The sequence below is a fragment of the Nonomuraea sp. NPDC049655 genome, assembly GCF_044465465.1.
Lineage (GTDB): Bacteria > Actinomycetota > Actinomycetes > Streptosporangiales > Streptosporangiaceae > Nonomuraea.
The window spans coordinates 561,305-606,222 of sequence record NZ_JBITLS010000004.1 but is presented as its reverse complement, the minus strand read 5'-3'; the positions used below and the strand labels follow the sequence as shown (position 1 = coordinate 606,222).

Genomic DNA, 44,918 nt, shown 5'->3' with positions numbered 1-44,918 from the left:
AACGCCGCCCTGCGCCAAGTCGGCAACCGCTTGGTCGGCATCTTCCACGGCTGCCTCAAAACCCACAGCCACTACGACCAAGCAACCGCCTGGTCACACCACGACTACGACCTCACCGCTTGACACTCAACGTCCAGGGATGTCTGACCCCCTCCTCCAGGACGCCCGCCACCCTCAGGAAATCCGTTCGCGCGCCACCGATGAGTTCTCCGGCCCGATCGAGTCTGCCCTCCCGAAAGCGGATCCCCTCCGCCGCACCGACCATCGGGAGGCAACGATGACGCGCCCCAACCTGAACAGCCTGCTCCTGGCCAGCACCGACCCGGCCCGACTACGCGCCTGGTACGCCGCCGTGCTCGACCCCGAGTCCGACACCGACGTCACCCATTACGGCGTGCTCACGTTCGGCGACTTCCATCTGATCATCGACACCCGGGCCGACGTGGCGGACAAGAATCCCGAGCCCGGACGGGTGATACTCAACTTCGACGTCCCCGACGCGCGCGCGATCGTCGCCCGGATGGAGGAGGCGGGCGTGTCCTGGCTGGCCGAGCTGGAAGACCGCGAGGGCAGCCTGTTCGCCACGGCGATCGACCCCGACGGCAACTACGTCCAGATCATTCAGCTCAGCGAGGACCACCGGAAGGCGATGTGACGATGTTCGGCAAGACGAAGGCGTTCAGCGGATTCTCCGTCAACGATCTGGCCGCCGCGAAGGCGTTCTACGGCGACACCCTGGGGCTGGAGGTGTCGGAGTCGAACGGCCTGCTGACCCTGCACATCGCCGGCGGCACCGACATTTTGGTCTACCCCAAACCCGACCACGTCCCCGCAACCTTCACCATCCTCAACTTCCCGGTCGAGGACATCGAGCAGGCCGTCGACGCCCTGGCGGCCCGCGGCGTGCACTTCCAGCGCTACGACCAGCTGAAGACCGACGAGAAGGGCATCTTCCGCGGCGGCGGCCCCCTGATCGCCTGGTTCACCGACCCGGCGGGAAACGTGCTCTCAGTCCTCCAGGACTGACGCCCGGAAGCCGGGCCGCGGTTCGGCGCCGCAGGAACACCTTCCCCACCCTGCGGCGCCCGCCCCAACCTGGGACCGTCCCATCCCGCGGTCACGGCATAAGTCACGTTTCCGCAGGTAAAACGCCTCCCCCATGTCCCACCCTGTCCCACGGACGATGCGCACGACCTCGTCTCCGTGTTCGGATAAGCCCCGTCAGCACGCACCGCTCACCACGTACTGACGAAGGCACGAAGCGCCGGCGAGTTCCCCCGCGAATCCGATCAGAAAAGGCAGTGACAGGACATGAGCCACCACGTCAGCATCACGGACATCGAGCAGCAGCCCAGGACGCGCAGAATGAGGTTCACCCTCAACGGCGCACTCTGGTCGCTCCAGGCGTTGTGGGGCTTCTTCTTCGCCGGCAGCGGCTTCGGCAAGGTGCTGCTGTACGACGACGCCCTGTTCGCGACAGCACCCCGGGCGGTGGCGTGGTACGCGGCGGTGCCGCAGTCCCTGATCGTCTTCATCGGGATCGTCGAGGTGCTCGGCGGCATCGGCCTGATCCTGCCGGCGCTGACGAAGGTCAAGCCGATGCTGACGCCGCTCGCCGCCGCCGGCCTGACGCTGACGATGATCCTCGCGGCCGGTTTCCACATCCTGCGCGGCGAGTACGAACTGGTTCCCGCCAACATCCTCCTGGGCGGCGTCGCGGCCTTCCTCACGGCCGGACGCTGGAAGCAGCGCCCCATCTCCCCCGCGCCCCTCACCACCCCGCGCGTACTCGGCGCGCTCGCCGTCCTGGTCGCCCTGGCCCTGCTGACATTCGCCCCGACCTGGTACACGATGACCAACGTCCAGTTCTGATCACCACCCCGGCACGCCCGGACCGTGCCCGCATGGCAGCCGCTGAGAACACGATGCCATGGGCTCGAACCCCGGCACCGGCGGAGACTAGATGCCGATCCAGCAATAGATCATCTGCTCTTCCACCTGCGCCCGCTGCGCCAGACCTCGCAGCCCGGTAAGGATCTCCAGCAGGTATCCATCGCCCGGTGGCACGAAGGCGAACTCCTCGATCTGCTCCCATTGCTCGACGAGTTCGTCCAACCTGCCGTCCGGGACGCCGGCCAACGTGTCGCGGATGTCCGCAGGGAGCTCTTCGATTCCCGGCCCGTCCTTGTAAGGCGAGTCGTCGGGCAGGGCCTCCCACTCCTCCATCGTCGCCGGAGCGCCCTCGGGCGGCGGATAGACGGTGGTCGTCCGCACCAGGTCCAAGCTGTACGGAACGTCTCTGGCAAGGGCTATGAGCCGGCCAAGAATCACGTCGGGGTCGATCCACTTGGCGTCCACGGCGTCGAACGTGACCACGCCCGGCATGGGTTTCTCAACTGCACGTGGGTTATCAGGCTTCTCCGCAGCGACCTGCCTGTTCGCCGCCCGGTAATAGTCGTAGAAGCCCCCCATGCGTCCCTCTCGTTCGATCGCTACGTATGTACGAAAGACGCCCGAACCGCCAGCAGCAGTCCCGGCGCTGATGTGCCACCGCCGGAGACGTGGTTCGCTCGGGTAATCGCGACCTGGAGGCAACGCCGAAGGCATGCGATCATCACGCTCATGACTTCGTGCAGAAAGGGCCATGCCGCGTAGGCGCCCGTCAGCGGTTCGCACCCGAGGATTCATGTGCGTAACCCACAGACCTTCGATTCATCAGGTTCCCGGCCTCGGACCGCGCCCCATGGCCGCGGTGATCGCACTGGAGCACACCCGGCTGAGCCCAGGCCATGTGGCCACGGTGCTGCTGGCCTGGACACGGCAAGTGATCCCCGGCACCTCCACCCAGCTCCTACCCACCTGCACATGCCTGGGCTGTCGCGAGGACGATCCGCGCGAGGAACTGGAACAGGTGCTCATGGCGCTGCCCCGTTGGACGCGACCACATCTCTACAGCCTCGTACTCCCCATCGACAGAAGCTTTCTCGCCCGAACGTCGCCGGATCCGCTCGCATCGCCCGATCGGCCATGGTGGCAGCAGCGGCGGCGGCGCCCAACCGCCTGAGGGCGTGCAAAGAAGTGGCACAACATCGTCACGGCGAGCGAGACCTGCCAGGCCAACGACGCTGTTCCGGCAAGCAGGCAGGCAAGCTGTGGCCGTGCATCTTGTCGGCAATGGCGGCGCTGCCGAGTCGGCGGTCCTGGAACCGAAGGTTGTGGAAGGACGCCGGCGACCGCACGGGCTCGACCCTCCGGGGCTGACAGGCCAAGTGCAACCCACAAGCCCGCAGAGACCGAAAAAGGCCCTCCCCCGAAGATCGGGGAAGGGCCTTTCAGCTGCGGAGGATCGGGGATTTGAACCCCGGACGGTGTTGCCACCAAACCGCATCAGCAGCTCGAGTCTTGCGTGTCCCTATTGGTTCCACCTGGGCCACCTGGCCGCGCTGGTCTTCCTGGACGGGCTACATACGAGACGGGATTACAACTAGAACTGCAACTAGACCAGGCCCCACCGCCGCCTGATCACCGAGCGTGGAGTGGCGGACATCAATGTAGCCATCGCTCATCGCCGACCTACCGAGTCGACACGCGTGCTCGCTGCTCGACTCATGGAGACGGCTTCTCAAACATTCTCCGGCTGCGACGACGACTCTCGGCAAGCCAAAGCGGCTCCCAACGAGCACGAGCTTGTGCGTCGACGGGAGACGAAGCCGAGCAGTGGGATACCGTCTCCCCTCCGAGCCATGAAATCTCGGCAGCGAGATCGCTACAGGTTGTTCGCACTGCTCGCAGGGGTCATTGACGACCGCTCGGGGTCGCCCGAATATGGCGCGGTTGCTGCTGTGGTTGTTGCCCCCGGCCCACCGTCGCACGATGGGCCAGATGCTACAAATCATGGCATATCTGCGCGAATCGGAATTTTCGGGAGCTACACGTCAGAATAATATCCATTTTAATGGCGATATTCGGACATCAAGGACGCGCCTTCATTCGCTCATTGCTGATTATTTGCCCGCCTATAAAAGCTGCGTACGTCTTTCACGCTTGACGCTTGGGTATCTCCCTTGTCGCGCTATCGCAGCGGTGTGAGCGGATACAAAAACAGCTTCGGCACCCGCGCTACCGCGACGCCATTCACGAGCTCGATCCGACGCGGGTCAACGAGCCCCAGGAAAATACCTAACGCTCTCGCCGGGAATGCTCACCACGGAAAGGAATGACCCATGCCATTCATCATGCGCAACACCCTCACCAAGCTGGCCGCACATACACTCGCCGCCACCGTCCTCACCGCGGCGGTCATGACGCCCGCGGTCGCGGCATCCTCTGCCCCCAACCCGGCCGAGGCATACATCTCAAGCGTCAGTGCGAACGGAAACGGGTGCCCGCCTGGGACCTGGGAGGCGGCGATCAGCCCTGACGGGAAGTCGTTCACGGTTACATTCAGCTCATACGAGACGCTCATCGAACCTGGTAGTGATGCTTCGGACAAGGAATGCACGCTCTCGCTGAACGTGCATACGCCGTCGGGGTCCTCGCTTTCCACCGCCAAGTTCTCCTACCAGGGCTACGCGCTCATGGACCAAGCAGGGATGAGCGCGACGCAGAGCGCAAGCTACAACTTCAGCGGTGCTCCCGTCCCGGCTCAGTCGGTTCGCTCGCAGATCTCGGGGCCGCACGACGACTCGTACCTCTTCTCCGACCGGATCTTGCTTCACGACGACGTGGCGGCGGCGCAGGGCGCAACCCGCGCGCTGAACGTGGCAACGGGCCTGGTCCTCACCAACAACCCCGCAGAGACCGGCAGCGGCTACTTCAACACCAGCAGTGTCGACGGGACGCTCCAAAACGGACCGAGCTGCACCATCGACCGGCGCACCGCCACCTCGGGGCAGACCATCGTCGGCACCGCGGGCGCCGATGTCATCTGCGGGTCACCGTTCGCCGACCGCATCGCCGCGTTGGGCGGCGACGACGTCATCCTCTCCTTCGCGGGCAACGACCGGATCTCCGCCGGTTCCGGCAACGACACCGTCTTCGGCGGCAACGGTGACGACGACATCAGTGGCGACGACGGCAACGACGCCCTCGACGGCGAAGCCGGCAACGACCGGATCCTGGGTGGGCCGGGCACCGACACCGCCAACGGCGGGCCGGGCACCGATTCCTGCGTAGCCGAGACGACCACCTCCTGCTGAGTCAGGTCGACGCTCCCGCCACAAGAGATGCACGATCCACGGACATCAGCCGACCTGCAAGCCGGGCTGCACCGAATCAGGTCATGCCTGCTACAAGCGGGCCCCGCCTCATTGACTGCGCCGGCCATGCGGACAAGTGCCCCAAGCGCACCGTCGGCGGCCTGGTCTTCCACCAGAGGAAGGGCAAGAGCAAGCTCACCCCCCGTGCCCGCTCGAACTCCTCGCTCAGCTCAAGGCACATCCCGTGGTGCGGGATGCCGAGCGGGAGAGGGCGGGAGATCGACGGGAAGACCAGGGCCTGGTGTTCGCGACCAAGCACGGCTCTCCCATCGAGCACACCGAGGACTGGAAGATCTGGACGCCCACAGCAGGCTGGTGTCCAAGACGTCCGGGTTCACAACGCTCGCCACACCGCCACGACACTCCTCATCGAGCAGGGTGTGAACATCCGCGTCGTCCAACAGGTTCTTGGCCACACCAACGTGACGACCACCGAGCGCTACACCCACGTATCCACACCGCTGATGCGTGATGCCGGGGAACGCCTCGCCTCGGCTCTCTGGGGATAGCCGTTGCAACTAGGACTGCAACCATGACGTCCCGGAAGATCAAAAGGCCCTCCCCCCGAGTTCGGGGAGAGGGCCTTTCAGCTGCGGAGGATCGGGGATTTGAACCCCGGATGGTGTTGCCACCAAACCGCATTAGCAGTGCGGCGCCATAGACCTGACTAGGCGAATCCTCCTGGAAGCCATCGCGGCTCAGCACAGCGTACCGGCCTTCTGCCGAGGCGGCAAAGCGGTTGCGCGTCGTGCCTTCACCAAGAGTTATCAACAGCCTGTGGGTAACCACCTGTGGATGAAGCCCGCCCCATGTCAGGGCGGGCTTCCGGGGTGTGGACAACCCAGCTCAGGCGGGGTTCGCCTCGCCCTCGATCTCGATCTTGACCTTCTTGCCCACGAGCACACCGCCGGCCTCCAGGGTCTGGTTCCAGGTCAGGCCGAACTCCTCGCGGTCGAACTCGGTGTTGATGGAGAAGCCCCAGACCGAGTTGCCCCAGGGGTTGGTGCCGGCGCCGCCGTACTCGACCGTGAGCTCGACCTCCTTGGTGACGTCGCGGATGGTCAGGTCGCCGACGACGGTGAACTCGTCGCCGGAGTGGCCGACCACGCGGGTGCTGCGGAAGGTGATCTCGGGGAACTTGTCCACGGCGAGGAAGTCGTCGCTGCGCAGGTGGCCGTCGCGGTCGCCGACGCCGGTGTCGATGCTGGCGGTCTTGATCGTCAGCTCGGCCGTGGACTCCAGCGGGTTCTCCGCGATCGTCACGGTGCCGCTGAAGTCGCCGAAGCGGCCGCGGACCTTGCTCACCATCATGTGCTTGACCACGAACCCGATGCGGGTGTGGGCCACGTCGAGGTTGTACGTGCCGGCGGCGGGGATGGTCAGGGACTCCCAGGTGCGGGTGCTCATCGGGTTCTCCTTGGGAACGTTGCTGTGCGGATGTCTGCGGCAACAAATGTCTACACGAGGAATATTCCGCAAGTCAACTAACGTCGGTTAAGGTATGGACGTGAAGCACATCGATGACCCCAGGCTGACGGCGATGGGCCTGCTCGCCGAGGTTCACGCAGGTCTGACGGCCCGGATGCAGCCCGTCTTCAGCGCGGCCGGGCTGTCGGGCATCGACTTCGAGACCGTCATCCGCCTGGCCCGATCACCGCGGCAGGCGCTGCGGATGACCGACCTGGCCGCCCAGACGGGCCTGTCCACCAGCGGCGTGACCAGGGTCGTCGACCGGCTCGAACGCGAGGGCCTGGTGACCAGGCAGGCGTGCGCCACCGACCGCAGGGCCTCCTACGCCGCGCTCACGGACGAGGGGCGCGACCGGCTGGCGAGCGTCCTCCCCCAGCACCTTCAGGACATCGAGGACACCTTCACCGGCCTGCTGAGCCAGGACGAGCTCGCCGCGTTCCTGCAGACGCTCCGCAAGATCAGAGACGTCGTACGCCCCTGCGCGACCGCCGGCGCCGAGGAGACCACCCCCTCGCTCAACTGATCCTTGGAGCGATCCTACGAGGACGTCTCCGGAACCCCCGGTCCCCCCGCGTCCGAGGGGATCCCCAAGGCGCTCCTGAGCTTGCCCATCGCCCGTGACACCGTGCTCTTGACCGTGCCGACGCTGATCCCGAGCGTCCTGGCGATCTCCGGCTCGGTCATGTCCTCGTAGTACCGCAGCACGATCGCGGCCCGCATCCGTTCGGGCAGCCCCTCCAGCGCCTGTTCCAGCAGCTCGTGCACCTCCCCGCAGGCCGGCGGGTCCGCCGTGGCCACCTCGGGCAGATCGTCCGACGGGTACTCCTCCAGCTTGCGCCGCCGCCACTGCGAGATGTTGATGTTGACCATCGCCCGGCGGACGTACCCGTCCAGCGCCCCCCGGTCCTCGATCTTGCCCCACGCCAGGTACGTCTTGGCCAGGGCGCTCTGCAACAGGTCCTCCGCGTCCAGCGGATGCCCGGTGAGCTGACGGGCGGCGCGCAGCAGCGCGGGACCGCGGGCCATGACGTACTCGCGGAACTCCTCTTCCCACCCGGTGGTCTGCATCGTGGCCAGAATCGCAGCCTGATGCCCTTTTGCGACTGAGCCACAATTCAGGTTTCGGCCCGACGAAGACAAAGGTCAGTCAAGGTCGGTGGCAGATTGTTCGAAGGCGGGTGTCAGCTACCTTCCCCGGGGATGCGTATTTTGCTCCCATCTGTTCGCCGCGGCACGAGCCGCTCCGGAGTCATGTGAACCTAGTACCTGACGAGGGAGGGCGGATGGGCTATCCGAACGTCGAGCGCCGCAGACTGCTCGCGGCCGCCGCGCTGGGCCGCGCCCCGGGCATCGCCGGCCCCGACCCGGCCGACGGCGCGCCTTTATGCGCCGTCACGGGCGAGATCCTTGACGTGAGCCCGCATCTCATCGCCATCGAGACCCCCGAAGGCGCCGAGGAGCGGCTGGTGATCGCCCCCTGGGCCACGGCCTGGCACGGCGCGGAGATCGCGCCCGCGGACCTCCCGGCGGGCTCCATGGTGCTCATGCGCACGTTGCGCGAAGGCCGCGTGGTCGAGCGGATCTGGGCCGACACCACCCGCCTCACCGGCACGATCGTCTCGATCGAGGGGCGCGGGGAGCTGACGGTCGAGCTCGACTGCGGCCCCCACCGCGGCCCCCGCACGATCGTCATCCCCTACCCGGCCACCGGACGGCTGCAGGTGCGGCATCCGAAGTTCGAGCCGGGCTACCTGTTCGACGCGATCGGGATCAGGCGCGACGGCTCCGCCCTGGCGCTGCTGCCGGCGACCTCGCAGCCCGCCCACCGGTCGGGCAGCGTCCCGGCTCCGCCGCCGGCCTACGCCGGGGCGCAGGCGCGCATCTCCGGCACCGCCACCTGGTCCGACACGTTCGACGAGGAGGAGCGCGGCGCGGCGTACCCGATGCTGGAACGCGTGGACACCGGCTGCCCCGACGCCGGGCTCTCCTGCGCCGGCCTGCCCTACCTCGCCATCGGCTCACTGCTGCAGATCAGGAACACGTGCGCCGGTCGCACCGCCAACCTGCCGGTGGTCGCCTGCGGATGCCTGGCCGGGCGGTTCTGCGATCGCTGCGTCGAGTGCGAGACCTCGCCGCGCGGCCGGGTCGCCGAGCTGTCGCCGGCCTCGTTCGTCGAGCTGGGCGGCGAGTTGATCAAAGGGTGCTTCAACGCTCAGATCGGATTGGGGTGACGGACGTGCTGGAGACGGGCGTGCTGGAATCGCAGCTGCCGATCCTGATCGTGCTGCTGGTCATGGGCACCGGCGCGAAGGTGGTCACGGTCCGCGGGGGCGGGGAGCCGGGCGCCCTGTCCAGGCTGGGCCCGGCCGTGCTCATGCCCGGCCGGATGCAGGCGGCCTCGCTGCTGGTCTGCGCGGCGGGCGAGCTGGTGCTCGCCGTCGGGCTGCTGGCCACCACCGCGCCGATCTTCAGGTGGGGGACGGTCTGCTTCTTCGCTCTGTCCACGTACGTGCTGATCGAGCTGCGCAGGCGACGTCCGGACGCGGGCTGCGGCTGCTTCGGCGAGGTCAGCTCGGCGCCGGTCGGCATGCGCTCGATCGGCCGGACAGTCGTGCTGACCGGGATGTCGGCGTTGTCGGTGGCCGCGCCGGCGTCGGGCTGGGCGGCGATGACCCATCCGACCTGGTTCACGGCCGCGGGGGTGGCGGTGATCGCGCTGCTCTCCCCCGAGATCGAGGAGCTGATCGATCGGGTACGGTACCGCGCCCCCTGCGAGCAGCGCCCCGGCCCCGCCGAGCAGGTGATGCTGTCCAGGCTCAGGTCCAGCGGCCCGTGGCGGGCGTATCGGGAGGCGCTGACCTCGCCCGAACCGTACGACAGCTGGCGCGAGCTGTGCTGGCGCTTCTTCGTCTTCACCGGCCACGACCACGACGACGTGGTCTTCGCGGTCTACCTGAGCGGACGGCGTCCGGCGGTGCGCGTGGCGGTCGTGAGCAGCGACGACAGCGACTCTCTGCCGGAATATACGTCAGTATCGGCATGACGCTAGAGAGTCCTAGATTTCTCTATCCGGGCATGGCGATACAGCTCTATTGGGCTGTCTAGCTTCCCCACTAGACAGCCCAATAGAGGTCTAGGGGCGGCGCTCAAATGGGTTGAGCCCGCAGGAACCTTCCGAAGTGCGGCACCGTGAACGCGATCAGACCGCGTTCGGCGCTGTAGATGAGCCCTTTCTTGATCAGACTGTCGCGGGCGGGCGAGAGGCTGGACGGCTTCCGCCCGAGGGCGTCGGCCACGTCGGCGGTGGCGACCGGCTCGTCGCCGATCTGGGCCATGGCGTGCATGTAGTCGCGCTCGGCGGGGGTGGCCCGCTCGTAGCGGCTGCCGAAGAAGCCCACGGCGAGCTCCTCCTCGGCCTCGGGCGCGGAGACCTTGACGTCGTCGAGGGTGATCGGGCTGCGCAGCGCGAGGTCCCAGGCGACCTTGCCGTACGCCTGGACGAAGTAGGGATAGCCGTCGGCGGCCTCGTAGAGCGCGTCGAGGGCCTCTTGGGTGAACTCGACCTTCTCCTCCCGCGCGGGCAGGATCAGCGCCAGGTCGGCGGCCTCACGGTCGAGCTTGTCGATGCGCGCGTAGCGGAAGAGCCGTTCGGAATAGCTCTTGCTGGCAGACAGCACGCTCGGCAGGTGCGGCAGCCCCGCGCCCACCACGATCAGCGGCCCGCCCGACTGGGACAGCTCGTGGCAGGCGGCGCAGAGCGCGGAGACGTCGGCGGACTGCACGTCCTGCATCTCGTCGATGAACAGCGCGATGCCCACGCCGAGGTCGGTCGCCACGCCGGCGGCGTCGACGAACAGCTCGGTGAGGTCGATCTCCAGGTCGCCCGAGTCGGCGCGCCCGCGGCTGGCGGGCACCTCGATGCCGGGCGACCAGTGGGAGGTGCCCTTGGCCGCGGACGGGTCGCGCATCGCGAACGCCTTCAGCACGCCGAGGAACTCCTCGATGCGCTCGGGCGCGCGGTGGCGCGGAGCCAGCTCGCGGATCGCCATGTGCAGGGCGGCCGCCACAGGACGCCGGATCGACTGGTCGGGCCGGGCCTCGATCTTGCCCGTGCCCCACAGCCGCTGCATGGCCATGGACTTGAACGTGTTGAGCAGGACGGTCTTGCCGACGCCGCGCAGGCCGGTGACGACCATGCTGCGCTCGGGGCGGCCGCGGGCGACCCGCTCCAGCACCACTTCGAACTGCTGCAGCTCACGGTCGCGCCCGGCCAGCTCCGGCGGACGCTGCCCGGCGCCGGGGGCGTAGGGATTGCGCACAGGGTCCACGCTCTCGGACTTTATTGCCGGATATAGCGGCCGTCTTAGATTTGGGAAGAAAGTGCTACGGCGTGTCCGAGCGGGAGCTGTGGCGAGCATCGTCATCGGACACACCCCCTCTCACCAGGCCGAACCCTTGTTCGATTTCGATACCCAGAACTGTAGCGCGGACTCGAACATGCATGCGATGGTTTCGAGTAAAAGATCTTTGCAACAGTCCGGGACGCCCGTGCGTCTGGGTGTTGTGGAGTTCGAGGAGTTCGTGCAAGCGCGTGGCGCCGCCCTGCTCCGGTACGGATACGTGCTGACCGGAAACCCCGACGACGCCGCCGACCTCGTCCAGGAGGCGCTGCTCAAGCTCGGCGACACCTGGCGCAAGGTGCGCAACAAGGACAACCCGGAGTCCTACGTACGCACAATCATGACCCGTCAGCACGTGAGCTGGTGGCGCCGGCGGCGCAGGGAGCAGCTCACGGGCGAGGTGCCCGAGGGGGCCTACACCGACAGCCACTCCTCCGGCGAGCTGTGGCGGGAGCTGGCGACGCTGCCGCGCAGGCAGCGGGTGGTCCTGGTGCTGCGGTACTACGAGGACCTGTCGGACCAGGAGATCGCCGACATCCTCGGTATCTCCCGCGGAACCGTCCGCAGCCAGGCGTTCCGGGCGCTCCAGACGTTGCGCATCAGGCCAGGGCTGTTCGAGAAAGGACGAACATGAGGAGCGAGGACGACCTGGCCGAGGCCCTGCGGGCGGCGGCGGACCGTGCGCCGGAACCGTCCAGGCTGCTCGGCGGGGTGGCGGCGCGCAGACGGCGACGGCGCAGGCGGCGTACACAGGGGCTGGCCGCCGCGACGGCGGTGGCGGCGGTGGCGGCGGTGATCGCGGCCGTCACGCTCACCAGCGGGAACGGACGGGAGGAGGCGACGCGGCCCGTCACCGCCCCGCAGGTCGTGCCTCTGGAACAGGCGTGGCCGCAGGCGGTCACGACGATGCCCGCGCAAGGGCCGGACGGATGGCGGCGCTTCCCGCTCACCGCGTTCGACGCCACGCGGGTCCTGGTCGCCACGGGTCCCAGGGAGGACACGTTCCGCCTGTTCGAGGTGTACGACACGGTCACCCGGACGTTCCGCGAGCTCGCCGGCCTGACGGTCCCTCCCGGCATGAGGACGTACCTGCCACAGCCGCCGGCGTTCGACGGGACGAACCTCGCCTGGTACGTGAAAGCCCTCCGCGACGACGGCACCCCCGTACGCGAGATCTGGACGGCCCCGCTCGCGGGCGGCGCGCCCCGGCGGGTCGCCGCGATGACGGGCGAGCACCTCCGGATCGAGCGCATCGCCGTCAACGGTGACCGGATCATCTGGTCGGAGGGCGGCGGAGGCGTGTGGTGGATGCCGCTCGCAGGCGGCGAAGCGCCGCGGCTGATCCCCGGCAGCGAGGGCCTGCACCTCATCAGGTGGCCGTGGGCCACGGACGCGGACGACTCGCAGAAGGTCCAGACCAAGGTCGTGGACCTGTCCGGCGACCCCTACACCGTGCGCGTCGTCATCCCCCGGGACGTCGTGACGCTGCGGTGCGGGCCGTTCTGGTGCTGGGGAGCCCAGGGCGGGCGCTCGTACCTGCAGCGGGCCGACGGGACCGGTGCGATCGAGCCCCAGGGGCTCGGCCTCGCGCCCCGGCTCGCCGACTACCCGGCTCTCGACCGCTTCGCGGTGTCCGACGGCGAGGTGTACGACCTCGCGATGGGCGCGCTGGTGACGTTCGAGCGGGTGGGGATCTGGTGGGGGGACGATCGCTCCGCCGAGCCCAGCACGATCGTCTACTGGATGGTCTCGGGGAAGGAGTACCGGTTGCTCAACTTGGCAGCCGTCCCGCCCGCGCAATAGCGTTCGTGGCCATGCGGACCTTCGCGAACGTACAGGAACTCAAGGCGGCCGTGGGCGAGACGTTCAGCCCGACCGAGTGGCGCACCGTCACCCAGGAGCAGGTCGGCCTCTTCGCCGACGCCACCGACGACCACCAGTGGATCCACGTGGACGTGGAGCGCGCCAAGGAGGGGCCCTTCGGCGGCACGATCGCCCACGGCTTCCTGACCCTGTCGCTGCTGCCGACGTTCATGTTCGAGATGGTGCGCGTCGAGGGCATCGCGATGGGCGTCAACTACGGGCTGAACAAGGTCCGTTTCCCCCGGCCGGTGCCCGTGGGCGCGCGGGTCAGGGCCGTGGGCGAGCTCACCGACGTCAAGGGCACCCCGGCCGGCTATCTGGCCAACCTGAAGATGACGATCGAGATCGAGGGCGAGCGCCGGCCGGCCTGCATCGCCGAGTCACTCATCCTGTACGTCCCCGCGAGCTGATCACCGCAGCGACAGGACGATTCCCACCACCGCGGCGAGCCCGATCAGCCCGAGATAGGCCAGCACGAGCCGGGTGTCCCTGAGCAGGCATTTGCTCCGGGTCAGCCCGGCCCGCCGGGCCTTCCAGTACCCGGCGAACCCCAGCGCCGCGAAGCCGAGCACCGCCCACGGCCCGAGCAGCCAGGCCAGCAGCGCCACGGTGGCGTACACACACAACCGGAGCGGATCGTACGGCTGGCTCTTCAGAGGATCACCAGCCCCGGCTTGGCGGCCACCGCGGACAGCCGCTGCCGCGACAACTGCGGCCAGGCCTGCACGGCGCAGAACGGCGCGCACTGGTCCTGCTCGGCACGCGTGCCGACGTGCACGCAGCACTGCGTGAGCCGCTCCTCGATCATGGTCGAGATGTCCATGAACGGCTTGATCGTGATCCGCACCACCCGCTCCCCCAGCATCCTGCGCAGCTTCTTCCGCCGGCCGGGCAGCGCCGAGGAGGCGAGGGTGAGCAGCGTGGCGACGCCGAGGTCGCAGTTCTCGCAGATGTCCCGCCACAGGTCGCCGATCTGCGGGTGGGACAGCGACGACTGCTCCGACAGCAGCCCCAGCAGCGATTCCTGGACGGCCGTCCGCAGCTCGCGCGGCAGCTCGGAGTCGGCGATGCGGTTGGAGACCAGGCCCAGGTTCTCCTTGAGGCGGTCGTGGCCGATCAGGGCGACCAGCGAGCGCCACTGCTGGGCGTCGTCGCGGATCAGGTAGCCGACCGAGCAGCAGTGGGGGTGCGAGCAGGGCAGCGCGGTCAGGTCGCGCCAGGTCACCAGGCCGCCGGTCTGCGGGCCGAGCCGCTTGAGCACGCCGGTGTGGGTGAGCCGGTCGGACGGGTCGATGACGCCCGATCTTCCCGAGCCGAACTGGGGTTGCAGCGACACGCCGCCGACGAACGGCGTGTCGAGCGCGAGGCGCACGACGTCGCCGATCTCGCCGTCGTTGACGCCCAGCGCCGCGGTCATGACCAGGGTCGTGAAGATCTCCCGCTCCGACAGCCGCCGTACGGCCTCCGCCTTGATCCGGCGCAGGTCGCCGCCGCGGTGGTGCTTGGACGCCTCGGCCGACGAGCCGTCGTACTGGAGGTAGACCTCCACCCGGTCGCGGTGCTCGGTGAGCAGGTCGAGCAGGGCGTCGTCCCTGGCGATGAGCACGCCGTTGGTGTTGATCAGGATGCGGGTGACCGGCCGGCTCACCAGCTCGGCGAGGAGGGTCTTCAGCTCGGGGTGGAGCGTGGGCTCGCCGCCGCTCAGCATCAGGACGTCGAGCTTGCCGTTCTCCCTGGCCAGACGCTGGTCCACGTTCGCCAGCACGTCGGCCACCGGGACGACGCCGGTCAGGTCGGGCGAGCTGTCGGCGAAGCAGGTGGGGCAGCGCAGGTTGCACGCCTCGGCGATGTCCTCCAGGAGGATGCAGGTGTGCTGGGTCTGCATCTCGGGCAGGCCGTCGAGGTATGCGCCGGGGATCGGGGCGAAGTTTCCGGACACGTCGGGGATGTGCTGCTTGGTGGGAGCGGTCCACTCCTCCAGGTAGGAGAGGATCTCCGGGTCCTCGTCGTACAGCGTGCGGATCAGGCCGTGTTCGCGGCAGCCGCGTTCCAGCCACACCTTGCCGTCGCGTTCGGCCAGCCAGCCGCTCAGCCGTTCGACCTGGTCGAGGTCCCGGCCGTGGCATTTCGGGCAGAACGCGTTGACGTACCGGAGGATGCGGTCTCCCCGTAGCCCCATCCCTGCGCTCATGTCGTGACCTTCCGTTTGAAAAGGGCATCGTAGTGGCCTCGACGCCAGCCGTACGCGAGCCTGAGCGCGAGCAGCGTCAGGCCGGGGACCAGGAACCATTGCGGCCCGGTCAGGTCGAGCCACAACGTCTCGTTCGCCCTGGTGAACTCGACCAGGAACCGGAAGGCCGCGTATCCGGCGAGATAGAGCGTGAACAGCTCCCCGGGCTCGGTCAGCCGCTTGCGCGCCCACCGCAGCGCGACGAACGCGGCCAGCTGGAAGACGATCTCGTACACGAACGACGGGTGCATGGCCTGGCCCGTCAGGCATCCCGGGCATTCCGGGGTGGACGGCGGCGCGTGCACCCCCCAGGGCAGGTCCGTGGGCCTGCCGGGGGCCTCGGTCAGGTGACAGCCGATACGGCCGATCGCCATGCCGAGCGCCACCGCCGGGGCGAACAGGTCACCGGTGCGCTCCTTGTAGCCGATGACCTTCTTGGCGACCAGCACGCCGACGTACGCGCCGGTCAGGCCGCCGAGGATGCTGCGGGAGCCGTACAGCCAGAGGTCGGCGAGGTCGAGCGTCTCCAGCCAGCCCGCCAGACGCATGCCGATCGCGCCCCCGACCAGGGCTCCGGTGACGGCGACCAGTGACTGCTCGTTGAGCGCGCCCCTGGCCCTGGCCTCGCGGACGAAGACCACCGAGGCCACCAGGACGCCCAGGCCGACGAATATCTCGTGGTAAGGCATGGTTCAGCCGTACAGGCTGGGGTTGAGGCCGGTGCAGACTCCGGCCGTCAGCATGGACCACAGTGCCCAGCCGATCGCGAGCCCCAGCCCCAGACCTCGGGACCACGACTTGCGGACCAGGCCGAACCCCAGACCGCCGCCGAGACCGACGAGGGCCAGCAGCACCGCGGCGGCGATCACGACCCCCTTGTTCGTGCCGTTGATGGCGGAGAAGAAGGCGAAGAAGCCCACGATGCCGTTGACGACGGTGTAGGCGAACACGCCGACGACCAGCATCGCACCGAGAAGCATCGCAGAGTTGCGACTGCTGGGTGGTGGTGACGGCAGAGGCGTCGACCGCGACGGTCGCGGTGGTGACGGCGGGGGCGGCGATGGTGGTGGCCAGTTCTGGTGCGGCACCGGCCGGCCCTGTGGCGGTGGTGTCGTCATCCCGCTACCTCTGGCCGGCAGGGGATGCTGCGTGCCGAACGATCAATGCCTTCACCTATGCGTACAGGCCGGGGTTCAGCCCCGTGCAATATCCGGCCGAGACGATCGACGCCAACGACCATCCGATCATCAACCCGAGCCCCAGGCCGAACGACCACGGCTTGCGCAGGACGACCAGCACGATGCCCAAGCCGAGCCCCAGAAGCAAGAGGAACCCCGCCGCGACGCCGATCCCCGCCGAGGACTGCGTGCTCAACGCGAGCAGCCCGACCACCAGGTTGATCACCAGGTAGGCGAAACTCCCGGCCAGCGCCAACGCAACGGTCAGCCCAGGCTGCCGCCGCGGCTGCGACGGCCCACCCGGCGGCCCAGGTGGCGGCCCGAACGGAGGCTGCCCGGGAGGAGGAGGCCCAGGTGGACGCTGCCCGGACGAAGGCTGCCCGGACGGACTTTGCCCGGACGGACGCTGCCCGGAGGGCGGCTGCCCAGGTGGAGGCTGGCCACCCGGCGGCCCGGGCGGACGCTGCCCGAACGGAGGCCTCTCGGGGGATGGCTCCCCAGGTGGAGGCTGGCTGCCGGGCGGCCCGGGCGGACGCTGCCCGAACGGAGGTCCCTCGGGGGGCGGCTCCCCGGCTGGAGGGGACGGCGGCGTGGTCACGGCGTTCACCCTACGGGGCTAAAGCGACTCTGAGTAGTAAATCGCCGCCTGCACGCGGCTCTTCAGGCCCAGTTTGTTCAGCAGCCGGCTGACGTGCGTCTTCGTGGTGGCCTCGGCCATGTCGAGCTCCTTGGCGATCTCGGCGTTGGACAGGCCGCGACCGATGCAGGCCAGCACCTCACGCTCGCGCGGGGTCAGGGCCTCCGGCTCGGGCGGCTCACGGCGGGGCGGCTGGTCGGCGAAGGCGGCGATCAACCGTCTGGTGACGCCCGGCGCGATCATCCCCTCGCCGCCCGCCACCAGCCTCACCGCTTCCACCAGGGCATCGGCTTCGGTGTTCTTGAGCAGGAAACCGGCCGCCCCCGCCCGGAGAGCGCCGAAGACGTACTCGTCGACGTCGAACGTCGTGAGGATCAGGACGTCACTCACCCCCGCCAGCTCCCTGGTGGCGGAGATGCCGTCGAGACGAGGCATGCGGATGTCCATGAGGACGACGTCAGGGCGCAGATCATGAGCCAACCGAACCGCCTGCTCACCATCGGCGGCCTCACCCACGACCTCGACGTCGTCCGCGCCGTCCAGAATCATCACAATCCCGGCCCGTACGGCCGCATGATCGTCAGCCACCAACACCCTGATGCTCATGCCACGTCCGTTCCGCCATCACCATTCCTGGGACACTCGCTGCCCCTGGGACGTTCACCATCCGTGAGGTGTTCACCGTCGTCGCCAACGCTCTCGTCCGGCGCCAACGCCGCCCCTCCGACCGCCCGCCACCGCACCGCCCGCCCATCCACAGCGCCAGCCCCCGGCACCGGCACACCCGCACCCCGCCCCCTCGAAGCCCGCTCCCCAGAAGCACGCACCTCCGCAGAACGGCCACCCAAAGCACCATCACCCACGGCACGCCCACCCACAGGACGGCCACCTGACGCGCTACCGTCCGGCGGGCGGGCGTCGAGCGGCTGTGTTTCCGGGGTGAGCGACGTCGGAAAGGCCGCCGCGATACGCCACCCATCCCCCGACCGCCCCGCCTCGAAGAACCCTCCGACCAGCGAAGCCCGTTCGCGCATGCCGATCAGCCCCGCCCCCGAACCCGGCAGCCGAGCCCCCCGCCGCCCGACCCGGTTCTCGACCGTCAGGAGAACCTCCCGAGGTTCGTACGTCAGCGAGACGACGACCGGCGCCTCACCATGCTTGAGCGCGTTCGTCAGCCCTTCCTGAAGGATGCGATAACCGGCCAGATCCACCGAAGCCGGCACCTCACGCACCTCCCCGTCCACCCGCAGCTCGACCTCCAACCCAGCCCGCCGCGTACGCTCGACCAGGTTCTCCGCGTCGGCCAGCCGCGGCCGGGTGGCCTCAAGCTCCGGCCCGTCCCCCTCACGCCCGCCGTTGGCCTCCCGCAGCAGCCCGATCATGTCCCGCATCTCGGCCATGCCCTTGACGCTGTTCTCCCGTACGGACTCCATGACCTTCCGGACCGTCTCCCGATCCAGGTCCTTGCGGGACAGAGCAGCCGTCGACTGGATGGCGATGGCGCTGAAATGGTTCGCGATCATGTCATGCAACTCACGAGCCATCCGCGTACGCTCAGCCGCGATCGCGGCCTGCCGGTCGAGCTCGGCGAGATGCGCGACCTGCTCGGCCCGCGCGCGTTCCGCGGCCGCCCGGTCGCGCTGCTCCCGCAGCACCCAGGCCGTGGTGACCGGCGTGACCAGCACCAGCCCCGCCTGGATCCCCATGACGGCCAGCAACCGCCAGTCCGCCGCGATGAACGCCGCCACGGCCCCGGCCACCACGGCCAGCACCGTCGTGATCCCGAGCAACCACCGAGCGAGCCGCGCCGGCCCATAGAGCGCCGCGGCGTAAAGATTGTCGGTGAACACCAGCACGGTCGCCAGCGACGGCCCCACCAGCCCGTCGATCGTGACGGCCACCACTCCCAGAGCCAGCGACCACAACGGGGCCCGCTGCCGCAGCAACACGGCCGAACAGGTGATCGCCAACGGGACCAGCAACACCCACACCGGCACGCCACGGCGCAGGTATCCACCAGCCAGAATCAGCAGCGCCCCCAGAACGAAGGCCACCCCGGCCGCCACCCCAGGCGGCACCCTGCCCTTCTCCTGACTGCCGCCCCTGGAGGCCCCTCGCGCCTCGAACCGCCTCAACCACCGTGAACCCGCCCGCACCCCGGCCCGCCACGGCAGCGGCACCGACCGCCACCACTGTGAAACCGACCGTGTCGAGGCCGGCGGCCGGTCAGCGACCCTACGCACCCGGACCACCCGGCCTACTCCGGCCCCGCCCACACCCTGAACAACCGAAGGCGGCCCCCAGCGGCGCCCCGGACAGTGTCGCCCGACCCGCCACCGCCCGCGCTCCGGCGCCACAGCCCCTCACCGCCGCTCGTGTCATGTCCTCATCTCACCACTCCCGGACGCCGCCGCCGTCCTCCGAGGGTCAGCCTGTGGATACACCTTTCGATGTATCCACAGGCTCGTTTTCACCGACGATGTGCCGGGCCGCGAATCACAGCAAGCTGGTACACGTGATTGTCGCCATCCTCATCGGCTGCGAAATCGGCTTCTGGCTCCTCCTGGGCCTCGGCCTGGCCTGCCGCTACCTCTGGAAGCGCCGACGGCTGAGCACGGCCCTCCTGCTCTGCGTCCCGCTCCTCGACGTGGTCCTCCTGGCCGCGGCGGTCATCGACATGCGCGGCGGCGCCACGGCGGACCTGCGCCACGGCCTGGCAGCGGCCTACCTGGCCTACTCGGTCGTCTTCGGCCACCGGACGATGCGCTGGGCCGACGCCCGCTTCCACCACCGCTTCGCCGGCGGCCCCCCGCCCTGGAAGCCTCCAGCAGGCGGACCCGCCCGGACACGCTACGAGTGGGCGTTCTGGCTGAAACTGCTCCTGGCGTACGGAATCTCGTGCCTCATCCTCTTCGGCCTCATCTGGCTCGTGAACGACCCCTCCCGCACAAAAGCCCTGGTGGACTTCATGCTCAACCTCCTCAAGGTCCCCCTGATCGCCCTGATCTGGCCGGTGAGCCACACCCTCTGGCCCAAGAAGGAGGAGCCGGCTCGCCAGTGATCGCGGTATTCGGTTCGATGCACTGCACAGAACCCGCTATGCTTGCTTACGCAGCGAGCGGCCGTAGCTCAATGGATAGAGCATCTGACTACGGATCAGAAGGTTGGGGTTTCGAGTACCTCCGGCCGCACACATGCGAAAGGCCCGCAACCAGGGGTTCCTGGGAGCGGGCCTTTTGGTTTGTCAGGACAATCTCTGGATCTTGCTAACACCTCTGCTAACACGCATCCTTCTCACTCACCGATCGCCTCGGCGAAGATGTCGGCTGCTGACGCTTCGGCGGCGCGGATCACATGGGCGTAGACCCTGAGAGTGATCGACGGGTCAGCGTGACCGAAACGAGCCGCGACGACATGGACGGGGACGCCTGCCAGGAGCAGGATCGTGGCATGGATATGGCGTAGATCGTGAAGCCGCGCGTGTGGCAACGGCGTGCGAGGGTTCGCCAGGTTGTATCGCTTGATCAGGATCGGGAAGAGCGAGCTGAGCGTGTCGGGATGAACGGGCTCGCCCCATCCCGTGGTGAACACGTGGTCGCCGGCGCCTCGCCACTCCGGGCCGAGTTGGAGCTTGTCCGCGGCTTGCTGGGAGCGCTGTGCACGGAAAACCTGGACCGTCCGCGCGTCGATGCTCACAACACGCTTGCGACCACTTTTGGTGGTGCCCTCAACGCGCTTGCCGTCGATGAACGAGGCCGAGCCGCGAATGGTGATCTGCTTGCCCTCAAGGTCGACATCGGACCAGCGCAGATGAAGCAGCTCACCGCGCCGAGCACCGGTGTAGGCCGCGACGTGGAAGAAGGGCCAGAGCCGGTGATCGCGAGCAATGAGAAGGAACGTCTTGAGCTGGTCCCTCGTCCAGACCGTGCCGGGCTCGCTGATCTCTCGTCGCGGGCGCTTAGCCTTCTCGACCGGACTGGACGACAGGATCTCATCGACGTTCACAGCGTCACGGAATGCCTTCCGAAGCACGGCGTGGACATAGTCGACCGTGCGCGCGGAGAGCGGCCGCCCGTTCTTACCGCCGGCAGCCCTCAGATCCCGGTACAGCTTGGTGATCGCGGTAGCCCGAACGGCCTGCAACCGCAGCGTGCCGATGTTGGGCTTGATGTATCGCTCGATGATGTGCCGGTAGTCGGCGAGGTCTTGGGCTTGATCTCGACGGCATGCGCCTCGATCCACTCAACGAGGTACTCGCAGACGGTGATCGTGTTGCGGTCGACGTACTCGCCACGGCGGGCCTTGACCCGTGCTTCGTCCCGAGCCGCCTTGGCATCGTCCTCACCGGTGAAGCCGCCCACCCATCGCGGCTTGCTCTCGCCTGTCTCAGGATCGCGGACCCTGATCACGTACGACCAGGTGGTGCCGCGCTTCATGACGCCGTCACGAAGCTTGGGTGCTTTCTTCTTGCGCGGCTGCTCGTCCGGCGTGCCGATGAAGGTCTTGGTCATACGGCGACCTCCTTCCTGGTCAGGCGGGTGATGTACTCGTTAAGGGCCGTGATGGGGATGCGGCGAGAGCCGTCTATGCGGATGGAAGCGACGGCGCCGGTTGCGAGCAGTTGGTAGAGCTTGCTCCGGGAGATGGCCAGGGCTTCGGCGGCTTCGGGGACGGTGAGAAGGAGTCGGGTCATGGATGGCCTCCCGAAGAGGTGCCGGTGATGGCTGCGGCGAGGAGTGCGTCGCCGGCCGATTGGCCCTGTCCGGCGTACTGCCAGTGGGTGACGACGAGGATGGTGTCCTCGTCGAACAGGGGCAGGCGTCCGTGCGTGACCTCTTCGGTGTGAACGAAGCGCTCTCTCGCTGCCCAGAGTTCGCCGAGGGTGGTGGAGTAGCTGCGGCTCTTGGTGGAGAAGTGGCCCCGGAAGCCAAGCATGTGGGCCCAGTGGGTGAGCCGCAGGTCGGCCAAGTCGGCGTCCTCGCCGAGGCGCATGCAGGCGGCGATCAGCCGGCGGGCGTGGTCGCGAACGGGTAGGGCGTCGAGGTTGTCGAGGGGTTGGATGCGGCGGTCCAGGGTGCCGACGCACTCGGCGGCCTTGGTGGCGTACTTGGCGATGTAGGCGGCGACGGCTTGTTCGGTGAGGTCGCCGTTCATGGTGATGCGGCGGACGTCGAGCTGGATGCCCCATCGGAAGGTCCGGCTCAGTGGCTTGATCTCGGCGGTCACGGCGGCTGCCGCGTGTTGGACGGCGTCGGCCAGGGCGTCGGCAGTGGCCCAGGCTGGCGGAGGCGAGTTGGGGCCATTCGGTCCGTCGAGGCGGATGACGGCGTGGAAGTGGACGACGCCTCGGCGCTGGTATTCGGCGACTTTGGCGAAGGCGATGGTGACCTGCTCGCGTAGGGCTTTGACGGTCAGGCCGTTGAGCCGGGCGAAGCGGCGGCGTAGGGCGAGGGTGAAGCGGCGCCAGAGCTCGGGGCTGATGGCGTTGAACAGGACTGAGCCGTCGTAGTCGTAGCAGTCGGGGCACAGCGGTTCGCCGAGACGGAGGTCGTCGGCGTGGTGCCGGTCGGTGCAGGACATGTGCTGTCCGTGCGGGCAGGTCTGGGCGTTGCGGCGGGCGTGGCAGGGCTGGACCTTGCCGTTCTTCTCCCGCCGGACGTGAACGGCCCCGCCTATCCCCGCTCGTACTCAACATACAGAGGTGTTCCTACGAGCACTCGAACAGAACGGCCGGCGGTGCGAAAGACAATACACTCAGCCGTTGATCTCGCATAGCCAGACACATAGCCACCTGCCTGCCAGGGTAGCCGATTCCGATTCTTTGCAGACGCCCGGACAACTGGCCAAATCAGAAACTCCGGATCGCTCATAGGCTTAAGTGGGTGATAGCTTCCCGAGAGTCTACGCCAGCCATCCTTGCTCGATAATATTCCGGAGATGAAGCAGCCGAATTTAAGATCCGAAAATAACTTTCCCAGGCCCTTCCGGGGCTTTTCTGGGGGGTGTAATAAATGCCCTGGAGAGCCATGCAAGACGAGAAGAAGAAGCTCGCCCGAGCTCATGCTCGTCGCCTTGCTCATAAATATTACTGTCCGCCATCGGCTGTGTATCGCCCACTGCATACCAGTTTCGAAGTAAAACCAGTCGCCCTCCGTTATGGAGGCAGCCTCTTCCCATGTTGACGCTCTTCCTTCGTTATCGATCACGGAGATCACTTTCTCAAGCGAAGGAGAGGGGGGCTCCATGTTGCCGCCGTCACTATTCCCTCCCCGCGAGGAAAGCTTTAGTTTTCCGAAAAGGGGAATGCCTATTTCCCCTTCGGCGCTCAATCTATCCCATAGAGAGCGGGTTGGCTTATCGCGAGTAAACTGGGCTTGCTTTCGAGTCGACAGATACACCAGTTCGCGCATAAGGCAATGATGACATGCTGTCCCATACTTGGCTACGTGTCCATTCAGGGGTGTAACTCGTCAGGCGGTGACGTGCGCGGGTAGTCAGGGCCGTCCGGCAAGGGCGGCGTGGATGGCGTCGAGGGCGCGGATGGCGTGACCCTTGGCACTGGTCAGGCAGGAGTACGCGGATGGAGAAACCGCAATCCCACGAAACCATGGGCGCAAGGGCGTCTGGAGCAGGCAGGGTTGGACTATGGAGAACGAGCAGGCACTTCGCGAAGCTGCTGGCGCCGGGGATGTCCGAGCCATGAGCAACCGCGGCTCCTTGCTGGCGGCAGTGGGTCACGTGGACGAGGGCGAGCGTTGGCTTCGCCCAGCGGGCTGACGCAGGCGACGTTCAAGCCGTCTACGGCCTGGGAGTCCTGTACCAGGAGTCGGGTCGGGTCGACGAAGCCGAGCGCTGGAACCGTCAGGTTCCTCGCGATTGACAGGCAACTGCACGATCGCCTGTCGGTGTACCTGACTGCATACTCGCGAAGATCGATAGAGTCCCAACGCTGTGGGACCTCGTCCACGGTACAGCCCTCACGATCGCCTGATGGTGGCTGATGTCCTGCTGTGGCTGGGGGCGATCGACGATCCGTGCTTCGTTCCTCAGCACGGCTCACCGGACACCGTGGCGGGCGTGTCCGAATCGTGCCCTAGTTGCAGTTCTAGTTGCAATCCGGGGCGGTACAGAGCCGGGATATGCGCGGGATGATCCCTTGCGCCAGTGAGAGCGCTGAGGCTGTAGCACCAGTTCAGACGTGCCCCGAGGTCTCAATCACCTGCCCGCTGTAAAAACCGTCGGCTCTCAGGAGCGTGTTTCGGAGGTTGCAGTTTGGGCTGCCATGCACGGCTCGTACCCAGAAGCGCACCACAATCGAGGCCTCGGCCATCGTGCGATGACTCAATTAGGCTGACCAGCGCCACCGGTCGAGCTCGGTCCACTTTGCTCTGAGGGCGGTGGCGAGTTGTCCGCCGAAGGCGACCGTTCCCTCATGGGAGGCGAACGCGATCCAGGTAAGCGTGTCATCGCTCCACACGCCCTCAGCGCCGGTGTACTGGGGTTCGAACATCTCTATATCTACGAGGTAGTCTGCGCCGTACTCGCGCAGTTCTGTCACGCGGCCGCCGCTCATGTCGCGTACTGCGGCGCGCACCTGGGCGAGTCCCTGCTCGTCCCACATCGATGCCTCCGTCAGCACGAGGACGTCGGGTGGAGTTGGCTCGGCGAGCATGGGGTACCACGACCTGCCCACCAGCCCCCACCGCTGCTCCAACTGTTTCTGTCGTTCGAACGACTCGGCGGGCATCAAAACGCGCCGGTAGGGCAGCGGTTCCACCGGAAAGTCGGCCCGCGCTACCCAGGCTTGCAAGGTCGACTGAAACAGCCGGCGTTCCTCAGCCATCGCCTTTGCCTCGGTCTTGTTCGATGCCGGTTGTGTGAACGGCGACTGGGCCGTGTCGGCAGCCTCGGATAGGGCGTTGACTAGGTCGGAGAACTCGGGCAGCCGGTCTGGATCGAGCCGCTCCACGTGTTCCAGGATCGCTGCGATCACGTTGTAGCGGGGGAAGATGCGCCAGGCTTCGGGACGGTAGTTGTACCCGAATGTGGACCGTCCTTCGTTGGGCAGTGCGGCGTACTTGTCGGTCAGCTCGTCGTACCGCTCCATCAGGTACCGTCGTGCCGCCGTGTGCAGCGTTGCCGAGTCCATGCCACAAGCTCCCCATGATTCAGCCGCCGGCGCACTCTGATGCCTGGCAACGGACGTTTCAGTCCAGCACCTGGCCCAGGTTCATAAGAGGTTATCGGCGACGGATGACCGGTCTGTCGACCAGTCACTGGTGAGGCCCCTGACGATCGCCGGCCGCGGTTCCCGTAGTCGAGCGCCGTGGCGATTGCTGCAGCGGCCCTTCTTCGTCGCCTCCCGATGGCCATGGGAGAGGTGACAGCAGCGCTGACAGCAACGTCCCCACACGTCGACGCATCCGCGCCACCGTCCACACGCGCCTGACCATGGTCTTGATCACTAGAGCAGGGTGGTTGTTCCGCCTGATAGGCGGACGGTCGCACCTCGTGATATCCGGCGCGTATATGACTACTTCCTGGCCCATGGCGCAATACGGTTTCCGTGGCGCCATCACGCCATGAGTCGAAGACGCGGTGAGTATTTGCCCTGGTAATTCACAAACTACGCGAGTGCGATCACCTATCTCTGGGCGCACCGGGCTGGCCCCCATGCGCTGAAACGTTCAGCTCTATTTAAACACGGCTAGCGCTGTATCAAATAGGCAAGCAGAGCCATGCCGGCCAGAAATCCGATTGCGAAGGCATAGAAGGTTGGCTTCCAGTTGACGACTATCTGTGCCGGTGGTGGCGTAACGACCCCTTCAACTCGGTCGGCGTGGATTCTTATGGTATCAACCGTCTTGTTCAGTTGCTCTATTAAGCCATTTTGACCGTGCGATCGAGTCCAGCTACTGAGGGTCTCGGCGAGTCTTGCAAGTTCGTCTAGTGTCCGCTCCATTCGGGTGGCCACTTCACGTGCTCCACTAATTTTATTGCCAGCATTCAGAAGCGTCCTGGCGACATCCTCATTTATATTGTCGCCTGCGATGCGGAGGGAGTATGCAACATCCTCGTTTATATTTTTCCCGGCGATCAAGAGGGCATGTGCCACATCCTCATTGATGTTCCGGGCGGCGTATTCGAGAGCGCTGACAACATCGGGCGATACCACGCCATCCCGCAGAGCTTTACGTAGGAGCCGTGCAAGAGCTGGCGCCTGTTGAGATAGCTTTTCAAGTATTGCTTGCGTTGCCGGGTCGATGGCGTTGATAGTGCCGTAGTTGTTGCGGCCGATGAAGGTTCCAGAGCCGTGGTTATGTTGTTCGACGGGAAATGGATTTCCCTCTGGCGGTGCGACCATCGTCAGGATTCCCTGGGCGTTGTTATGCCACCGTAGTTGTCCCGGCCAATAAAGGTGCCTGAACCGTGATTGTGCTGCTCGCCGACGTTCATCCCCTCCATCGCAGTGGGCACGGACTGTGCGATGGCTTCGAGGTCGGCCAGAATCTCGGGGTGCTCGGCCAGATACGCGGCGAGGTGCACGCCCCATCGAGCTCTTACATCGGCCTCTGAAGCTGCTTGTCGGGCAAGAGCGAGCGAGTCGTCCTCTGCGGCGCGCAGGGAAGTTGCTTGCTCCTCTTCGGTCCCTCCTCGGAAGATGCGCTTGATTCGGGAACGCACGGCGTCTACCTGGCCATTGAGCATGTAGGCAACCAGGTTTCCTGCTGCGCCGGTAATGATCGCCATCGTCGCTGGGTCTAGCATCTCACGGACACTCCGATCAGCACTTGGGCTAGTAGCCACCCCAATAATCGACCGGGCTTCACTATAAAGCTGGGGAACGACAAATTAGGTGCATCTGTCCCCGTTGAGGACACTGACAGCGCTTGAGTGCCAGGACGCGAACCTGTGCCCTGGCAAGGGCTGTTCCGTCGCTGTTCCGTCAGAATCCGAGAAGTAGTGGAAAGTGATGCGAGCCGCCCACGGGTATGGGGCCAGGTCAGGAGCCTGATCGGGGAGTCGGCCCAGGTGGGCGGATCAGGCGTCGGAGATCACCCAGATCTGCGAGGGCACCAGCCAGATCCAGCGCATGGTCATGGCCCGCCAGCTCCTCAAGTTAGGCCGTCGCGGTGACGGTAAGCGAAGGACTGCTGGTGCTGGCCTGCTGCCAGGTGCTGCAGGTCTCGGAGTCGGGCTACTACGCCTGGCGCACCGTCCCCCCTCAGCCCACGCCGTCCGGCATGACTGGCTGACCGACCTCATCCGCCAGGTGCACCTCGACACGCGCGGCGTCAACGGCGCTCGCCGGGTGCATGCCGAACGCGTCCTGGGCCGCGGTGTCAGCGGAGGACAGGGGGCGGTCGCCATGCTCATGCAGCGCGCTGAAGAGGTCGATGAGATGGTCATCTCGCTGGCCGCCAAGGGCTTGACCACCGGGGAGATCTCCGCCCACCTGGCCGAGGTCTACGGCGCTGAGGTGTCCAAGCAGACCATCTCCACCATCACTGACAAGGTGCTGGACGGGATGGCCGAATGGCAGAGCCGGCCGCTCGACCCCGTCTACCTGGTGATCTTCATCGACGCCATCCACGTGAAGCTGCGCGACGGCCAGGTCACCAACCGGCCGATCTACGTGGCCATGGCCGTCACCGTGGACGGTGAGCGCGACATCCTCGGATTGTGGGCCGGCGACGGCGGCGAAGGGGCCAAGTTCTGGCTGCATGTGCTGACCGAGATCAAGAACCGCGGCGTCGGCGATGCGCTGATGGTGGTCTGCGACGGCCTCAAGGGCCTGCCGCAGGCCATCGAACAGGTCTGGCCGCAGGCCGTCGTGCAGACGTGCGTCGTTCATTTGCTGCGCGCCTCGTTCCGGTATGCCGCACGCCAGCACTGGGATGCCATCGCCAAGGCGCTCAAGCCCGTCTACACCGCCCCGACTGAAGCGGCCGCGCTGGAGCGTTTCCTGGAGTTCGCCGAGGTCTGGGGCGGTAAGTATCCGGCGATCGTGAAGCTGTGGGAGGACGCGTGGGCCGAAGTTCGTCCCCTTCCTCAACTTCGACACCGAGATCCGCCGGGTGATCTGCTCGACCAACGCCATCGAGTCGGTCAACGCCCGCATCCGGCGGGCGGTCAAAGCCCGCGGCCACTTCCCCAACGAGCAAGCCGCACTCAAGTGCGTCTACATGGCCATCATGAGCCTGGACCCGACCGGCAAGGGTCGCAAACGCTGGATCACCCGCTGGAAGGCCGCTCTGAACGCCTTCGCCATCACCTTCGAAGGCCGCTTGACCTCGACCACCCGATAAATCACTCAAGATCGAGATACACCGTTATCTAGACGTCCCGTCCTTGGCTGCTCTGTATTGAGCCGCAGCCCACGATCGCTGTTACAGCAGCCTGGTTTGGCAGCGCTGACGCACACGGGCGTCGCAATCTGTCGCTTGACGAGGAAGAAGACCACTCGACATGGGCCGGCCCCCGTTTGGAAGCAGGAGTCGGGGGTGCCAGTTTCAGAGGAGAGTTCTCACCGCCCGGCGAGCAGGTTCAAGACGGAGTTCTTCTAGTCGTCCGGTCCCGCTGCCTCGCCTGCGAGCAGCGAGTACTGCTGGACGGCGCAAAACGATCATCTTCTCACGATGGGCCCCACAAGCATCGGGCGGTCGAGCAGGTCCGGCCTGAACGGCACCCCGGTCACCTTCGCCGCCAGGGCGAAGCCCCTTGGCACGGCAGTGCCGTAGTTGTCCTCCCAAGCGGCGTCCCAGGCGGCCTCGTCCTCCGGCATGTCGAGCCGCATGCCCAACTCCCGCATGAAGCCGTTGAGCCGGTCGGGGTCGGAGCCGTAACGCTCGGACGGGTGTCGCAGCTGGTAACCGGTGACAAACGTGCCGTCGATCGCGTACGCAAAGCTGTGGTCGGCGTAGTCGTGCCGGGTGACCGCCACAACCTCACAACCCTGCGACAGCTCGGTCACCACCTCGTGGCACGTAACCATCCAACCGTGGGGCTCAATGGCCACGCACCACTCGCCGGCCTTGAAGACGCCCACGTAGCCGCCGCCAAGCCCGCCGTCCGTCTCCATGACGAACTCGTCGGCCTTGTCCTCGAGCCCGCGGAAGTCCGACTCCTGGCCGGAGCTCTCACCGCGGCTGAAGCGGCACACCACCTCCGCCGGGTCAAGCCCGCGGTAGAAGGCCACACTGAAGATCACACCGAGTGCGCCGCCGCCCGAGCCCTCCGACACGTTGAGCCACTGGAACGGGGCCAAGGGGGCGGATGTCATCATGCGAGACATAGTGGCAGGCCGTACCGACAATCAGTCGAGATCGGCGGTCATCCCGATGAAGGCCACGTTGGAGTCGACCCGTTTGATGGATTGCTGATCCCTGTGGAGGAAGTGCTGTACAGCAGCCGATACAGCAACACTGCCTTACAGGGTCGGTCTACACCGCCTCGCATCGGCCATCTGAGCAGGGCAAGAGGCCGTTGATGAGGCATCCGCCCTTCTCTACGGATCAGAAGGTAACGGGTTCAACTCCTGTCCGCCGCGCACAGCAGGAAGGCCCGCAGCCAGGGACGTCCTGGGAGCAGACCTTTGTGTTTGTCAGGACCAGCTCGGAACCTTGCTAACGCGTGGCTCCCGCTACTCACCCTCGCCTGAGCGCACCGGAGTAGCGCGGCGCTACGCCTTTCCGTGCTCCTACAGCACCCGCCAAAGCACCTGGCCTCAGGCGTCGACATCGTCAGTGTCGCCCTCGTAGAAGCCCAGGCCTCCACAGCCAGGACACTCGGCCCTGACGCTGGTGGACTCATCGAGTCCGTCTGGGACATTTACGGTCCCCGTGCCCTCGCAGTCCTCGCACTCGAACCACTACTCGTCCGGATCGTCGACGTTGACGCGCTTGGCCACTGATTCTCCTCAGAATCTCGATCTGAGTCGAGCGCCTGACAGCGAAGGCGCACCTACCCGATCCCTGAGGTGCCCACCAGATTCCGGACAGTCGGCTACGTAAGCTGACAGAAGTCTGGAAGAGGTAGGTACGTGACGAGGCGTCGCAGGCAGTTCTCGACGGAGTTCAAGGAAGAAGCCATCCGCATGGTGCTGGAGGGCGATCGGACGGTCGCGTCCGTGGCGCGGGAGTTCGACATCAACGCCAGCACGCTGGGCAGCTGGGTGAACCGGCATCGGATCGCGAGTGCGCAGGATGAGCGTCAGGCGCTCTCGGGGCCGGAGCGGGCGCGGATCCGGGAGTTGGAGCGGGAGAACGCCGAGCTGCGCGAGAAACTGATCTTCCTGAAAAAAGCGGCCGCCTTCTTCGCGTCCGAGACTCGGTGACGCTCGCCAAGTACGAGCTCATCGACGCGGAGAAGGCTCATCACCCGATCGCGCGGATGTGTGCCTGGCTGGGCGTGTCCCGCTCGGGCTACTACGAATGGCGCGAGCGGCCGGCCTCGGCCACCGCGCAACGCCGGACGCTGCTGGCCGCGTCGGTCGCCGAAATCTTCGCTGGCTCGCACGAGACCTACGGCTACCGGCGGGTGCACGCCGCCCTGGCCCGCCGCGGTGAGCACTGCTCGGCCGAGTTGGTGCGTGCCCTGATGCGGGAGCAGGGCCTGGTTCCGGCTCAGGTGCGGGCGTTCCGGCCCGTCACAACGGTGCAGGGCGACTTCCGCGGCATCCCCGACCTGGTCAGCCGTGACTTCACCGCCGCCCGTCCGGGGACCAAGCTGGTCGGCGACATCACCTACGTCCGCACCTGGGAGGGCTTCCTCTACCTGGCCACCGTGATCGACTGTCACAGCAAGGCGGTTCTGGGCTGGGCGATGGCCGACCACTACCGCACCGACCTCATCAAGGACGCGATCCGGATGGCCGCCGGCACCGGCCTGCTCCAGCCCGGCGCCGTGTTCCACACCGACCGCGGCTCGAACTACACCAGCGACGAGTTCGGCCGCTTTCTGGCCGGCCTGGACATCCGCCGCTCGGTCGGCCGCACCGGGGTCTGCTACGACAACGCGATGGCCGAGTCGTTCTTCTCCGCGCTCAAGAACGAATGGCTGCACCGCTTCGTCTTCACCACCCGAGCCAAGGCAAAACGGCAGGTCATCCGCTACATCGAAGGGTCCTACAACCACCGGCGCCTACATTCGGCGCTCGGCTACCGACCACCTTTCGAAGTGCTCAACGAGTCCCTTTCAACCCCGACGGCCGCATAGGCTACGCCCATAAGACGGCTGTCCGGAATCCTCGTGGCCCCTCACCCGCCATGACCCGATCTTGTTCGCTTTGGTCAAGCGCCGCCATGCGCCCGCTCGAACAGGTGCAGAGGCGTGCGCCGTGACAACGGCCCGCTGGTTGTAACTGTTGGGTTTCTCTCCAGGATGGGAGCCTGCAATGATCAGCGGATGGAGTTAGTGCTCGACCCGCCGCACGGGATCGGTCCGCTGCGGCTCGGGATGACGCCAGACGAGGCACGAGCGGCGCTCGAAACGTTAGGTCCGCTGGAGCCGACCGCCTACGGTGAGCTGGCCGTGCACCTGACGAGCGGGCTTGGGTTCAGTGTGGGCTTCGGGGCGGGGCCGATGCGGGACCGGGTCAATGCGATCGAGGTGTGGCGTCCGCACGAGCGCGACGTGGTGCGCTACCGCGACGTCGACATCTTTGGCTTGCCCGCGCTGGTGGTCGTGGAGCGGCTCCGAAGCCACATCGACCTCATGCCGAACGAAGACGATGACGGGTTCACCGCGCGAGCGTTATACCTCGCGTTGTGGCGACCGTTCGCAGCCGATGACGACCCAGATGAGGCGCAGGGGCACTTCTTCCAATCGGTGCTCGTGGCCCGGCCGGGCCACGACGACACTCCCGCCGAGGCAGCGGCCCGGCTGGCCTCTGGAGGCGAACCCGGCTACTGATTAACCCAGGACTATGCGTTTGCCTCGCTCCGCCCTTCCGACGTCATCGCCGCGTCATATGGCGCACACTCATCGGCAGAAGATGGCGACAGCGCGGGTCCGCACCCTGCACGCAGCGGGCTGCGGGGAGCCAAGATCCGTGAGACCAACGTCATGTCGTACTCAAGATCGTGTCGCTGGGCCTTGCATTGTTTCGGTCCCCGACATGCTCGACTCCAGTGACGTCTCGTGCTCGTGACGAGCGACGGATAACACACTGGACGAGGTAAGCGTTGGCCGGCGCGGGATGTGAGATGGCGGCGGCCACCTTGGTGCAGTTCCCGAAGCCCTTACATTGCAGGTCCTGACGATCGCTGGGATGAGAATACGGCGTTCATCGCGCACGCGCGGTCCGATGTCCTGCGTTTGCTGGAACGAGGTCCGTCGCCTGCGCGCTCTACTGGGGAGGCCGCATCACGATAACGCCGATGGCGTGCCGGTCCTGCTAACGACGTCCCTGGGTACCGATGGACGTTCGTAGGAAGCGATCATGACGAGGGCCTCGGTGAGCAGGCATTTCTGACACCGGTAGACGCTGACGGACAGTCCCGAACTGGCTACGGATCAGAAGGTTGGGGTTTCGAGTACCTTCGGCCGCACAGCAGGTCAAAGGCCCTCCGGGATCATCCCGGAGGGCCTTTTTCGTGGGCGTACAGCAGCGTTGTACAGCTACGCCGCCGAGCCTAACCGTCTGATTCGGCGGTCAGACGCTTATTCAGCCGGTCGAGCGTCTTGCGGGTCTCGGGGCTCGGGATCCGCGTATAGACGTCCATGGTCATCGAGATCTGCGAGTGGCGCAGGACGCGCTCGCCACACACGGGGGAACGTCGCGGGCAGCCAGGAGCGAGCTTCGAAGGTGGCATGGGCAACTGGCCGTCCAATGCCTTCCGGGTCAGAATCCGCAACGGCGCACCACCGTCATAACGTCATGGCCGGGAGAGGGCCTCGCCTCTCCCGGCTCCTCCACCATCGGAAGGTGAGCATGCAGTCGCCGACGCACGTGCACGATCTCCTGGTCTCAACCATCTTCACCGAGGGACTCGATGACGAGATGGACCTCTGGACGCTGGGATTCAGCGCCCTCTGGGTCAAAGGAATGGATCGCGACGCCGTCGCCGAGGCCTTCTCCCTGGACCTCGTCACCAGCACGCCGAGCCACCTGAACGAATTGCTCGACAGCGGCGAGGAAGGCGGGCCCACCTGGATGGGCGAGGCCGGAGGGTGGACCTGCATCATTCCGGGGCCGACCGACGACGATTTCCTGCTGCCGTTGACGGCCGGCGGGCGGGAGGCGCTCTGCTTCAGTATGGATATGGGCGGCCATGACCATTTCAAGTATCTGAAGGACGGGGAGGTGGTTGTCGCCTTCCAGCCCACCTGGCCCGCCCCCGTGCACGGGAGCGATCCGCACGCGCTCGACCACCTCATGGAAGGGCTGCGCTTCCAGACCAGCGGCGACGACGTCATCGAGGATCGCGTGGACGAGGGCGAGAGCATCAGCTCCGTCCTGACGCTGATCGGCCGGATCACGGGGACGGACATCGCCGCTGACTGGCTTGAGGCGACGCACTCACTCATCTACCCCCGTTAGTGCGTCGACCACGACGGTTCGCCGGGTGCGGTGGTCAGGCTGTCGGGATCGTGGTCGGCCCCAGCGTTGCCGGCGTTCGCTGCGGATGCGGGCTCGTTCTTTGCGTTGAGCTTCCAGTAGTGCGGGGTCGCGCCAGCGCAGGTGTGCCTGTAGCTCTCGGGCCAGGACGGAGTGGTTGGCCGGGTCGCTGTTATCCAGGACGAAGCGGCGGAGCGGGCCGGAGCGCGGCTCGATCGGGTTGGCCCAGGAGGCTGCGGTCGGGGTGAAGCACAGTTCGACCTTGTGTCAGCTGGCCCAGGAGCGAATGCGCTGGGTCTGGTTGCCTGACCAGTTGTCGGCGATGACGTAGATCGGGTGGTGCGGATGCTCTTGAGGGCGGTCAAGGTGTGGTCGCCGCCTTTGCAAGGCCACACTGAAGATCACACCCAATGCGCCGCCCGACCCCTCGGACATGTTGAGCCACTGGAACGGGGCCAAGGGGCCGGAGATCGTCATGCGGGACATGGTGGCAGGCCGTACCGACGATCAGTCCGACCGGTGGCCACCCCGCTGAAGGCCCACATTGGAGTTGACCCGTGCTGGTGGATTCCTGATCTCTGCGTCCGCCCTTCCCTGCGGCTCAGGCGGTCAGGTGTCGTACAGGCCGTCCCATGGTTCGTAGAAGCCGATGTTGTTCGGGTGGAACTCGGCGTGTTCTTCGCCTTCGAAGGTCTCGATGACGAGGCCGAACAGTACTCCGTCGAACGTGTGCCGGAAGGGCCGGATGGCGATGTCGTCGAAGCGGAGGCCCGGAAGCTTGTCGAGCCAGTGTTTCAGTCGCTCCTCGGCGAGGGCGACGGCCGAGCGGTGGTCGTCGTCGGCGTCGGTGTGCTCGATGCGGGAGCCGAGGTGGTGGCCGGCGGCGTCGAAGGTGTGCAGGACGGCGTACCAGCGCTTGTGCTTCGGCCAGTCGTCGGTGTGGGTGGAGCCCTCCGGGAAGGCGGCCATGACGGAACCGAAGAACTGGCCGCCTTTCCAATGGCCGATCGTGTCGGTGTGGTAGTCGGGTTCGTGAATGATGGGGATGACCTCGGGGACTGCCATGCGGTGGACAGTAGACGTCGGGACTGACAACACGTCCATGCGGCTGAGGGTCCTGATGGCCCGGCGAGCACCGCTGGCCGTACTCACGCGAAAGCCTGCGACCAGGGATGTCCGGCCCAGCTGGGTGAGATGGTCGCCGTTCTCATTACCTGACGCGTAATCGCGGTCCTTATGTCTCGCTGCCATTGTTCAGGTGTCGAAACGAGCACTTGAAGGAGCAGAGATGACCGCCCTCACCATCACCGCCGACCGGACCAGGTTCCTGCGCCTCGCTCTTGTTGCGGACGCCGTCGTCACCGGCGCCAATGGGCTGGTGTACCTGGCCCTGGCCGGGCCCGTGAGCGGCCTGCTCGGGCCGGGCGCGGGGCTGCTGCGCGAGATCGGGGTCTTCCTGCTCGTGTACGGCGCCGCCGTCGGCCTGGTGGCCGCGCGTCCCATGATCGGCCAGAACGCCGTCCGGGCTGTCATCGCGTTGAACATCGTCTGGACCCTCGGGAGCGTGGCCGCAGTCGTGGCGGGTGCGCTGGAGTTCAGCACGCTCGGGGCCGTCTGGGCCATCGCTCAGGCCCTGGTCGTTGGGCTGTTCGCCGAGCTGCAGATCACCGGGCTGCGCAAAGCCCGCCGCTGAACCCCTGGACAACCTGTTCGAAGGCACCGCCGACCGTGCCGCCGTGCCTTGGGGGCGGCGTGCGGCCGGGCCGGCTCCCTGGTGACGTGTTCGTCCGCGGGAGGAGCGGCGCAGCTGTTGATTCTGGCGGCGTTCCATGCCACATGGTCGGGGTCGATTTCTTGCGATATGGAGATCGGCTCCGAAGTGGGGCTTCAGGAGCGTCGATGCGGGCACTGGCTGGGATTTGTTTCAGGCGCGATTCAGTCACGCGCTCAATAAGGTGTCTCCCATGCGAGGCCGCACCGGAAGTAATCGGAAGACAGACGTTGTGCGGCTGCGCCATCACGCGGACTTGGTTCCACCGCGGCCCCGTCCGGCATCGGCTGGACGTGGTTGGGCGCCTGTGAGTGCCGGGCGATGGAGACCGACCTCGTCAGATGGGGACCTGGTGGGGGCGCGGTGCCGTTGGCGGGACGGAGCGGCCGAGTCCAACGCCGCCGTCTACGATGCCGACGGAAAGTAGCTGCGAAAGGGCGTGCTGGGAGACGGAATCGAGGACGTGCAGACGACGCTTTCCGGCGACATATGGGTGAGCTATTTCGACGAAGGCGTGTTCGGCAATCTCGGCTGGGGAGAGAAAGGCAGTCCTGCCCCCATCGGCTCCCCCGGTCTGATCCGCTTCGGGGCTGATCTGGCTCCCGCGTGGCGATATCCGTACGACGGTGAGTTCGACGCGATCTCCAACTGCTACGCGCTGAACGTGTCGGGAAATGACGCGTGGGCCTACTACTACACCGACTTTCCTGTTGTGCGGGTTCGAGCCGGCGCGGTTGCCGGCTGGTCCACGCAGGTGAGGGGCGCTCATACGCTGGTCGTCGCCGGCGACCGGGTGGCGCTTGTCGGCGGATATGAAGGACAGCGGCACCGGGTGGTCACCGGGAGCATCAAGGGAGAAGGCTTGTCGGTGGATCGTCCCACCCGGCTGGTGATGCCCGACGGACGGCCGGTTCCCAGGACGGCGGTCGTGCTGGGACGGGGCAGTGAGCTGCACGTCGTCGTGGGGCCTACCTGGTTGAAGGCGTGGTTCGAGGACCTGGCGTCGGCGTGAGTGATCGAACGGCACGTGCGGAGTCTTTGTCAGTCGAGTGGCCATGGTGTGCGGCCTTCGGCGAGAACGCGGCGGAGGACCGATCGGGCCTGGACGACATTGCCGTCGACGTCGCCGACCAAGGCGCAATTGCCGACGGGCATATCCGGCGGGCCGGCTGCTGCGGCGTTCCTACTGCTGGACGTATGCCTCGATGCCGTCGAGGATTCTGGCGAGGCCGAATTCGAAGCCGTCGAGCGGAGGTTCGTCGGCGAGGAACATCGGGTCCTGGATCGCGTCCGCGACGGCGTTCAGGTTGCGGGAGCGGAGCTGGCCGTCGAGGAACACGCGGACCGCGCGTACCGCCCGCTGCTGGTCGGGGTTCGCGCGGCGCAACGCGGCCGGCGTCGGAGTGTTGCGGCGCAGGTTGGCGCCGTAGCGGGCGTGGCTGTCGAGGAGGTATGCGCAGTTCAGCATCAGCTGCGCCTCCATGCCGGTCGATCCGAGCGCGGTGATCAGGGCGTCCAGCCAGGCCGCGTTGTGCGGGGTCAGGGAGACGGTGGTCGGCACGTCCAGCAGCCACGGACGGGAGAGGAAACGCTCGAACAGCCGGCGTGACCACAGCGCGGCCGCCTCTCGCCAGTCGCCGTCGGGCAACTCGGGCGGGTCGCCCCAGGCGCGATCGGCCAGGAGCACGATGAGCTCTTCCTTGGAGCTGACGTAGCGATACAACGCGTTGGCGGTCACGCCGATCCGGGCGGCCACCTTGGGCAGGGAGGCGGCGGCGATGCCCTCCTCGTCGGCCAGTTCGGTCGCGACCGCGATGATCTTCTCGACGCTGTGCGCCGGCTTGGGGCCGCGCCGCCCACCGGTGTCGATGACGCCCCAGGCCGCGGCCAAGCCGGGCGGCAGCGCATCGAGGTCTGCGTCGTCGGCGGGCCCGGGACCCGGCGCAGGCTCGTGGTCTCGCGTGAGGTCGCGTCCGGAGCTCTTGCGTGGGGTCATGGCCGGCATCCTCTCGAAGATCTGAACGAAATAGTAGACGGCTTACACAGTTGTTGCTACTGTGCATGCCATGAACACTTCATTGCTTACACAGATTCAGCTCCCGCCCACGGCTCGCCGCTGGATCGGCGTGGCCGCGATCCTCGGCGCCGTCTTCGCGATGGCCGAGCTCCCCCTCTACTTCGTCGTGCCCGCATGTGACCCTCCGGCCTGCGGTGTCGAGACCGGCGCCCTCATGCCGGACTGGCTGATCCTCACCCGTACGCTCTTCAACTTCTGCGCGCTGACGCTGTTCCTGGTGTTCATGAGCGGTGTCCGGTCCCTCATCACGCGGGCCGACGCCCGCTACGAATGGTTCGGGGCGGTCGCCGGCACCGCCGGCGTGGCGTGGACGATCATCGACATGGTCGCCAAGGGGATCGAGGGCAGCAGCGCCATCAAGGCCGTCGAGGAGATCGACCCGACCCGCACCGTGCCCACCTACCTGCTCTACGGCTCGATGAGCCACCTGATGCTGGTCGTCTTCGGTGTCGCCTTCGGGTACGCGGTGCTGCGCACGGGCGCCCTTTCCCGGTGGGTCGGCTGGTCGTCGTTCGGCATCGCCGCACTGCACCTGGCCGGGGTGCCGTCGATGTTCTTCGGCTTCAACTCGTCGGAGTTCTACGCCTCGAACGGCTGGGGCGCGGTCGCGATGTTCAACGGCATCGCCGCCATCTGGGTGGCGGCCGTCGGCGTCGCGGCGCTGAGGAAGAGGGCCATCCCGGCGCCGCGGTTCGCCTGACGGCGGCGACGCACAGGCACGTACGCGTGGCGAGTTCGGCGAGCCGGATCCCGCTGAAGCGGGCCGGATCCCGCTGAAGCGAGTCAGATCCCGCTGAAGCAGGTCGGATCCCGCTGAAGCGAGTCAGATCCCGCTGAAGCAGGTCGGATTCCGCTGAAGCGAGTCGAATCCCGCTCAAGCAGGCTGAAGCGGGGCGGATTCCGTTGAATTCCCACGCGCCGAACTCCCCCAAGGAGCGATGGAACCGAAAGGCCGGTGCGGGTGAGTCTGTGGTGAAGGGTGCGAACGCGCCCTGTGGAAGGACTTCCCCTCATGAGAGGACTCACCCCGGTGGCGGCCATCACGGACGCCGCCCTCATCGAGGAGTCGCTGGCCGACCCCGATCGGTTCGCGGGCCTCTTCGACAGGTACGCGGATGAGATCCACCGATATGCCACCAGACGTCTCGGCCAGGAGAACTCCTCCGCGGCCGACGACGTGACAGCGGAGACGTTCCTCGCGGCGTTCCGAAAACGGTCCCGCTACGACCTGTCCAGACCGGACGCCGCCCCCTGGTTGTACGGCATCGCCGCCAACCTGATCGCCACACACCGCCGTACCGAGGTGCGCAGGCTGCGGGCCCTGGCCAGGATGCCGGGTCACGACGACAACCCCTTCGAGCAGCGCAGCATCGACCGGATCGACGCCCAGCGGCTCGGTCCCCGCCTGGCCGACGCGCTGGCCGGGCTCTCCTCGGCGGAACGCGAGCTGCTCTTCCTGGTCACCTGGGCCGAACTGTCCTACGAGCAGGCGGCTCAGGCGTTCGACATCCCGGTGGGCACCGTCCGTTCCCGTCTGTCCCGGATCCGGGCCAAGATTCGCAACGTCCTGGAGGACCCCCGATGAACGAGTTCGACCTGATCAACGAGGTCCGGCCGGAAGTGGCGCCCTACGACCCCGGCACCAAGGCCATGGCCAGGGATCGGCTGCTCAGGGCCGGACGGCCCCGGTGGTCCTGGCGCAGGCCGTACGGCTTCGCCCTCGCCGGAGGGCTGGCACTGGCCGTCGGCCTGGTGGTGGTGAAGGTGCCGCCGGCCCCGTCCCCGCCGCAGGAGATGAAGCTGCTGTCGGCCGCCGACGTGCTCCACCGCGCGGCGAGGGCCGCCGTCGACGAGATCGAGCCGCGCGACGACCAGTACATCGTGGTGAAGACCCTGCAGATCACCGACCACTCCCTGGTGCCGTTCGACAAGTCCGACGAGCACTACTACCGGCGTTCCAAGACCACTGTCTGGCTGCGGGCGGGCGAGCGACGGCCGGGGCAGTACGCCGACGGCGTGTTCGAGCACTCGCCCATCGAACCCCTGGCCTACGCCGGCGAACCGATCCCGAAGTCCGCCTTCAAGGACATGGGCACCAGAACCGACCCCATCGTCTACTGCAAGGACTTCAGGAGCGACTATCCGACGATCAAGAACCTGCCGACCGACGCGGACGGCATGCGCGCCCACCTCGACGCGATGTGGAAGCCCAAGGCGAAGAGCCTGACGCCGTTCCTCGCCTACCTCGCCGCACGTCAGCTGCTGTGGCACAGCTACCTCCCGGCCGCGCAACGCAGCGCGTTGTACCAGGCCCTGAGCACGTTCCCCGGCATCACCATCGACGAGGGGGTGCAGGACGCGGCGGGCCGCACGGGCATCGGCGTGGGCTTCACGAGCCCGGACGGGGTGCGCTGGGATCTGATCTTCGACAGCGACACCTACGCGCTGCTCGGCGACCGGCAGTTGGTGGTGGACGCCGAGGCGGCCAAGTCGCCGGCCGGCACCTTGGTGGCCGCCACGGCGCAACTCGACATCGCGGTCGCCGATTCGGCGCCCGAGGTCGAGGTCGAGGAGCGGTTCAAGAGCGGCAGGTGGTGCACCGGCAGCTAGCGCCGACGACGGCGGCGGGGGGGGTGTGGTTTCCCGCACCCCTGAACGGCCACCTGCCTCATGGTGGCCGCACCTTGGTCGTTCCTAGTCTCTGACGCATGACGGAATGGCTGATCAACCTGATGGAGCTGCTGGGCGCGCCGGGAGCGGGGATCGCGATCGCGCTGGAGAACCTGTTCCCGCCCCTGCCCAGCGAGGTGATCCTGCCGCTGGCCGGCTTCACCGCCTCCCAGGGGACGATGAACCTGGCCGCCGTGCTGCTGTGGACCACGGCCGGCTCGGTGATCGGGGCGCTGGCGCTGTACTGGGTGGGCGCGGTGCTCGGCCGCGAGCGCACAGTGGCCCTGGCCGCCCGGCTTCCGCTGCTGAAGGTCTCCGACATCGCGCGGACCGAGGCGTGGTTCCACAAGCACGGGCGCAAGACGGTGTTCTTCGGACGGATGATCCCGATCTTCCGCAGTCTGATCTCCGTTCCCGCCGGGGTGGAACGTATGCCGCTGGGCGTGTTCACGCTCCTGACCACGGCCGGGAGCCTGCTCTGGAACACCGTGTTCGTGCTGGCCGGCTGGGCGCTCGGCGAGAACTGGTCGCTGGTGGAGTCCTATGTCGGCATGGGCACCAACGCGGTCATCGCCGTAGTGCTGCTGGCCGTGCTGGTCTTCGTGGGCGTCCGGCTGGGCGAGCGGCGCAAGGGACGGCATGCGGCGCAGGCCGGATGACGGCGCGGGCCGGTCGTCACGGAGGCGCTGCGCGACGGACGGCTCGGGCGTCCTGCCCGGTCAACGCGGCGAGGGCGTCGAGGAGGGTGGAGACGGCCGGAGGGCCGGACCAGCGGGCGGCGACGTGCCCGTCGGGACGGACGAGCAGCGCTCCCAGCCCGGTGATCCCGCAGAACGCCGCATGTTCCACGGGAAGGGACTCGACGCGCGCCGGCCATGGCGTCGTCGGCCCGGCCCAGGCGGCGGGGTCCGGGGTGAGCACGGTGAACCATTCGCCGAACGTGTCCAGGGTCGAGCGGTCGCGGGCGAGCCAGAGGTGCGGCATCCGGCGACCTGGTTCCGCGCTGGGCACGTAGTCCGCGCCCGGCGGCTCCGGCGCGGGCCCCTCGCCCGCGAGGACGGCGCCGGAGCGGTACGTGCCGCCCAGCACCAGGCCGAGCTGCGCGAAGTACCGCTCCGACCAGGGCAGCTCGACGTGGTCCGGCGCCGCCCGGCCGGGCTGGAGCTGGGCGCGGCGCCGGTTCTGCACGTCGAGCATGAGCTCGGTGTTGGCCACCGCCTGGCGCAGTGTCCGGCAGGCGACCGGCCGCCGCTCCTCCTCGTACGTCTCCAGCAGGCCGGGAGCGGCCCATCCCCGCAGGACGCCCGCCAGTTTCCAGCACAGGTTGTGCACGTCGGCGATGCCGGTGTTCATGCCCAGCCCGCCGACGATGGGCATCGCGTGCGCGGCGTCCCCGGCCAGCAGGATCCGGCCGTGGCGGAAACGCTCGGCGACGAACGCGTCGGTCTCCCAGTGCTGGATCCGTACGACGTCGGCCGGCACGCCGCCGAGGGCGCGCGCGAGGAGGGCGGGCCAGTCGGCGTGCGGGCCGTCGTCCGGGGTGGGGACGAACCAGGCCCAGCCTCCTTCCGGATACAGCGGCGCGAACAGGCCGTGCGCGGTGAAGTAGACCCCGGCGGGCCGGTCGGCGCACCAGCGGCGCAGGTCGGCGTCGAACACGACGGTGGTGAAGCCCTCCATGCTCCCGGGCCCGGTGACGCCGATGCCCAGCAGGCGCCGGACGGTGGAGTTCGCGCCGTCGGCGGCGAGGACGTGACGGACGCGGAGCCGGGTGCGCTCGCCGCGCCGGGAGCCGCCGAGCAGGACGGCCACGACGCCGTCCGCCTCCTCGGCAAGCTCCGCGAGCTCGACGCCGAAGCAGGCCGGCGACCTCGCCCCGGCGAGCAGCACGGGTTCCAGGCGGTCCTGCGAGGTGACCACGCCGGTCACGGGGCTCTCGGGCACCGGCGCGTCGATGCCGGTCATCGCCGCCGTGGCGAAGTCGCGGCCGCACAGCGTGTCGCGGAAGCGGATGCGGCCGTACTCGGGGGCGAACGCATGGGCGGCGATCCCGGCGGCGAGCCCGAGCCCGCGGTAGATCTCCATCGAACGCACGTTGACCAGCCGGGCCCGCGGGAAGGGCGACGGCTCGCGGTGCCGTTCGACCAGCAGGGCCCGCACGCCCCAGCGGTCCAGCAGCGCCCGTGCGGTGAGCCCGACCGGCCCGCCGCCGACGATCAGCACCTCCACCTCGCCGTCCGCCATGGGGACGCTCCGCAGCCGATCCACGCCTCATGGTAAGCAAAGCCTGCCCGGCCGAGTCGTCGCGGCGGGGCGGGCGCGGGAGGCGGCGCGGGCCGGTGAATCGTCCGTAAGCTGAGGATGTGTCTCCCGCACTGGTCCTCCTCGACGGCGTCCGCTGGCACGGCGCGCGCGTCGTGGGCGACCGCGCGCACACCCTGCTGGCCGTGCTCGCCCTGCACGGGCGCGCGGGCGTCGGCGACGAGCGGCTGGTCGAGGAGCTGTGGCCCGACGGCGCGCCGGCCAACCCGACCAAGGCGCTGCAGGTGGTCGTCTCCCGGACCAGGGCCGCGACCGGCCCCGACGTCGTCGTGCGCGTCCCGCGCGGTTACCGGCTCGGGCTGTCCGCGGGCCAGGTCGACGTCCTGCTGCTGGGGACGCTGGTGGAGCAGGCGCGGGCCGCGCTGGGCCAGGACGACGCGGCGCTCGCGCGCCGCCGTGCCGAGGAGGCCCTGGACCTGGTCGTGGCCGGCGGCCCCGACGGCCCCGACGGCGCCACGGGCGCGCTGGCCGACCTGCGCGCCGTCGCGGCGCGGCAGGTGGCCGAGGCCCGGCGGGTGGCGGCGATCGCGGCCGCCCGCGGCGGCGCGCACGAGGCCGCGCTGCCGCTGCTGGAGGAGGCCGCGGCCGAACGGCCGCAGGACGAGGAGCTGCTGGCCTGCCTGCTGCGCAGCGAGGCCGCCGTCCGCGGCGCCGCCGCCGCGCTGGAGCGCTACGAACGCCACCGCTCGGGCCTGATCGCCCGGCTCGGCACCGAACCCGGCCCCGAGCTGGCCCGCGTGTACGCCGAACTCCTCGCCGCGGACCGGCCGGTGCGCGTCGGCCTCCAGTTCGACGGCTCCTCGCTGCTCGGCCGCGAGGACGACATCCGCGCCGTCCACGCCCTGTTGCAGACCAACCGGGTGGTCTCCGTCGTCGGCCCCGGCGGCCTGGGCAAGACGCGGCTGGCCCATGTGGCGGGCCGGAACGCCGCGCAGCCCGTCGTGCACTTCATCGAGCTGGTCGGCGTCTCCTCGCCGGAGGGCGTGGTGGGCGAGGTGGGGTCGGCGCTCGGGGTCCGCGACTCGGTCAGCGGGCGCCGGATCCTGACCGCCGGGCAGCGCGCCGACGTGCGCGCCCGCATCGCCCAGCATCTCGACCAGGCTCCGGCGCTGCTCGTCCTGGACAACTGCGAGCACGTGATCGAGGCCGTCGCCGACCTGGTGGCGTTCCTGACCGTGACGACCCGCGACCTGCGGGTGCTGACCACCTCGCGCGCCCCGCTGTCGATCCCGGCCGAACGCGTCTACCTGCTCGGCGAGCTGCTCGCCGAGGACGCGGCGGAGCTGTTCCGGCAGCGCGCCACGGCCGCCCGCCCCGGGGTGCGGATCGGCGAGGACGCGGTCGCCGAGGTCGTCGCCCGCCTCGACGGGCTGCCGCTCGCGATCGAGCTGGCCGCGGCCAAGGTACGGGTGATGTCGGTCGAGGAGATCGCGCGGCGGCTGGCGGACCGGTTCGCCCTGCTGCGCGGCGGCAACCGGACGGCCCCCGACCGCCACCAGACGCTGCTCGCGGTGATCGACTGGTCGTGGAACCTGCTGGACGAGCCCGAACGGCGGGCCTGGCGCTGGTTGTCGCTGTTCGGCGACGGGTTCACGCTGACCGCCGCCGAGCACGTACTCGGCCCGGACGCCCTGGCCGTCGTGGACGCGCTCACCGAGCAGTCCATCCTCGGCGTCCGCGAGACGGCGTACGGCCTGCGCTACCGGATGCTGGAGACCGTCAGGGAGTTCGGGCGGATGCGGCTGAAGGAGGCCGGCGAGGAGGCGGCGGCACGCGCGGCGCAGCGGAAGTGGGCCACGGCGTACGCCCTCGCACACGCCTACACGCTGTTCGGCCCGGGGCAGTACGAGTCGGTCGACGCGCTGCGCGCGGAGGAGGGCAACCTCGCCGACCTGCTCCGGCAGGCACTCGGCGAGCCCGACCCGGCCGCGACGGTCCAGTTGCTGGCCGGTGTGGGCTCGCTGTGGTCGATCCGCGGCGACCACACCCGGATCTTCGTCCACCGGGAGGCGATCGGCCAGGCGCTCAAGGGCTGGACGCCGCCACCGCCGCTCGTCGAGGTGACCAGGGCCGCCCTGCTGATCACGCTGATGAACACCATCGCCGTGACCGACCGCGCCCACGATCCCCTGCGCCTGCTCCTTGAGGAGCTGCCGGGAACCGGCGAGACCGATCCCCGCCTGGGGGCCATGACCACGGTGGCGCTCGCGTGGGACCGGGACGACGCCCACCGCAAGCTCCTGGAGCTGCGCCGGAGCCCCGACCGCGACGTGGCGCTGGCCGCGGCGCAGGCGAGCATCCACGTCCTGGAGAACGTCGGGGAGGTGCACCAGGCGATCGGGGCCGCCGAGCAGGCCCTGTCGCTGCTCCGCGACAGTGAGGGCCCGTGGATCGGCGCGGTCGCGCACGCCGTGCTGGCCCAGCTGTTCATGCAGCTCGGCGACCGCGGGCGGGCGGTCGGCCACGCGCGGACCGCGCTGC

47 protein-coding genes, 2 tRNA genes and 2 pseudogenes are annotated in these 44,918 nt (G+C 67.7%); 26 read left to right on the top strand and 25 right to left on the bottom strand.

Annotated elements, in window-relative coordinates; translation table 11 throughout:
• The first annotated feature begins 277 nt into the window (after positions 1-277).
• The 3 genes from ACIBQ6_RS16980 (at position 278) to ACIBQ6_RS16970 (ending at position 1,872) form a co-directional block, all read left to right on the top strand.
• Positions 278-655 carry a VOC family protein gene (locus ACIBQ6_RS16980; protein WP_358290716.1) on the top strand — a complete coding sequence of 126 codons (378 nt, stop codon included), beginning with the start codon at positions 278-280 and terminating at the stop codon, positions 653-655.
• 2 nt (positions 656-657) lie between these two features.
• Complete coding sequence (locus ACIBQ6_RS16975) at positions 658-1,026, top strand: VOC family protein (RefSeq protein WP_358290718.1); 369 nt, start codon at positions 658-660, stop codon at positions 1,024-1,026.
• A 285-nt stretch (positions 1,027-1,311) separates the two neighbouring features.
• Positions 1,312-1,872, top strand: a complete 561-nt coding sequence (locus tag ACIBQ6_RS16970; RefSeq protein ID WP_397212829.1) for a DoxX family protein — start codon at positions 1,312-1,314, stop codon at positions 1,870-1,872.
• A gap of 87 nt (positions 1,873-1,959) precedes the next feature.
• Here the strand turns inward: ACIBQ6_RS16970 and ACIBQ6_RS16965 are convergent, their stop codons facing one another.
• Positions 1,960-2,472: a hypothetical protein gene (locus ACIBQ6_RS16965; protein WP_397212827.1), complete on the bottom strand. Its 513-nt coding sequence runs from the start codon at positions 2,470-2,472 to the stop codon at positions 1,960-1,962.
• 271 nt (positions 2,473-2,743) lie between these two features.
• Here ACIBQ6_RS16965 and ACIBQ6_RS16960 point away from each other — a divergent pair, with 271 nt between their 5' ends.
• The 3 genes from ACIBQ6_RS16960 to ACIBQ6_RS16950 all read left to right on the top strand — a co-directional run bounded on the left by ACIBQ6_RS16960 (position 2,744) and on the right by ACIBQ6_RS16950 (position 5,767).
• Positions 2,744-3,064, top strand: a complete 321-nt coding sequence (locus tag ACIBQ6_RS16960) for a hypothetical protein (protein ID WP_397212825.1) — start codon at positions 2,744-2,746, stop codon at positions 3,062-3,064.
• Between the two features lie 1,159 nt (positions 3,065-4,223).
• Positions 4,224-5,198 carry a DUF4360 domain-containing protein gene (locus tag ACIBQ6_RS16955; protein ID WP_397212823.1) on the top strand — a complete coding sequence of 325 codons (975 nt, stop codon included), beginning with the start codon at positions 4,224-4,226 and terminating at the stop codon, positions 5,196-5,198.
• An 83-nt stretch (positions 5,199-5,281) separates the two neighbouring features.
• Positions 5,282-5,767 (top strand): tyrosine-type recombinase/integrase, encoded by a 486-nt coding sequence (locus tag ACIBQ6_RS16950; RefSeq protein ID WP_397212821.1) that lies wholly within the window; start codon positions 5,282-5,284, stop codon positions 5,765-5,767.
• Between the two features lie 84 nt (positions 5,768-5,851).
• On the opposite strand, the gene ACIBQ6_RS16945 is transcribed toward ACIBQ6_RS16950, so the two are convergent.
• Positions 5,852-5,940, bottom strand: a tRNA-Ser gene (locus tag ACIBQ6_RS16945).
• A gap of 164 nt (positions 5,941-6,104) precedes the next feature.
• On the bottom strand, positions 6,105-6,665 hold the full coding sequence (locus ACIBQ6_RS16940; protein WP_352318104.1) for a YceI family protein: 561 nt from the start codon (positions 6,663-6,665) through the stop codon (positions 6,105-6,107).
• 94 nt (positions 6,666-6,759) lie between these two features.
• Between ACIBQ6_RS16940 and ACIBQ6_RS16935 the strand changes: the two genes are divergently transcribed.
• On the top strand, positions 6,760-7,251 hold the full coding sequence (locus ACIBQ6_RS16935) for a MarR family transcriptional regulator (RefSeq protein ID WP_358290806.1): 492 nt from the start codon (positions 6,760-6,762) through the stop codon (positions 7,249-7,251).
• Positions 7,252-7,265: 14 nt separating this feature from the next.
• Here ACIBQ6_RS16935 and ACIBQ6_RS16930 read toward each other — a convergent pair whose 3' ends face one another.
• Positions 7,266-7,796 (bottom strand): SigE family RNA polymerase sigma factor, encoded by a 531-nt coding sequence (locus tag ACIBQ6_RS16930; protein ID WP_358290809.1) that lies wholly within the window; start codon positions 7,794-7,796, stop codon positions 7,266-7,268.
• Between the two features lie 215 nt (positions 7,797-8,011).
• Between ACIBQ6_RS16930 and ACIBQ6_RS16925 the strand changes: the two genes are divergently transcribed.
• Positions 8,012-8,959 (top strand): hypothetical protein, encoded by a 948-nt coding sequence (locus ACIBQ6_RS16925; protein WP_397212819.1) that lies wholly within the window; start codon positions 8,012-8,014, stop codon positions 8,957-8,959.
• Entirely contained in the window at positions 8,956-9,771 is an 816-nt protein-coding gene (locus ACIBQ6_RS16920; protein ID WP_397212817.1) for a MauE/DoxX family redox-associated membrane protein, read from the top strand. Before ACIBQ6_RS16925 ends, ACIBQ6_RS16920 begins: the two co-directional genes overlap by 4 nt.
• 103 nt (positions 9,772-9,874) lie before the next feature.
• Here ACIBQ6_RS16920 and ACIBQ6_RS16915 read toward each other — a convergent pair whose 3' ends face one another.
• Complete coding sequence (locus ACIBQ6_RS16915) at positions 9,875-11,056, bottom strand: ATP-binding protein (RefSeq protein WP_352318114.1); 1,182 nt, start codon at positions 11,054-11,056, stop codon at positions 9,875-9,877.
• 220 nt (positions 11,057-11,276) lie between these two features.
• On the opposite strand from ACIBQ6_RS16915, the gene ACIBQ6_RS16910 reads away from it, so the two are divergent.
• The 3 genes from ACIBQ6_RS16910 to ACIBQ6_RS16900 are packed head-to-tail and all read left to right on the top strand — an operon-like array spanning position 11,277 to position 13,401.
• A complete protein-coding gene (locus ACIBQ6_RS16910; protein ID WP_358290819.1) occupies positions 11,277-11,762 on the top strand; it encodes a SigE family RNA polymerase sigma factor in 486 nt (161 codons plus the stop codon).
• A complete protein-coding gene (locus tag ACIBQ6_RS16905) occupies positions 11,759-12,931 on the top strand; it encodes a TolB family protein (protein ID WP_397212815.1) in 1,173 nt (390 codons plus the stop codon). The genes ACIBQ6_RS16910 and ACIBQ6_RS16905 overlap by 4 nt, the downstream gene beginning before the upstream one ends.
• Positions 12,932-12,942: 11 nt before the next feature.
• Positions 12,943-13,401 carry a MaoC family dehydratase gene (locus tag ACIBQ6_RS16900; RefSeq protein WP_352365766.1) on the top strand — a complete coding sequence of 153 codons (459 nt, stop codon included), beginning with the start codon at positions 12,943-12,945 and terminating at the stop codon, positions 13,399-13,401.
• Here ACIBQ6_RS16900 and ACIBQ6_RS16895 read toward each other — a convergent pair whose 3' ends face one another.
• The 7 genes from ACIBQ6_RS16895 to ACIBQ6_RS16865 form a co-directional block, all read right to left on the bottom strand.
• The gene (locus ACIBQ6_RS16895) at positions 13,402-13,611 is read right to left on the bottom strand and encodes a hypothetical protein (protein ID WP_352365768.1); all 210 of its coding nucleotides are present in this window, start codon (positions 13,609-13,611) and stop codon (positions 13,402-13,404) included.
• 32 nt (positions 13,612-13,643) lie between these two features.
• The gene (locus ACIBQ6_RS16890) at positions 13,644-15,182 is read right to left on the bottom strand and encodes a radical SAM protein (protein WP_397212813.1); all 1,539 of its coding nucleotides are present in this window, start codon (positions 15,180-15,182) and stop codon (positions 13,644-13,646) included.
• Positions 15,179-15,910 carry a prolipoprotein diacylglyceryl transferase family protein gene (locus ACIBQ6_RS16885; RefSeq protein ID WP_358290828.1) on the bottom strand — a complete coding sequence of 244 codons (732 nt, stop codon included), beginning with the start codon at positions 15,908-15,910 and terminating at the stop codon, positions 15,179-15,181. The genes ACIBQ6_RS16890 and ACIBQ6_RS16885 overlap by 4 nt, the downstream gene beginning before the upstream one ends.
• A gap of 3 nt (positions 15,911-15,913) precedes the next feature.
• Positions 15,914-16,201, bottom strand: coding sequence for a hypothetical protein (locus tag ACIBQ6_RS16880; RefSeq protein ID WP_397212811.1), 288 nt, complete (start codon positions 16,199-16,201; stop codon positions 15,914-15,916).
• A 193-nt stretch (positions 16,202-16,394) separates the two neighbouring features.
• Positions 16,395-16,625 carry a hypothetical protein gene (locus ACIBQ6_RS16875; RefSeq protein WP_358290834.1) on the bottom strand — a complete coding sequence of 77 codons (231 nt, stop codon included), beginning with the start codon at positions 16,623-16,625 and terminating at the stop codon, positions 16,395-16,397.
• A 390-nt stretch (positions 16,626-17,015) separates the two neighbouring features.
• On the bottom strand, positions 17,016-17,642 hold the full coding sequence (locus tag ACIBQ6_RS16870) for a response regulator (RefSeq protein WP_397154882.1): 627 nt from the start codon (positions 17,640-17,642) through the stop codon (positions 17,016-17,018).
• On the bottom strand, positions 17,639-19,090 hold the full coding sequence (locus tag ACIBQ6_RS16865; RefSeq protein WP_397212809.1) for a sensor histidine kinase: 1,452 nt from the start codon (positions 19,088-19,090) through the stop codon (positions 17,639-17,641). Before ACIBQ6_RS16865 ends, ACIBQ6_RS16870 begins: the two co-directional genes overlap by 4 nt.
• A gap of 461 nt (positions 19,091-19,551) precedes the next feature.
• Here ACIBQ6_RS16865 and ACIBQ6_RS16860 point away from each other — a divergent pair, with 461 nt between their 5' ends.
• Positions 19,552-20,097, top strand: coding sequence for a hypothetical protein (locus tag ACIBQ6_RS16860; RefSeq protein WP_397212807.1), 546 nt, complete (start codon positions 19,552-19,554; stop codon positions 20,095-20,097).
• A 57-nt stretch (positions 20,098-20,154) separates the two neighbouring features.
• Positions 20,155-20,227 (top strand) — tRNA-Arg (locus tag ACIBQ6_RS16855).
• 103 nt (positions 20,228-20,330) lie between these two features.
• Here the strand turns inward: ACIBQ6_RS16855 and ACIBQ6_RS16850 are convergent.
• The 8 genes from ACIBQ6_RS16850 to ACIBQ6_RS16815 all read right to left on the bottom strand — a co-directional run bounded on the left by ACIBQ6_RS16850 (position 20,331) and on the right by ACIBQ6_RS16815 (position 26,786).
• Complete coding sequence (locus ACIBQ6_RS16850; protein WP_397212805.1) at positions 20,331-21,041, bottom strand: site-specific integrase; 711 nt, start codon at positions 21,039-21,041, stop codon at positions 20,331-20,333.
• A gap of 89 nt (positions 21,042-21,130) precedes the next feature.
• Positions 21,131-21,547, bottom strand: a complete 417-nt coding sequence (locus ACIBQ6_RS16845) for a hypothetical protein (RefSeq protein ID WP_397212803.1) — start codon at positions 21,545-21,547, stop codon at positions 21,131-21,133.
• Positions 21,544-21,729: a helix-turn-helix domain-containing protein gene (locus ACIBQ6_RS16840; protein ID WP_397212801.1), complete on the bottom strand. Its 186-nt coding sequence runs from the start codon at positions 21,727-21,729 to the stop codon at positions 21,544-21,546. The genes ACIBQ6_RS16845 and ACIBQ6_RS16840 overlap by 4 nt, the downstream gene beginning before the upstream one ends.
• Positions 21,726-22,712 (bottom strand): replication initiator, encoded by a 987-nt coding sequence (locus ACIBQ6_RS16835; protein ID WP_397212851.1) that lies wholly within the window; start codon positions 22,710-22,712, stop codon positions 21,726-21,728. The genes ACIBQ6_RS16840 and ACIBQ6_RS16835 overlap by 4 nt, the downstream gene beginning before the upstream one ends.
• On the bottom strand, positions 22,709-23,446 hold the full coding sequence (locus ACIBQ6_RS16830) for an SAVMC3_10250 family protein (protein WP_397212799.1): 738 nt from the start codon (positions 23,444-23,446) through the stop codon (positions 22,709-22,711). Before ACIBQ6_RS16830 ends, ACIBQ6_RS16835 begins: the two co-directional genes overlap by 4 nt.
• A gap of 935 nt (positions 23,447-24,381) precedes the next feature.
• The gene (locus tag ACIBQ6_RS16825; RefSeq protein ID WP_397212797.1) at positions 24,382-25,185 is read right to left on the bottom strand and encodes a hypothetical protein; all 804 of its coding nucleotides are present in this window, start codon (positions 25,183-25,185) and stop codon (positions 24,382-24,384) included.
• A 558-nt stretch (positions 25,186-25,743) separates the two neighbouring features.
• Positions 25,744-26,400: a hypothetical protein gene (locus tag ACIBQ6_RS16820; protein ID WP_397212795.1), complete on the bottom strand. Its 657-nt coding sequence runs from the start codon at positions 26,398-26,400 to the stop codon at positions 25,744-25,746.
• 2 nt (positions 26,401-26,402) lie between these two features.
• Entirely contained in the window at positions 26,403-26,786 is a 384-nt protein-coding gene (locus ACIBQ6_RS16815; protein ID WP_397212793.1) for a hypothetical protein, read from the bottom strand.
• A gap of 383 nt (positions 26,787-27,169) precedes the next feature.
• Between ACIBQ6_RS16815 and ACIBQ6_RS16810 the strand changes: the two genes are divergently transcribed.
• Together ACIBQ6_RS16810 and ACIBQ6_RS16805 are read left to right on the top strand one after the other, a co-directional pair.
• Positions 27,170-27,292, top strand: coding sequence for a hypothetical protein (locus ACIBQ6_RS16810; RefSeq protein ID WP_397212791.1), 123 nt, complete (start codon positions 27,170-27,172; stop codon positions 27,290-27,292).
• A gap of 122 nt (positions 27,293-27,414) precedes the next feature.
• Positions 27,415-28,345: pseudogene (locus tag ACIBQ6_RS16805) on the top strand (IS256 family transposase); the annotation flags it as partial.
• Positions 28,346-28,662: 317 nt separating this feature from the next.
• On the opposite strand, the gene ACIBQ6_RS16800 reads toward ACIBQ6_RS16805, so the two are convergent.
• The gene (locus ACIBQ6_RS16800) at positions 28,663-29,322 is read right to left on the bottom strand and encodes a DUF6461 domain-containing protein (protein ID WP_397212789.1); all 660 of its coding nucleotides are present in this window, start codon (positions 29,320-29,322) and stop codon (positions 28,663-28,665) included.
• Positions 29,323-30,078: 756 nt separating this feature from the next.
• Here ACIBQ6_RS16800 and ACIBQ6_RS16795 point away from each other — a divergent pair.
• The 3 genes from ACIBQ6_RS16795 (at position 30,079) to ACIBQ6_RS16785 (ending at position 33,579) form a co-directional block, all read left to right on the top strand.
• Positions 30,079-31,253 (top strand): IS3 family transposase gene (locus ACIBQ6_RS16795; protein ID WP_397212787.1). Its coding sequence is split into 2 segments (ribosomal slippage): positions 30,079-30,340 and positions 30,340-31,253, totalling 1,176 coding nucleotides; the frame shifts between segments, so codons are not numbered across the junction.
• A 189-nt stretch (positions 31,254-31,442) separates the two neighbouring features.
• On the top strand, positions 31,443-31,949 hold the full coding sequence (locus ACIBQ6_RS16790; RefSeq protein ID WP_397212785.1) for a hypothetical protein: 507 nt from the start codon (positions 31,443-31,445) through the stop codon (positions 31,947-31,949).
• A 1,021-nt stretch (positions 31,950-32,970) separates the two neighbouring features.
• Positions 32,971-33,579: a DUF6461 domain-containing protein gene (locus ACIBQ6_RS16785; protein WP_397212849.1), complete on the top strand. Its 609-nt coding sequence runs from the start codon at positions 32,971-32,973 to the stop codon at positions 33,577-33,579.
• Positions 33,580-33,864: 285 nt separating this feature from the next.
• Here ACIBQ6_RS16785 and ACIBQ6_RS16780 read toward each other — a convergent pair whose 3' ends face one another.
• Positions 33,865-34,074, bottom strand: coding sequence for a hypothetical protein (locus tag ACIBQ6_RS16780; protein ID WP_397212783.1), 210 nt, complete (start codon positions 34,072-34,074; stop codon positions 33,865-33,867).
• A gap of 132 nt (positions 34,075-34,206) precedes the next feature.
• On the bottom strand, positions 34,207-34,662 hold the full coding sequence (locus ACIBQ6_RS16775) for a hypothetical protein (protein WP_397212781.1): 456 nt from the start codon (positions 34,660-34,662) through the stop codon (positions 34,207-34,209).
• Positions 34,663-34,885: 223 nt separating this feature from the next.
• Between ACIBQ6_RS16775 and ACIBQ6_RS16770 the strand changes: the two genes are divergently transcribed.
• Both ACIBQ6_RS16770 and ACIBQ6_RS16765 read left to right on the top strand, forming a co-directional pair.
• Complete coding sequence (locus tag ACIBQ6_RS16770; protein ID WP_397212779.1) at positions 34,886-35,290, top strand: hypothetical protein; 405 nt, start codon at positions 34,886-34,888, stop codon at positions 35,288-35,290.
• 541 nt (positions 35,291-35,831) lie between these two features.
• Positions 35,832-36,380: a hypothetical protein gene (locus tag ACIBQ6_RS16765; RefSeq protein WP_397212777.1), complete on the top strand. Its 549-nt coding sequence runs from the start codon at positions 35,832-35,834 to the stop codon at positions 36,378-36,380.
• A gap of 171 nt (positions 36,381-36,551) precedes the next feature.
• Here the strand turns inward: ACIBQ6_RS16765 and ACIBQ6_RS16760 are convergent, their stop codons facing one another.
• Positions 36,552-37,364 (bottom strand): TetR/AcrR family transcriptional regulator, encoded by an 813-nt coding sequence (locus ACIBQ6_RS16760; protein ID WP_397212775.1) that lies wholly within the window; start codon positions 37,362-37,364, stop codon positions 36,552-36,554.
• A gap of 70 nt (positions 37,365-37,434) precedes the next feature.
• Between ACIBQ6_RS16760 and ACIBQ6_RS16755 the strand changes: the two genes are divergently transcribed.
• The 4 genes from ACIBQ6_RS16755 (at position 37,435) to ACIBQ6_RS16740 (ending at position 40,774) form a co-directional block, all read left to right on the top strand.
• On the top strand, positions 37,435-38,145 hold the full coding sequence (locus ACIBQ6_RS16755) for a hypothetical protein (RefSeq protein WP_397212772.1): 711 nt from the start codon (positions 37,435-37,437) through the stop codon (positions 38,143-38,145).
• 312 nt (positions 38,146-38,457) lie between these two features.
• Positions 38,458-39,030, top strand: coding sequence for an RNA polymerase sigma factor (locus tag ACIBQ6_RS16750; RefSeq protein ID WP_397212769.1), 573 nt, complete (start codon positions 38,458-38,460; stop codon positions 39,028-39,030).
• Positions 39,027-40,055: a CU044_5270 family protein gene (locus tag ACIBQ6_RS16745; protein ID WP_397212767.1), complete on the top strand. Its 1,029-nt coding sequence runs from the start codon at positions 39,027-39,029 to the stop codon at positions 40,053-40,055. Before ACIBQ6_RS16750 ends, ACIBQ6_RS16745 begins: the two co-directional genes overlap by 4 nt.
• A 98-nt stretch (positions 40,056-40,153) precedes the next feature.
• On the top strand, positions 40,154-40,774 hold the full coding sequence (locus ACIBQ6_RS16740) for a DedA family protein (protein WP_397212765.1): 621 nt from the start codon (positions 40,154-40,156) through the stop codon (positions 40,772-40,774).
• A 16-nt stretch (positions 40,775-40,790) separates the two neighbouring features.
• Here ACIBQ6_RS16740 and ACIBQ6_RS16735 read toward each other — a convergent pair whose 3' ends face one another.
• Positions 40,791-42,383, bottom strand: coding sequence for an FAD-dependent monooxygenase (locus ACIBQ6_RS16735; RefSeq protein WP_397212763.1), 1,593 nt, complete (start codon positions 42,381-42,383; stop codon positions 40,791-40,793).
• A 95-nt stretch (positions 42,384-42,478) separates the two neighbouring features.
• Between ACIBQ6_RS16735 and ACIBQ6_RS16730 the strand changes: the two are divergent.
• A pseudogene (locus ACIBQ6_RS16730) lies at positions 42,479-43,954 on the top strand (BTAD domain-containing putative transcriptional regulator); the annotation flags it as partial.
• Positions 43,955-44,918 lie beyond the last annotated feature (964 nt).

Bases quoted from the DNA above. Each gene is read 5' to 3' on its own strand.
- ACIBQ6_RS16980 (WP_358290716.1), top strand. From the start codon at position 278: ATGACGCGCCCCAACCTGAACAGCCTGCTCCTGGCCAGCACCGACCCG.
- ACIBQ6_RS16975 (WP_358290718.1), top strand. From the start codon at position 658: ATGTTCGGCAAGACGAAGGCGTTCAGCGGATTCTCCGTCAACGATCTG.
- ACIBQ6_RS16970 (WP_397212829.1), top strand. From the start codon at position 1,312: ATGAGCCACCACGTCAGCATCACGGACATCGAGCAGCAGCCCAGGACG.
- ACIBQ6_RS16965 (WP_397212827.1), bottom strand. From the start codon at position 2,472: ATGGGGGGCTTCTACGACTATTACCGGGCGGCGAACAGGCAGGTCGCT.
- ACIBQ6_RS16960 (WP_397212825.1), top strand. From the start codon at position 2,744: ATGGCCGCGGTGATCGCACTGGAGCACACCCGGCTGAGCCCAGGCCAT.
- ACIBQ6_RS16955 (WP_397212823.1), top strand. From the start codon at position 4,224: ATGCCATTCATCATGCGCAACACCCTCACCAAGCTGGCCGCACATACA.
- ACIBQ6_RS16950 (WP_397212821.1), top strand. From the start codon at position 5,282: ATGCCTGCTACAAGCGGGCCCCGCCTCATTGACTGCGCCGGCCATGCG.
- ACIBQ6_RS16940 (WP_352318104.1), bottom strand. From the start codon at position 6,665: ATGAGCACCCGCACCTGGGAGTCCCTGACCATCCCCGCCGCCGGCACG.
- ACIBQ6_RS16935 (WP_358290806.1), top strand. From the start codon at position 6,760: ATGGACGTGAAGCACATCGATGACCCCAGGCTGACGGCGATGGGCCTG.
- ACIBQ6_RS16930 (WP_358290809.1), bottom strand. From the start codon at position 7,796: ATGCAGACCACCGGGTGGGAAGAGGAGTTCCGCGAGTACGTCATGGCC.
- ACIBQ6_RS16925 (WP_397212819.1), top strand. From the start codon at position 8,012: ATGGGCTATCCGAACGTCGAGCGCCGCAGACTGCTCGCGGCCGCCGCG.
- ACIBQ6_RS16905 (WP_397212815.1), top strand. From the start codon at position 11,759: ATGAGGAGCGAGGACGACCTGGCCGAGGCCCTGCGGGCGGCGGCGGAC.
- ACIBQ6_RS16900 (WP_352365766.1), top strand. From the start codon at position 12,943: ATGCGGACCTTCGCGAACGTACAGGAACTCAAGGCGGCCGTGGGCGAG.
- ACIBQ6_RS16890 (WP_397212813.1), bottom strand. From the start codon at position 15,182: ATGAGCGCAGGGATGGGGCTACGGGGAGACCGCATCCTCCGGTACGTC.
- ACIBQ6_RS16885 (WP_358290828.1), bottom strand. From the start codon at position 15,910: ATGCCTTACCACGAGATATTCGTCGGCCTGGGCGTCCTGGTGGCCTCG.
- ACIBQ6_RS16880 (WP_397212811.1), bottom strand. From the start codon at position 16,201: ATGCTTCTCGGTGCGATGCTGGTCGTCGGCGTGTTCGCCTACACCGTC.
- ACIBQ6_RS16870 (WP_397154882.1), bottom strand. From the start codon at position 17,642: ATGAGCATCAGGGTGTTGGTGGCTGACGATCATGCGGCCGTACGGGCC.
- ACIBQ6_RS16845 (WP_397212803.1), bottom strand. From the start codon at position 21,547: ATGACCAAGACCTTCATCGGCACGCCGGACGAGCAGCCGCGCAAGAAG.
- ACIBQ6_RS16840 (WP_397212801.1), bottom strand. From the start codon at position 21,729: ATGACCCGACTCCTTCTCACCGTCCCCGAAGCCGCCGAAGCCCTGGCC.
- ACIBQ6_RS16830 (WP_397212799.1), bottom strand. From the start codon at position 23,446: ATGCGCGAACTGGTGTATCTGTCGACTCGAAAGCAAGCCCAGTTTACT.
- ACIBQ6_RS16825 (WP_397212797.1), bottom strand. From the start codon at position 25,185: ATGGACTCGGCAACGCTGCACACGGCGGCACGACGGTACCTGATGGAG.
- ACIBQ6_RS16820 (WP_397212795.1), bottom strand. From the start codon at position 26,400: ATGGTCGCACCGCCAGAGGGAAATCCATTTCCCGTCGAACAACATAAC.
- ACIBQ6_RS16815 (WP_397212793.1), bottom strand. From the start codon at position 26,786: ATGGCGATCATTACCGGCGCAGCAGGAAACCTGGTTGCCTACATGCTC.
- ACIBQ6_RS16800 (WP_397212789.1), bottom strand. From the start codon at position 29,322: ATGATGACATCCGCCCCCTTGGCCCCGTTCCAGTGGCTCAACGTGTCG.
- ACIBQ6_RS16790 (WP_397212785.1), top strand. From the start codon at position 31,443: ATGGAGTTAGTGCTCGACCCGCCGCACGGGATCGGTCCGCTGCGGCTC.
- ACIBQ6_RS16785 (WP_397212849.1), top strand. From the start codon at position 32,971: ATGCAGTCGCCGACGCACGTGCACGATCTCCTGGTCTCAACCATCTTC.
- ACIBQ6_RS16780 (WP_397212783.1), bottom strand. From the start codon at position 34,074: ATGACGATCTCCGGCCCCTTGGCCCCGTTCCAGTGGCTCAACATGTCC.
- ACIBQ6_RS16775 (WP_397212781.1), bottom strand. From the start codon at position 34,662: ATGGCAGTCCCCGAGGTCATCCCCATCATTCACGAACCCGACTACCAC.
- ACIBQ6_RS16770 (WP_397212779.1), top strand. From the start codon at position 34,886: ATGACCGCCCTCACCATCACCGCCGACCGGACCAGGTTCCTGCGCCTC.
- ACIBQ6_RS16760 (WP_397212775.1), bottom strand. From the start codon at position 37,364: ATGACCCCACGCAAGAGCTCCGGACGCGACCTCACGCGAGACCACGAG.
- ACIBQ6_RS16755 (WP_397212772.1), top strand. From the start codon at position 37,435: ATGAACACTTCATTGCTTACACAGATTCAGCTCCCGCCCACGGCTCGC.
- ACIBQ6_RS16750 (WP_397212769.1), top strand. From the start codon at position 38,458: ATGAGAGGACTCACCCCGGTGGCGGCCATCACGGACGCCGCCCTCATC.
- ACIBQ6_RS16745 (WP_397212767.1), top strand. From the start codon at position 39,027: ATGAACGAGTTCGACCTGATCAACGAGGTCCGGCCGGAAGTGGCGCCC.
- ACIBQ6_RS16740 (WP_397212765.1), top strand. From the start codon at position 40,154: ATGACGGAATGGCTGATCAACCTGATGGAGCTGCTGGGCGCGCCGGGA.